The 57,671-nt window shown below is 63.3% G+C and carries 50 protein-coding genes and 1 tRNA gene (2 of these 51 only partly in view); 38 read left to right on the top strand and 13 right to left on the bottom strand.

Translation table 11 applies throughout. The features are described 5' to 3' along the window. The 3 genes from treZ to ACR30Z_RS02360 all read left to right on the top strand — a co-directional run. Window positions 1-1,049 carry the 3' portion of a malto-oligosyltrehalose trehalohydrolase gene (gene treZ, locus ACR30Z_RS02370; RefSeq protein ID WP_434371381.1) on the top strand. Its footprint begins 727 nt before the window's first position, so the window shows 1,049 of its 1,776 coding nt (coding positions 728-1,776); its start codon lies off the left edge, out of view; it ends in the stop codon at window positions 1,047-1,049. A gap of 82 nt (window positions 1,050-1,131) precedes the next feature. Next, entirely contained in the window at window positions 1,132-2,169 is a 1,038-nt protein-coding gene (gene mgrA / locus ACR30Z_RS02365) for an L-glyceraldehyde 3-phosphate reductase (RefSeq protein WP_144648573.1), read from the top strand. 170 nt (window positions 2,170-2,339) lie between these two features. After that, window positions 2,340-3,425, top strand: a complete 1,086-nt coding sequence (locus ACR30Z_RS02360; RefSeq protein WP_144648572.1) for an inositol-3-phosphate synthase — start codon at window positions 2,340-2,342, stop codon at window positions 3,423-3,425. A gap of 125 nt (window positions 3,426-3,550) precedes the next feature. Here ACR30Z_RS02360 and ACR30Z_RS02355 read toward each other — a convergent pair whose 3' ends face one another. Continuing rightward, complete coding sequence (locus tag ACR30Z_RS02355; protein ID WP_434371119.1) at window positions 3,551-5,239, bottom strand: formate--tetrahydrofolate ligase; 1,689 nt, start codon at window positions 5,237-5,239, stop codon at window positions 3,551-3,553. Window positions 5,240-5,344: 105 nt separating this feature from the next. Continuing rightward, window positions 5,345-6,589, bottom strand: a complete 1,245-nt coding sequence (gene mshA, locus ACR30Z_RS02350) for a D-inositol-3-phosphate glycosyltransferase (RefSeq protein WP_434371118.1) — start codon at window positions 6,587-6,589, stop codon at window positions 5,345-5,347. Window positions 6,590-6,698: 109 nt separating this feature from the next. Between mshA and ACR30Z_RS02345 the strand changes: the two genes are divergently transcribed. Then, window positions 6,699-7,217, top strand: a complete 519-nt coding sequence (locus ACR30Z_RS02345) for a GNAT family N-acetyltransferase (RefSeq protein WP_144648569.1) — start codon at window positions 6,699-6,701, stop codon at window positions 7,215-7,217. 3 nt (window positions 7,218-7,220) lie between these two features. Here ACR30Z_RS02345 and ACR30Z_RS02340 read toward each other — a convergent pair whose 3' ends face one another. Then, complete coding sequence (locus tag ACR30Z_RS02340; protein WP_434371117.1) at window positions 7,221-8,600, bottom strand: 6-phospho-beta-glucosidase; 1,380 nt, start codon at window positions 8,598-8,600, stop codon at window positions 7,221-7,223. Between the two features lie 46 nt (window positions 8,601-8,646). Between ACR30Z_RS02340 and ACR30Z_RS02335 the strand changes: the two genes are divergently transcribed. The 6 genes from ACR30Z_RS02335 to tsaD are packed head-to-tail and all read left to right on the top strand — an operon-like array spanning window position 8,647 to window position 13,966. After that, complete coding sequence (locus tag ACR30Z_RS02335) at window positions 8,647-9,741, top strand: carbohydrate kinase family protein (protein WP_244296492.1); 1,095 nt, start codon at window positions 8,647-8,649, stop codon at window positions 9,739-9,741. A gap of 57 nt (window positions 9,742-9,798) precedes the next feature. Next, entirely contained in the window at window positions 9,799-11,052 is a 1,254-nt protein-coding gene (alr, locus tag ACR30Z_RS02330) for an alanine racemase (protein WP_144648566.1), read from the top strand. Next, window positions 11,049-11,645: a tRNA (adenosine(37)-N6)-threonylcarbamoyltransferase complex ATPase subunit type 1 TsaE gene (tsaE, locus tag ACR30Z_RS02325; protein WP_144648565.1), complete on the top strand. Its 597-nt coding sequence runs from the start codon at window positions 11,049-11,051 to the stop codon at window positions 11,643-11,645. Before alr ends, tsaE begins: the two co-directional genes overlap by 4 nt. After that, window positions 11,645-12,316 carry a tRNA (adenosine(37)-N6)-threonylcarbamoyltransferase complex dimerization subunit type 1 TsaB gene (gene tsaB / locus ACR30Z_RS02320; protein ID WP_434371116.1) on the top strand — a complete coding sequence of 224 codons (672 nt, stop codon included), beginning with the start codon at window positions 11,645-11,647 and terminating at the stop codon, window positions 12,314-12,316. Before tsaE ends, tsaB begins: the two co-directional genes overlap by 1 nt. Before the next feature lie 13 nt (window positions 12,317-12,329). Next, window positions 12,330-12,833, top strand: coding sequence for a ribosomal protein S18-alanine N-acetyltransferase (gene rimI / locus ACR30Z_RS02315; protein WP_144648563.1), 504 nt, complete (start codon window positions 12,330-12,332; stop codon window positions 12,831-12,833). Then, entirely contained in the window at window positions 12,830-13,966 is a 1,137-nt protein-coding gene (tsaD, locus tag ACR30Z_RS02310; RefSeq protein WP_434371115.1) for a tRNA (adenosine(37)-N6)-threonylcarbamoyltransferase complex transferase subunit TsaD, read from the top strand. Before rimI ends, tsaD begins: the two co-directional genes overlap by 4 nt. A 30-nt stretch (window positions 13,967-13,996) precedes the next feature. Here the strand turns inward: tsaD and ACR30Z_RS02305 are convergent, their stop codons facing one another. Then, a complete protein-coding gene (locus ACR30Z_RS02305; RefSeq protein WP_434371114.1) occupies window positions 13,997-15,148 on the bottom strand; it encodes a glutamate--cysteine ligase in 1,152 nt (383 codons plus the stop codon). 182 nt (window positions 15,149-15,330) lie between these two features. On the opposite strand from ACR30Z_RS02305, the gene ACR30Z_RS02300 reads away from it, so the two are divergent. Genes ACR30Z_RS02300 through ACR30Z_RS02290 form a run of 3 tightly spaced genes read left to right on the top strand, consistent with a single transcriptional unit; the run spans window position 15,331 to window position 17,478 of the window. Then, a complete protein-coding gene (locus tag ACR30Z_RS02300; RefSeq protein WP_434371113.1) occupies window positions 15,331-16,479 on the top strand; it encodes a GTP-binding protein in 1,149 nt (382 codons plus the stop codon). 38 nt (window positions 16,480-16,517) lie between these two features. Then, a complete protein-coding gene (gene ykgO, locus ACR30Z_RS02295; RefSeq protein ID WP_011775528.1) occupies window positions 16,518-16,640 on the top strand; it encodes a type B 50S ribosomal protein L36 in 123 nt (40 codons plus the stop codon). A gap of 25 nt (window positions 16,641-16,665) precedes the next feature. Beyond that, window positions 16,666-17,478: a shikimate 5-dehydrogenase gene (locus ACR30Z_RS02290; protein ID WP_434371112.1), complete on the top strand. Its 813-nt coding sequence runs from the start codon at window positions 16,666-16,668 to the stop codon at window positions 17,476-17,478. Between the two features lie 14 nt (window positions 17,479-17,492). On the opposite strand, the gene ACR30Z_RS02285 is transcribed toward ACR30Z_RS02290, so the two are convergent. Continuing rightward, on the bottom strand, window positions 17,493-18,728 hold the full coding sequence (locus tag ACR30Z_RS02285) for a THUMP-like domain-containing protein (RefSeq protein WP_434371111.1): 1,236 nt from the start codon (window positions 18,726-18,728) through the stop codon (window positions 17,493-17,495). 67 nt (window positions 18,729-18,795) lie between these two features. Here ACR30Z_RS02285 and ACR30Z_RS02280 point away from each other — a divergent pair, with 67 nt between their 5' ends. From ACR30Z_RS02280 to ACR30Z_RS02255, 6 genes are all read left to right on the top strand, one after another. After that, window positions 18,796-19,158, top strand: coding sequence for a hypothetical protein (locus tag ACR30Z_RS02280; protein WP_144648557.1), 363 nt, complete (start codon window positions 18,796-18,798; stop codon window positions 19,156-19,158). 192 nt (window positions 19,159-19,350) lie between these two features. Next, window positions 19,351-19,647: a co-chaperone GroES gene (groES, locus tag ACR30Z_RS02275; RefSeq protein WP_011775524.1), complete on the top strand. Its 297-nt coding sequence runs from the start codon at window positions 19,351-19,353 to the stop codon at window positions 19,645-19,647. A gap of 85 nt (window positions 19,648-19,732) precedes the next feature. Next, the gene (gene groL, locus ACR30Z_RS02270) at window positions 19,733-21,346 is read left to right on the top strand and encodes a chaperonin GroEL (protein WP_144648556.1); all 1,614 of its coding nucleotides are present in this window, start codon (window positions 19,733-19,735) and stop codon (window positions 21,344-21,346) included. A gap of 171 nt (window positions 21,347-21,517) precedes the next feature. Then, window positions 21,518-23,146, top strand: coding sequence for a LuxR C-terminal-related transcriptional regulator (locus tag ACR30Z_RS02265; RefSeq protein ID WP_434371380.1), 1,629 nt, complete (start codon window positions 21,518-21,520; stop codon window positions 23,144-23,146). A 98-nt stretch (window positions 23,147-23,244) separates the two neighbouring features. Then, the gene (locus ACR30Z_RS02260) at window positions 23,245-23,574 is read left to right on the top strand and encodes a hypothetical protein (protein ID WP_244296490.1); all 330 of its coding nucleotides are present in this window, start codon (window positions 23,245-23,247) and stop codon (window positions 23,572-23,574) included. Between the two features lie 27 nt (window positions 23,575-23,601). Continuing rightward, window positions 23,602-24,732, top strand: a complete 1,131-nt coding sequence (locus tag ACR30Z_RS02255; protein WP_434371110.1) for a flavin-containing monooxygenase — start codon at window positions 23,602-23,604, stop codon at window positions 24,730-24,732. On the opposite strand, the gene ACR30Z_RS02250 is transcribed toward ACR30Z_RS02255, so the two are convergent. After that, a complete protein-coding gene (locus ACR30Z_RS02250) occupies window positions 24,645-25,622 on the bottom strand; it encodes a DUF389 domain-containing protein (RefSeq protein ID WP_434371109.1) in 978 nt (325 codons plus the stop codon). The genes ACR30Z_RS02255 and ACR30Z_RS02250 overlap by 88 nt on opposite strands. Before the next feature lie 178 nt (window positions 25,623-25,800). Between ACR30Z_RS02250 and ACR30Z_RS02245 the strand changes: the two genes are divergently transcribed. The 4 genes from ACR30Z_RS02245 to ACR30Z_RS02230 all read left to right on the top strand — a co-directional run bounded on the left by ACR30Z_RS02245 (window position 25,801) and on the right by ACR30Z_RS02230 (window position 33,728). Further along, on the top strand, window positions 25,801-27,906 hold the full coding sequence (locus ACR30Z_RS02245) for an acyltransferase family protein (RefSeq protein ID WP_144648553.1): 2,106 nt from the start codon (window positions 25,801-25,803) through the stop codon (window positions 27,904-27,906). After that, window positions 27,903-29,984, top strand: coding sequence for an acyltransferase family protein (locus ACR30Z_RS02240; RefSeq protein ID WP_434371108.1), 2,082 nt, complete (start codon window positions 27,903-27,905; stop codon window positions 29,982-29,984). Before ACR30Z_RS02245 ends, ACR30Z_RS02240 begins: the two co-directional genes overlap by 4 nt. Window positions 29,985-30,227: 243 nt before the next feature. Beyond that, on the top strand, window positions 30,228-31,739 hold the full coding sequence (gene guaB / locus ACR30Z_RS02235; protein WP_144648551.1) for an IMP dehydrogenase: 1,512 nt from the start codon (window positions 30,228-30,230) through the stop codon (window positions 31,737-31,739). Window positions 31,740-31,829: 90 nt separating this feature from the next. Further along, entirely contained in the window at window positions 31,830-33,728 is a 1,899-nt protein-coding gene (locus ACR30Z_RS02230; RefSeq protein ID WP_434371107.1) for an ABC transporter ATP-binding protein, read from the top strand. Here ACR30Z_RS02230 and ACR30Z_RS02225 read toward each other — a convergent pair. From ACR30Z_RS02225 to ACR30Z_RS02215, 3 genes are read right to left on the bottom strand one after another with little or no spacing between them, the layout of a single operon-like run. After that, window positions 33,725-34,375, bottom strand: coding sequence for a hypothetical protein (locus ACR30Z_RS02225; RefSeq protein WP_434371106.1), 651 nt, complete (start codon window positions 34,373-34,375; stop codon window positions 33,725-33,727). The genes ACR30Z_RS02230 and ACR30Z_RS02225 overlap by 4 nt on opposite strands. After that, on the bottom strand, window positions 34,372-35,010 hold the full coding sequence (locus ACR30Z_RS02220) for a hypothetical protein (RefSeq protein ID WP_144648548.1): 639 nt from the start codon (window positions 35,008-35,010) through the stop codon (window positions 34,372-34,374). Before ACR30Z_RS02220 ends, ACR30Z_RS02225 begins: the two co-directional genes overlap by 4 nt. Window positions 35,011-35,059: 49 nt before the next feature. Further along, window positions 35,060-35,986 (bottom strand): WXG100 family type VII secretion target, encoded by a 927-nt coding sequence (locus ACR30Z_RS02215; protein ID WP_434371105.1) that lies wholly within the window; start codon window positions 35,984-35,986, stop codon window positions 35,060-35,062. A gap of 229 nt (window positions 35,987-36,215) precedes the next feature. On the opposite strand from ACR30Z_RS02215, the gene ACR30Z_RS02210 reads away from it, so the two are divergent. The 7 genes from ACR30Z_RS02210 (at window position 36,216) to ACR30Z_RS02180 (ending at window position 47,329) form a co-directional block, all read left to right on the top strand. Beyond that, complete coding sequence (locus ACR30Z_RS02210; RefSeq protein ID WP_144648545.1) at window positions 36,216-37,349, top strand: GuaB3 family IMP dehydrogenase-related protein; 1,134 nt, start codon at window positions 36,216-36,218, stop codon at window positions 37,347-37,349. Between the two features lie 177 nt (window positions 37,350-37,526). Then, complete coding sequence (locus ACR30Z_RS02205) at window positions 37,527-39,281, top strand: glycerol-3-phosphate dehydrogenase/oxidase (protein WP_434371104.1); 1,755 nt, start codon at window positions 37,527-37,529, stop codon at window positions 39,279-39,281. A gap of 48 nt (window positions 39,282-39,329) precedes the next feature. Beyond that, window positions 39,330-39,818 carry a PTS sugar transporter subunit IIA gene (locus tag ACR30Z_RS02200; RefSeq protein WP_434371103.1) on the top strand — a complete coding sequence of 163 codons (489 nt, stop codon included), beginning with the start codon at window positions 39,330-39,332 and terminating at the stop codon, window positions 39,816-39,818. Between the two features lie 121 nt (window positions 39,819-39,939). Continuing rightward, window positions 39,940-40,806, top strand: a complete 867-nt coding sequence (locus ACR30Z_RS02195) for an SURF1 family protein (RefSeq protein ID WP_434371102.1) — start codon at window positions 39,940-39,942, stop codon at window positions 40,804-40,806. Then, window positions 40,803-41,303: a DUF3817 domain-containing protein gene (locus ACR30Z_RS02190; RefSeq protein ID WP_434371101.1), complete on the top strand. Its 501-nt coding sequence runs from the start codon at window positions 40,803-40,805 to the stop codon at window positions 41,301-41,303. The genes ACR30Z_RS02195 and ACR30Z_RS02190 overlap by 4 nt, the downstream gene beginning before the upstream one ends. A gap of 107 nt (window positions 41,304-41,410) precedes the next feature. Beyond that, window positions 41,411-43,000, top strand: a complete 1,590-nt coding sequence (gene guaA / locus ACR30Z_RS02185; RefSeq protein ID WP_011775506.1) for a glutamine-hydrolyzing GMP synthase — start codon at window positions 41,411-41,413, stop codon at window positions 42,998-43,000. Between the two features lie 162 nt (window positions 43,001-43,162). After that, on the top strand, window positions 43,163-47,329 hold the full coding sequence (locus ACR30Z_RS02180; RefSeq protein WP_434371100.1) for an AAA family ATPase: 4,167 nt from the start codon (window positions 43,163-43,165) through the stop codon (window positions 47,327-47,329). Window positions 47,330-47,352: 23 nt separating this feature from the next. Here the strand turns inward: ACR30Z_RS02180 and cpaB are convergent, their stop codons facing one another. The 3 genes from cpaB to ACR30Z_RS02165 form a co-directional block, all read right to left on the bottom strand. Beyond that, window positions 47,353-48,162 carry a Flp pilus assembly protein CpaB gene (gene cpaB / locus ACR30Z_RS02175; protein ID WP_434371099.1) on the bottom strand — a complete coding sequence of 270 codons (810 nt, stop codon included), beginning with the start codon at window positions 48,160-48,162 and terminating at the stop codon, window positions 47,353-47,355. A gap of 68 nt (window positions 48,163-48,230) precedes the next feature. Next, window positions 48,231-48,503, bottom strand: coding sequence for an FmdB family zinc ribbon protein (locus ACR30Z_RS02170; RefSeq protein WP_144648538.1), 273 nt, complete (start codon window positions 48,501-48,503; stop codon window positions 48,231-48,233). A gap of 145 nt (window positions 48,504-48,648) precedes the next feature. Then, window positions 48,649-49,263 (bottom strand): 5-formyltetrahydrofolate cyclo-ligase, encoded by a 615-nt coding sequence (locus ACR30Z_RS02165; protein WP_434371098.1) that lies wholly within the window; start codon window positions 49,261-49,263, stop codon window positions 48,649-48,651. Window positions 49,264-49,393: 130 nt separating this feature from the next. On the opposite strand from ACR30Z_RS02165, the gene galU reads away from it, so the two are divergent. The 8 genes from galU to ACR30Z_RS02125 all read left to right on the top strand — a co-directional run bounded on the left by galU (window position 49,394) and on the right by ACR30Z_RS02125 (window position 56,352). Next, window positions 49,394-50,299: a UTP--glucose-1-phosphate uridylyltransferase GalU gene (gene galU, locus ACR30Z_RS02160; RefSeq protein ID WP_144648536.1), complete on the top strand. Its 906-nt coding sequence runs from the start codon at window positions 49,394-49,396 to the stop codon at window positions 50,297-50,299. A 6-nt stretch (window positions 50,300-50,305) separates the two neighbouring features. Then, window positions 50,306-50,917: a GNAT family N-acetyltransferase gene (locus ACR30Z_RS02155; protein WP_144648535.1), complete on the top strand. Its 612-nt coding sequence runs from the start codon at window positions 50,306-50,308 to the stop codon at window positions 50,915-50,917. Between the two features lie 145 nt (window positions 50,918-51,062). Further along, on the top strand, window positions 51,063-51,953 hold the full coding sequence (locus tag ACR30Z_RS02150) for a hypothetical protein (RefSeq protein WP_144648721.1): 891 nt from the start codon (window positions 51,063-51,065) through the stop codon (window positions 51,951-51,953). A gap of 6 nt (window positions 51,954-51,959) precedes the next feature. Next, window positions 51,960-52,760 carry an SDR family oxidoreductase gene (locus ACR30Z_RS02145; RefSeq protein ID WP_144648534.1) on the top strand — a complete coding sequence of 267 codons (801 nt, stop codon included), beginning with the start codon at window positions 51,960-51,962 and terminating at the stop codon, window positions 52,758-52,760. Between the two features lie 38 nt (window positions 52,761-52,798). After that, a tRNA-Ala gene (locus tag ACR30Z_RS02140) sits at window positions 52,799-52,871 on the top strand. Window positions 52,872-53,251: 380 nt separating this feature from the next. After that, window positions 53,252-53,941 (top strand): helix-turn-helix domain-containing protein, encoded by a 690-nt coding sequence (locus ACR30Z_RS02135; protein ID WP_144648533.1) that lies wholly within the window; start codon window positions 53,252-53,254, stop codon window positions 53,939-53,941. Then, window positions 53,934-54,776 (top strand): hypothetical protein, encoded by an 843-nt coding sequence (locus tag ACR30Z_RS02130; RefSeq protein ID WP_434371097.1) that lies wholly within the window; start codon window positions 53,934-53,936, stop codon window positions 54,774-54,776. The genes ACR30Z_RS02135 and ACR30Z_RS02130 overlap by 8 nt, the downstream gene beginning before the upstream one ends. Before the next feature lie 148 nt (window positions 54,777-54,924). Next, window positions 54,925-56,352, top strand: coding sequence for a hypothetical protein (locus ACR30Z_RS02125; protein WP_434371096.1), 1,428 nt, complete (start codon window positions 54,925-54,927; stop codon window positions 56,350-56,352). A 1,027-nt stretch (window positions 56,353-57,379) separates the two neighbouring features. Here the strand turns inward: ACR30Z_RS02125 and ACR30Z_RS02120 are convergent. Further along, on the bottom strand, window positions 57,380-57,671 hold the 3' portion of the coding sequence (locus ACR30Z_RS02120) for a hypothetical protein (protein WP_434371095.1). Its footprint extends 605 nt past the window's final position; the window shows 292 of its 897 coding nt (coding positions 606-897); its start codon lies off the right edge, out of view — the gene reads right to left on this strand; its stop codon occupies window positions 57,380-57,382.

Here is a 57,671-nt window from a genome sequence, read left to right as displayed (position 1 = left end):
ACGCTGCGATGTGGCTCCGCGACTACCACGTGGACGGGCTTCGACTCGATGCCGTTCATGCGCTGCGCGACGAACGGGCTGTGCATATTCTTGAGGACTTTGGTGCCTTGGCCGACCAGATAGAGGCCGAGACAGGAATTACCCGGACCCTGATTGCGGAATCCGACCTGAACAACCCTCGCCTCATTTATCCCCGCCAAGCCAACGGCTATGGGTTGGAAGGCCAATGGAGCGACGATTTCCACCATGCCGTCCACGTCAACCTCAGCGGGGAGACCACCGGCTACTACTCGGACTTCGACTCACTCGCAGTCCTGGCGAAGGTCCTTGAGCACGGATTCCTGCACGACGGCAGCTACTCCAGTTTCCGCGGGCGGCACCATGGCAGGCCCATCCGGCATGACCTGGCCCATCCATCGGCGCTGGTGGTTTGTCTGCAAAACCACGACCAAATCGGAAACCGCGCTATTGGTGACAGGCTCACGGCTTCGTTGTCGTACGGGAAACTGGCCATCGGCGCCGTGCTGACCATGACGTCCCCTTTCACTCCGATGCTGTTCATGGGGGAGGAATTCGGTGCTTCGACCCCGTGGCAGTTCTTCACCTCCCACCCAGAGCCTGAACTTGGGAAGGCCACAGCCGAGGGCAGGATCAAGGAGTTCGAGCGTATGGGGTGGGACCCGGCCGTTGTTCCTGATCCCCAGGATCCGGAAACGTTCCAGCGCTCCAAACTCAAGTGGGACGAAGTCACCGATGGAGATCATGCGCGCTTGCTGCAGCTGTACAAGGATTTAGCACAGCTGCGCCGCAACATGCCGGAGCTGGTGGAAGGGGGCTTCGGCGAGACGTCCGTGGAGTTCGACGACGAACACTGGCTGCAGCTTTCCCGTGGCAGTGGCAGCGTGAGGGTGGTGTGCAACTTCGGGGACGAAGCACTCGCGACGCCACTGGACGGCTCCGTGGTGCTGGCTACCGACCACGAAGCAGTACTGGAGGATGGCACCCTGACGCTTCCCGGCGCCAGCGCCGCCGTCGTTCGCGTGAACTAAAGCTGCCGACAGGCCGGGGTGACGGCGCCCACATAGCGGACGGCGCGGTCGCCCCGGTTGGCACAGTGGCAGGATGGTACGTATGACTTATTCGGCTGCGGAAAACCGCTACGAAACCATGCCCTACCGCCGCGTCGGACGCAGTGGACTCAAGCTCCCCGCCATCTCCCTGGGCCTCTGGCACAACTTCGGCGACGACAAGCGTTTCGACGAACAGCGTGCCATCCTGCGCCGTGCGTTCGACCTCGGCGTCACCCACTTCGACCTCGCCAACAACTACGGTCCGCCGGATGGTTCGGCCGAGACCAACTTCGGGCGCCACTTGAAGGACGACTTCAAGCCGTACCGTGATGAACTGGTCATCTCCACCAAGGCCGGCTACTACATGTGGCCCGGCCCGTACGGTGAGTGGGGATCCCGCAAATATTTGATCTCCAGCCTGGACCAATCCCTTGAACGTATGGGCTTGGACTATGTGGACATCTTCTACAGCCACCGGCCGGACCCCGAAACGCCGCTGGAGGAGACCATGGGGGCACTGGACTACGCAGTTCGGTCCGGCAAGGCCCTCTACGCCGGCATTTCCTCCTACACCCCGGAACAGACGCTGGAAGCAGCCCGGATCCTGAAGGAACTCGGCACGCCACTGCTCATCCACCAGCCCAGCTACTCCATGTTGAACCGGTGGACCGAGAACGGCTCGCCCAACCTCTACGAAGCCCTGGACCAGGTGGGTGCCGGTTCCATCGCTTTCTCGCCGCTGGCCCAAGGGATGCTCACCAACCGTTACCTCAACGGGGTGCCGGCCGATTCGCGCGCAGCCAAGGAACGGTTCCTCTCCGAATCCGCGCTGACCGATGACAAGCTGGACCGCGTGCGCGGCCTCAACGCCATCGCCGAAGGCCGCGGGCAGACACTCGCGCAGATGGCCATTGCCTGGATCCTCCGCGACCAGCCGAAGGGCTCACCCGTGACGTCAGCTCTGGTGGGCGCTTCCAGTGTGGCCCAGCTTGAGGACACCCTCAGCGCCATCAACAACCTGAAGTTCACCACGGACGAACTGACGGCCATTGACGAGTTTGCCGTCGAATCGGACATCAACCTGTGGGCACAAAAATAGCCGCACAGCTGTGACATAAAACAGGAGGGGCCGGCCGGGAACAAAGCCGGCCCCTCCTGTGTTGGCTACAATGCAAGTGTGCGCCAACTGGCGCCGTGCCAATCAGTCGTGCCCTGGACTCAGCCTGCGGCGCGCCTGGCACCTGAGGTTTAGTTCTCAAAAGGAGTTCCGTGTCTTCACATCCGATTCGTGTTGCCATTGTCGGCGTAGGAAATTGCGCCGCATCGCTGGTCCAAGGTGTTCAGTACTATCGCGACGCTGACCCCAAGGCCACGATCCCGGGTCTGATGCACGTCGAGTTCGGCCAGTACCACGTCAACGACGTCCAGTTCGTTGCTGCTTTCGATGTTGACAGCAAGAAGGTTGGACTGGACCTGGCCGACGCCATCGGCGCCAGCGAAAACAACACCATCAAGATCGCCGACGTTCCCGCAACCGGCGTCACCGTCCAGCGCGGCCACACCCTGGATGGCCTCGGCAAGTACTACCGCGAGACCATCGTTGAGGCCCCGGAAGAAGCTGTGGACATCGTCGCAGCGCTCCGTGAAGCCAAGGCCGATGTCATGGTGTGCTACCTCCCCGTTGGTTCGGACCAGGCTGCCAAGTTCTACGCTCAGTGCGCCATCGACGCCGGCGTGGCGTTCGTCAACGCCCTGCCTGTCTTCATTGCCGGCACCAAGGAATGGGCTGACAAGTTCACCGAAGCCGGTGTCCCGATCGTCGGCGACGACATCAAGAGCCAGATCGGCGCCACCATCACCCACCGTGTGATGGCAAAGCTGTTCGAAGACCGTGGCGTCACGCTGGACCGTACCTACCAGCTCAACGTCGGCGGCAACATGGACTTCAAGAACATGTTGGAGCGCGACCGCCTGGAGTCCAAGAAGATTTCCAAGACCCAGGCCGTCACCTCCAACGTCGAGGCCGAACTTCACGCCGACGACGTCCACATTGGACCGTCGGACTACGTTGCCTGGCTTGATGACCGCAAGTGGGCCTTCGTCCGCCTCGAGGGCCGCAACTTCGGCGATGCCCCGGTGTCCTTGGAGTACAAGCTCGAAGTGTGGGACTCCCCGAACTCAGCCGGTGTGATCATCGACGCCATCCGCGCTGCCAAGATCGGCCTGGACCGCGGCATCGGCGGCCCGCTGCTCTCCGCTTCCAGCTACTTCATGAAGTCTCCGCCGGAGCAGTTCAACGACGACCTCGCCCGCGACAAGGTTGAAGCCTTCATCCGCGGCGACATCGAGCGCTAAGCCCGAACGTTTCCGCAAGCGCCCTTCCACTCATGTGGGAGGGCGCTTGTCGTTTGTCCGGACGCTCTCTCACTTCCTCCCTGAGGGTTGTGGGTTTGGGGTGGGATGTGAGTGAGCGTTGGGAGCTAGAAAAGGCCCGTGGGGTTGCCGTCGGCGTCGACGTCCATGCGCATGGCCGCGGGCTCCTTTGGCAGCCCGGGCATGGTCATGACGGCCCCGGTCAGGGCAACAATGAAACCTGCCCCTGTCTTGGGAATCAGCTCGCGGACGTGCACCCGGAATCCCTTGGGCGCGCCCAGCCTGGAGGCGTCATCCGTAAAGGAGTACTGCGTTTTGGCCATGCAGATGGGAAGGTCCGTCCAGCCATTCTTCTCGATCTCGGCGAGGCGCTTGAGGGCCGGGACGGAGAATTCCACGCCATCGGCCCCGTAAATCTCCTGCACAATCGTCCGGATCTTGTCCTCCACCGGGAGGTCCAGCGCGTAAAGGTGGTGGAAGTCGGAAGGGGCGTCCAGCGCAGCTGCCACCTTGGCAGCGAGCTCATCCCCGCCGTCGCCACCGCCGCCGCGTCCCCAAACATCGGCGACGGCGGCCTCCACGCCTTCCGCTGCACACCAAGCCAGCAGCCACTCAAGTTCCTCGGGAGTGTCGGTGGCGAACTTGTTGATGGAGACCACCGGCGAGATACCGAACTTTGCCACATTGCCGACGTGCCTCTTCAGGTTCTCCACTCCGGCCGCCACCGCGTCCACGTTGGGCTCGCTGAGCTGTTCCTTGGGAACCCCGCCTTGCATCTTGAGGGCGCGGATGGTGGCAACAACTACGACGGCGGACGGTGCCACCTCCGCGATGCGCGCCTTGATGTCCATGTACTTTTCTGCGCCAAGGTCAGCGCCGAAACCGGCTTCGGTGACCACGACGTCCGCAAGCTGCATCGCGGTGCGGGTAGCGATCAGCGAGTTGCACCCATGCGCGATGTTCGCGAACGGGCCACCATGAACCAAGGCGGGCGTTCCGGCGATGGTCTGGACGAGGTTCGGCTTGATGGCGTCCTTCAGCAGCATGGTGAGGGCGCCCTCGACGCCGAGGTCCGCGACGGTGACAGGTGCGCGATCGTGCGTGTATCCAAAGGTGATCCTGCCAAGCCGCGAGCGGAGATCGTCAAGATCCGTGGCCAGGCAAAAGACGGCCATGATTTCCGAAGCGACTGTAATGTCGAAGCCGTCCTGCCGAGGCACACCCTGGGTGGGGCCTCCGAGGCCGATGATGACTTCCCTCAGTGAGCGGTCATTCATGTCCAGCACGCGCTTGAAGGTCATCCGGCGCGGATCAATCCCCAACTGGTTGCCCTGGAAAATGTGGTTGTCGACCAAGGCCATGAGGGCGTTGTTGGCCGAGGTTACGGCATGGAAATCGCCGGTGAAATGCAGGTTGATGTCGTCCATGGGGAGCACTTGGGAGTAACCTCCCCCCGTGGCTCCGCCCTTCATGCCGAGGATCGGGCCCAGGGATGGTTCCCGAAGGGCGATCATCACCTTGTGTCCTGCCCGTGCCAGCGAATCGGCGAGCCCCACCGTCGTGGTTGATTTCCCCTCGCCCGCAGGGGTAGGGGACATGGCCGAGACAAGCACCACCTTGCCGGGTGCCTTGTTCGGCGGAATCACCAGCTTGGCGGGGTTGATCTTCGCCTTATGGGGCCCATACAGCTCTAAGGCGTCCACAGTGATGCCGGCGCGTTCGGCGATGACCTCAATGGGCAGGATGGCGGCGTTGCGGGCAATTTCAAGATCGCTCAAGACCTTGTTTTCAGACATCGTTGTCCTTCGGCTGGATGTTCCCGTACCAGGGCTGACGCTTGTGGCGTGCGTACGCTGTGCGCGACAATCTACCAGCCTGCGGGCACCACTCCCTGGACGTGCTCAGCGCCGGGGCACCAGGAGTCCGCCAACGGCTTCCCGGTAGCTCTCCAAGGTGATCGCGGCGGTCCGCTGCCACCCAAAGGATTCGGCATGGGTTGCTGCCAGCCGGCCCATGTCCTCACGGGTCTGGACGTCGTCGTAGAGATCTTCCAGGGCGTCTGCCCAGTCAGTGGGGTCATGTCCGTCCACCAGGATGCCGGTGCGGCCATCGGAGACGGCACGGGAGAGGCCACCTACGTTGGTGGCGACCACTGGCGTCCCGCACGCTTGTGCTTCCAAAGCGACCAGACCGAACGATTCGCTGAACGAGGGCATGACCACCACGTCTGCGGAGCGGAACCAGCCAGCCAGCTCCGGCGCCACAACGGGTGGGCGGTGAGTGACGACGTCGTCCAGTCCACAGTCATGGATGATCTGCTGGAGGTTGAAGTCCTTGGCCCCGCTGAGGGATCCCAGGATGGTCATCTCAAGATCGATGTCCGGCCGGCGCTTCCGTAGGATTCCGGCGGCTTTGACGAAGACCTGCGGTCCCTTGAGCCGCTGGATCCGGCCGGCAAACACGATGTGGAAGCTGTCCGGCCTGACGTCCACCTTGGCCCGGGACTTCTTCCGGAACGAGGGCGTGAAGACTTTCAGGTCCACTCCGGGAGGTGCGACATCGATCCGGTCGAGGTCGGCGCCGTAGTGGGACACGAGTTCCTCTGCCTCGGCAGGGGTGTTGGCCACGAGGCGGGAAGCACCATCCACGATCCTCTGCTCGCCTTCCTCCCGGCGCCGTGGTTCCGGGCGCTCGCCGGACTGCAGCACGAGGTTCTTGACCTTGGCCATGGTGTGCATGGTGTGGACCAGCGGTACACCCCACAGTTCGGCCAATTCGAGTCCTGCCACGCCGGAAACCCAGTAGTGGGAGTGAATGGCATCGTACCGACCGTGGAGTTGCTGGTGCCGGATCCTGTCGATCTCTTCCACCATGTGGTGCAGGAGTTCGGGCAGTTGTTCCTTGGGCAGCTTGCGGCGTGGGCCCGCCATGACGTTATGGACGCAGACTCCGGGGCCCGGATGTTCGACGGCGGGCTGGCCCGCTTTGGTGGAACGCGTGAAGATCTCCACCTCAACGCCGGTCTCAGCCAAGGCCATGGCCAGGGCCCGCACGTAGACGTTCATGCCACCTGCATCGCCTGCGCCGGGCTGCTCCATGGGGGAGGTGTGCAACGAAAGGAACGCCACACGTCGGATCGATGGCACGGCGTTCCTCCTGACAGACACAGCAAATTCACTTTTGCCCTGCAGAAAACACTACTCCTGCCACTGGCACACCAACGCGCGCGACCTTCAGGTGATCAAGGCTGCTAGCGTGTCCGCTGTGAGCCAAGAACAGACTTTTGATATCCGCCCGGCAACACCTGAGGACTGGCCCGGCATCTGGTCCATCCTGGAACCGGTGATTCGTGCCGGTGAGACCTTCACCTGGGACCGCGACACCTCCGAGGAAGCAGCGCGGGCCAAATGGACCAAGGAAGCTCCCGGCCAGACCTTCGTGGCAGTAAACAAGGACTCGGGCGGGATCCTTGGCACGGGGGAGTTCCACGCCAACCAAGCAGGCGGTGGAAGCCATGTTGCCAACGCCGGATACATGGTAGGGGCCAACAACTCCGGCCAAGGCATCGCCCGTGCTTTGTGCGCCTACTCACTGGAGGCAGCCAAGGCGTCAGGGTTTTATGCCATGCAGTACAACGCCGTGGTGGAAAGCAACGTCCGTGCGGTGTGGTTGTGGCAGTCCATGGGTTTCCGGATCCTCGCCACGGTACCTGAAGCCTTCAACCACCCGGAGATCGGCTACGTCGGCCTGCACGTGATGTACCGGAAGCTCTAGGACTCAGCGCCACAGTCCGCGCAGCTCAGGAAAAGCCTGCTCATATCCTTCCAACAGCTGCCTTCCCTGCGGGGTCGCGCCCACCAAGGGGTGCGACGCGAACGCCTGGACGGCCGCTTCGCGCTCGCCGTTTCGAACAGCGCGGATTGTCAATCGCTCCACCTCCTTGACGTGCCGCATCAGGGTGAGGAACTGCCCGCGGGGCGGTTCCTGCGCAAGCGGCAACGCGCCGTCGGGCGTTACCTCGCAGGGAACTTCGACGACGGCGTCTGCTGGCAACCCGGGCACGGCCACGTCCGCTGTGGCAGGGTCGCCCACAGCGACCACGGGCGCGTTGGGAACGTTAAGGATGAGTTGGGCAGTCCCACCGCCCGAGAGGGCACGCATGACGGACAGTGCCACCCGCTCGTAGCCACCTCCGGCGAGGTCTTCCTCATCCCGTTGCTCGCCGTGCGTGCGGGCCTCGGCCAGGTACCCTTCCTCCCGGGACCGGCGGGCGGCATCCCAGAGGGCATAGGCATCCGTGGACTCAAGCAAGCCGGGGTACAACGAGCTCTGCTGGTGGTGGATGGAAGCCCCCCGCGTTTCCCGCTGCTGGGTAATTGCTGCCGTGGCCTGCGAGGACCGGTAATAGTAGTAGAGGTATTCGTTGGGCAGGCAGCCGAGTTTCGTGAGCAGCTCACGGCCGAACAACCGGCCCTCTTCCATGGATTCGATCGCCGCGGGATCGGCAAGCAACTCCGGCAAAAGGTCGCGGCCGTCGGGTGCCAGCCTGTAAAGCCAGCCGAGGTGGTTCAGACCGTAGTAGCCCACGCCGTCGAGCGTCCCATCGGGAAGCGGCGACCCGGCAGCGCGGGCCGCACGCTGGACCAAGCCGCCCGCGGAGTCGCAGATACCGATCACGCGTCGGCCCAACACCGGTAGAAGCGCTTCGGTGACCATACCGGCGGGGTTGGTGAAATTGATCAGCCAGGCGTCCGGGCAATGCTTCCGCATGGCCTCGGCAAGCTTGGTCATGTGCGGGATGGTGCGCAGCGCGTAGGAGATTCCGCCGGCGCCAGTTGTCTCCTGGCCCAGCAGGCCGAGTTCAAGGGCAATGCGTTCATCGGCGATCCTGCCGGCTGTTCCGCCGGGGCGGATGGCCGCGAAGACCATGTCCGTGCCACTCAAGGCCTCAGCAAGGTCCGTGGAAATGACGACCGCGGGCCGTGTACCCGCCGCCGTGGGCATGTCCCGAAGCACCGCGTCAATGGCCCTGAGCCGCTGGGCGTCGACGTCGTAGAGGACCACACGGTCCACCAGTCCGGCGAAGGGACCCGCGCACAAGGCACGGTAGACAAGGGGAACCCGGAATCCGCCGCCACCGGCGATCATGAGCCGCATGCTCCGAGTCTATGCAGCCCCGAGGGTGCAGCGTAGTGTGCCGTGCATGGACGCCATGCCCCAGCGACGATTTGATCCCCTTGCCGCCGTTCGCTCGGACGGGGACCACCAGTGTGACCTTCTCCTGACCGGAACGGTGTTCCAGGACATCATTTTTACCGGCCTGCCGCACTCACCGGAACCCGGTACCGAAGTGTGGAGCGAAGGCATGGGCAGTTGCCCCGGCGGCGTGGCCAACCAGGCCATCGCCGCGTCACGTTTGGGCTTGAGGACCAACCTGGCCGCAACGTTCGGTGACGATGGGTACGGCGACTACAACTGGCAGATCCTGGAAACGCAGGAACACGTGGACCTTTCGTTGTCACGCACCATTCCGGGATGGCACTCGCCCGTCACGGTCTCCATGTGTGTGAACCAGGACAGGTCCATGGTGACGCACGGCCATCCGGCACCGATCAGTTCCTCTGAGCTGATCGGAGAACCGCCCAAGGCGCTCGCGGCCGTGGCAGAGCTGGAGGAGGAACTGGAGCCGTGGATGCTGGCGGCAAAATCCTCAGGCACCAAGCTCTTTGGCGTGGTGGGCTGGGACCCCACGGGGGAGTGGTCCGAGCGGCGACTGGACCAACTGGAGAACTTCCATGCCTTCCTGCCCAACGCCCCGGAGGCCATGGCGTTCACCGGAAAGGCGGACCCCTGGGCAGCCTTGTATTCGTTGGCTGACCGGGTTCCCGTGGCGGTGGTGACTCTTGGCCCCCAGGGTGCCGTTGCCGTGGACTCGGAAACCGGAGAAGAAGAGTGGGTGCCCTCCCTGCCCGTGTCCGCCTACGACCCCACTGGTGCGGGCGACTGCTTCGGAGCAGCCTTCATTGTGGGATGCCTGGCCGGGTGGAGGCTGGGGGACCGTTTGAGGTTCGCCAACCTCTGCGCTTCGCTTGCTGTCCAGGAGGTTGGCGGCTCTCTTGCCGCACCTGGATGGGGAGACATTGCTGACTGGTGGCAGCGGGCGAATGCCCGGAAGGAACGGCAGTCGAGCCAGTGGTTGCGGCGCTTCGCCTTCCTGGAACCGATCGTGAAGGACATCCCGGCGGAGGCCCAACGACGGGCAAGGGCGACGATTGCACATTTGTCGGACGCACAGTAGCGGGCAGTGAATCACCGCAGTTAACCCGAATTCACCGGCACTACTAGAATCTCTAGGGTGACTTACGAAGCAGCTGCAGATATCGGGATCGGATCCAAGACCTCCATAGCAAGGTCAGCGGTGCTGGAACGCTCCGCCGTGATCGACCTCGACGCCGTGCGGCACAACGTTCGTCAATTCGTCGGCATGGCCTCCCCGGCGGCGGTCATGGCCGTGGTGAAGGCGGACGCTTACGGCCACGGCGTTGTCCAGGTTGCCCGTGCAGCCCTCGACGCCGGTGCCGCCTGGCTCGGTGTCGCGCACATCTCCGAGGCGCTCGCCTTGCGTGCCGCAGGGATTGATGCTCCGTTGCTGGCGTGGTTGCACACCCGTGAGAGCAACTTCCAAGCAGCAGTCGCCGCCGGTATCGACGTCGGAATTTCCGGCTGGGAGCTGGACGCCGTCGTTGCGGCGGCCCGCGAGCAGGAACGGCCCGCTCGCGTGCACCTCAAGGTGGACACAGGCCTGGGCCGCAACGGCTGCACGATTGCCGATTGGGACCAGTTGCTGGGCCAGGCCATGGATTACCAGGACCAGGGCCTCTTGCGGGTGGTGGGTATCTTCTCGCACCTCGCCGTGGCCGATGAACCGCACCGGCCGGAAACCGATGAGCAACTCGCTGTCTTCCGCGAGGCAATCGCCATGGCTGAGGACGCGGGCGTGGATACCGAGGTACGGCACATCGCCAACACTCCGGCCACCCTCTCACGCCCGGACTCACATTTCGACCTGGTCCGTGTGGGGCTCGGTATTTATGGATTGTCGCCCTTCGAAGGTGCTACCTCAGCCGAACTTGGCCTTCATCCCGCCATGACCGTTCGAACCCTCCTGTCCAACTGCAAGAAGGTTCCCGAGGGCCAGGGCGTCTCCTACGGCCTCAACTACCGGACCAGCGAAGAAAGCACGCTGGGCCTGGTGCCTCTGGGCTACGCCGATGGCGTCCCCCGGATCGGCACCGGAGGTCCGGTCCGCGTCAATGGCGTCAATTACCCGGTTGTGGGCAGGATCGCGATGGACCAAATGGTCATTGACCTGGGACCACTGACACCGGAAGCTGCCGCGCAACTTAGGGGAGCTGAAGCCGTGATGTTCGGTGACGGCGCCGACGGCGGCCCCACTGCGGACGATTGGGCGGCCGCAGCGGGAACCAACAACTATGAAATTGTCACGCGGATCAGCCCGCGCGTACCACGCAGCTATGTCAACGAAATGCCCGCCAAGCCTGAGTCACAGACTGCTGTTGCCGCCGACGCCGAAACGGCAGCGCTGTGAGCGAACCCCTGTGGGAGCGCACGCTGAAGGTCACGACGGCGGAGCAGACGCACGCGCTCGCAGCAGCGCTCGGTGAGGTGCTTGAACCGGGGGACCTTCTGGTCCTGACGGGTGAACTGGGAGCGGGCAAGACGACGTTTACCCAAGGTCTGGGTGAAGGTCTTGGCGTTCGCGCAGGCATCATCTCGCCTACCTTTGTGCTGGTCAGGATTCATCCAAACCTGCCGGACGGTCCCAGGCCGGGAGGTCCGGACTTGGTTCACGTTGATGCGTACAGGCTGGACTCAGCTGCGGAGATCGACGACATCGATCTGGAGAACACCATGGACACTGCCGTCACCGTGGTGGAGTGGGGGCGGGACCGGGTGGAGCATCTTTCGGAAAGCCGCCTTGAAGTGGAACTGCACAGGTCGGTAGGTGGCGGAAGCGCGCCGAGACCGACCCAGGCAGGTGACGTCCTGGACTTCGACACCGATGATGACGACGAGCCCCGCACCATTGTGTTCCGGGGATTCGGTCCACGTTGGGCCGACGTGCCACAACTCCCGGACTCCTCAGGGCAACCGGACACCTCAGACGAGGGAGGCAATTGATGCTGATCCTGGCCATTGATACTTCCGCCGTTGCCAGCGCGGCTTTGATTTCCGACGACGCCATGGAAGGGGTGGTGGATTCCTTCGCCACCGAAGATACCCGGAGCCACGCCGAAGTCCTTGCCCCGGGCATTGAGAAGTTGCTGGCTGGCGCCGGTTTCACTGGAGCGGACGTCGACGCGATCGTCACCGGAGTGGGTCCGGGTCCGTTCACCGGACTCCGCTCGGGTATCGCAACTGCCCGCACGTTGGCGTTCGTCTGGAACAAGCCGCTGTACGGACTGATGAGCCTGGATGCCATCGCCCTTGAGGTGGCCGAGTCCACCGCCGCCGCCCCCGAGTTCCTGGTGGCCACTGACGCCCGACGCAAGGAGGTCTACTGGGCGCGATACACCCTGAAGGGCGGCCAGTTGCCGGAACTCGTGGATGGACCGCACGTCGGCTTCGCCTCCGAACTGCCGGACTTGCCGGTGTTCGGCGCAGGTGCAGGCTTGTACGCCGACGTCCTCAGGGCGAATGAAGATTTCGCCACCACCCAACCGGATGCCGCTTCCTTGGGCCAGTTCGCCTTGGCCCGTCTTGCGTCGGGACAGGCGCTGCTGGATTCCACCCCCTTGTACCTGCGGGAATCCGACGCCCAGGTCCCTGGACCCAGGAAGCGTGCACTGTGATGGGACGGAAACTGTGAAATTGTCACCCAAGCTGGAACTCGCCGGGGTTTCCCTGCGCGACATGACCGAAGCCGACATCCCAGCCGTAGAGGCTTTGGAGCGCCGTTTGTTCCCTGTGGACGCCTGGCCCTTGCAGATGTTCTTCGATGAACTGGCCCAGCCCGAAACCCGCCGTTACGTGGTGGCCGAGGCCGCAGGGGAGATCGTCGCTTATGCGGGATTGATGTGCATCGAGCCCATCGCGGACGTCCAGACGATCGCCGTCGTGCCTGAATTCGAAGGCAGGGGCATCGGCTCCGCTGTCTTGGCGGAACTCATCGATGAGGCGCGGCGGCGACGCGCAGCAGATGTGTTGCTGGAAGTGCGGGCGGACAACCCCCGCGCCCAGCAGCTCTACGTGCGGTTCGGCTTCGAGCAGATCCACATCCGCCCCCGCTATTACCGCGACGGCACCGATGCCTTGATCATGAGGCTGACCTTGAACGAACAACACCCATCCGAAGGAGCCCCAGCGTGAGCGGCCTCAATCGACAGCAGCCGCTGGTGCTCGGCATCGAGTCGTCCTGTGACGAGACCGGTGTGGGGATAGTGCGCGGGACAGCCTTGCTGACCAACACGGTGTCCTCCTCCATGGACGAGCACGTGCGTTTTGGCGGCGTCATTCCGGAGATCGCTTCACGGGCACACCTGGACGCTTTCGTGCCCACGTTGCAGGAGTCGCTGCACGAGGCCGGGGTTACCTTGGACGAGATCGACGCCATCGCCGTGACGTCCGGCCCGGGCCTCGCCGGGGCGCTCATGGTAGGCGTGTGCGCTGCAAAGGCCTTGGCTGTGGCCACGGGCAAGCCGCTCTACGCGATCAACCATCTGGTGGCGCACGTCGGCGTTGGCCTGCTGGATGAAAGGCGGACCCCGGACGGAAAGCCCGACGCCGGTGCTGCCGCCGGCTTGGGTGCTGGAAAGTTGCCTGAGAACCTCGGGGCGTTGTTGGTCTCGGGCGGGCACACGGAAATCCTGCGGATCCAAAGCATCACGGACGATGTCGAACTGCTGGGCTCCACCATCGACGACGCTGCAGGCGAGGCCTACGACAAAGTGGCGCGCATCCTGGGTTTGGGTTATCCGGGTGGTCCCGCGATCGACAAACTGGCTCGCCAGGGCAATCCAAAATCCATTCGCTTCCCGCGGGGCCTCACGCAACCCAAATACATGGGGACAGCCGAGGACAAAGGTCCGCACCGCTATGACTGGTCGTTCAGTGGTCTGAAAACTGCCGTGGCGCGCTGCGTTGAACAGTTCGAAGCCCGCGGCGAGGACGTGCCCGTGGCAGACATCGCCGCGGCTTTCCAGGAGGCAGTGGTGGACGTGATCAGTTCCAAGGCCGTTTTGGCCTGCAAGGAACACGGCATCACGGACGTCTTGCTCGGTGGGGGCGTGGCAGCGAATTCGCGGCTGCGGGAGTTGACCGGGCAGCGCTGTGCTTCTGCCGGAATCAAGCTTCACGTTCCACCGCTGGATCTTTGCACGGACAACGGCGCCATGGTTGCGGCGCTCGGCGCCCAGCTGATCATGGCGGGCATCGGTCCCAGCGGCATTGGCTTCGCGCCGGATTCCTCCATGCCCGTCACCACGGTGTCAGTGCCGGCCTAGGCTTCGCCCGGGCCGGCGCGCAGGGGTTGGCTAGGCGTCAGGACCCTTGCGCATCTGCTGCACAAGGTCCATCACCACGGCCTGCAGGTCGCCGTCGTGCTCTGCTGCCACTCGCCGCTGCCGCTGGTAGCTGGCCCCGCGTTCGATGATCTTGAGGACATCGGCCAACTCTTCTGAACACCCCAGCTTGGCGGCTACAGGTTCCAGCCGAGCAACGGTTTCCGTGAGGTGTTCAGTGACCAGCTGTTCGTTGCCTTCGGCATCCAGGATGATGATGGCTTCCATGCCGTAGCGTGCCGCGCGCCATTTGTTCTCCTGCACATGCCATGGCGGCATGGTGGGGATGGTGCCACCGGCGTCGAGGATGGAAGAGAACTCGTCCACCAGGCACTGGGTCAGGGCAGCTATGGCGCCCACTTCCTCAAGGGTGGCCAAGCCGTCGCAGATCCGCATCTCGATGGTGCCCAGGTTGGAAACAGGCCGGATATCCCAGCGGATTTCTGACGTGGCGTCAATGACACCTGTGGTGAACATGTCCTGGACGTAGGACTCGTATGCCTCCCAGGTTTCGAACTGGAACGGGAGTCCGGCAGTAGGCAGTTGTTGGAACATCAGTGCACGCTGTGACGCGTAGCCGGTTTCCTCGCCTGCCCAGAACGGGCTGGACGCTGACAGCGCCTGGAAGTGCGGGAAATAGTTGACCAAGCCGTCAAGGATCGGGAGGACCTTGTCCCGGCGATCGATGCCCACATGGACGTGAACCCCGTAGATCACCATTTGGCGTCCCCACCATTGGGTCCGCTCTATCAGCTTGGCGTAGCGCTCTTTGTCCGTGACGGGCTGGAGCAGGGGAGGGCTGAACGGGTGGCTGCCTGCACAGAAAACTTCGACGCCCATGGAGTCGGTGACTTCGCGGACGGCGGCAAGGGAGCGGCTGAGGTCCTCTTTGGCGTCCTTGACCGTTTCGCAGATTCCGGTGACCAGTTCCACGGTGTTGAGGAGCAGTTCGCGTTTGATGTGGGGGTGCTCATCGTCCTCATTGAGGTCGGGGTGGTTTGCCGCTACGCCTTTCAGGACGTCGTTCGCGACGGATACCAATTCCCCTGTGCGTGCATTGACGAGCGCCAACTCCCATTCCACACCCAGTGTCGATTGCCTGGATGGCGCAAAATCAATCTGCACGTAGTCCCCTCATGGTGTACTTTCCGGCCTGATGTTGTTTCAGCCGGACACGGTTCCCCGCTGCGGGGCCGCCAGCGGTCGGATCAAGTCTAATGCAGCCGGAACGCCCGCGATGGCGGCACGGAAACACCTGCAATGAGCCGTAATTTGCTAATGAGAACTGTTCGCATTAGAGTCGAGTCATGCACCTCACAGTCGTCAGTTCCCTGGACAGCCAATGCCGTGAGGCAGCCACCGACAGGCTTGGCCGAACCCACACGAATTCGGTAGTGGTCCTCCATGACCTTCTGGATGGTTCGTTGGTCCTGCGGCGCGTATACCGGGGCGGCCAATTGTTCGAGCGCGAATCGACCCTGCTGGAACATGGCTGCCTCAGCTGCACCGTTCGGCTGGATGTGGTCCCGACGGCGGAGCGCCTCGCCGCGTGCGGTTTCGACCACATAGTCCTCGGACTGCCGCCAGGCGTGGCGGCAGGGATGGCTGTGGCGGAGCTGCGCCGCGGCCTCAGCCGCCCGGCGGTGGTGGATAACGCGGTGCTGGCCCTTGATCCCGCTGAGTTGGATGATCAGATTTGGGACCGGCACACCTTGTTTGAGTCCGGCTTTACTTCCATGCCCCAGGATGAGCGGACCAGCGGCGAGTTCCTGATCGGGGAGTTCGGGCAGGTGGACACCGTGATGGTGCACCCGGGTTTGGGCGCCGTGTTGGCGGGGGACCCTCGCGAAGGCTCGCAAAAGTGGTTGACGGGGGTGGAATTGCTGGGCGAATTGGCGCCCCATGCAGCCGTCGTCGGGGCAGCCGACGATTTCCAGCCAGGGTGCTTCGACGACGCCGAAGCAGCGGCCCGCAACCGGCCCGGCGTCGTGCGGGTGCCCGCGAACGATACAGCGGGTTCCTTCCGGACCGTGCTGCACAGGGCCGCCCGGCCGCTTCACCCGGGACGCTTCCGTGAGGCGTTGCCACACCTGGCTGTAGGCACGCACTGGCTGCGGGGCAGGCTTTGGATCGCGTCCGCTCCCACCAAGCGGATAGCCGTCCAAGGCATTGGTCCCCGTGTCTGGCTCGAAAGCACCGGGAGCTGGATGGCCGATTCCGCGGAGGCGGCAATTGCGGATACCGGCGCGGCGGGAAAGGGAGACGTCGACGCCTTCCTCGACTGGCACCCAAGCCATGGTGACCGGGGGACAGTGCTCGCCGTCACCGGGCGCACCGAGGACATCGACCCTGATGAGATCCGCGAACTCCTGGAAGGCTGCCAACTCACTGAGGCCGAGATGGCCATGGACTCCGGCGTCTGGGACGACCCCCTGGAACTCAGCGACGCACTCTAGGCCACACCACCAACACCATCAACACAAGGAGAAACACCATGAAGGTCAGGAACTCGCTGCGAGCCCTCAAGAAGATTCCGGGAGCTCAGATCGTCCGGAGGCGTGGACGTACGTTCGTCATCAACAAGAACAACCCGCGGATGAAGGCGCGGCAGGGCTAGGCACAGCCCGTTGTTTAATGGGGGAATGCCAATCCTGAACAAAGACATGTCACTGTGCATTTCGCTCGCGGCCCGGCCCAGCAACATCGGGACCAGGTTCCACAACTATCTGTACGATCTGCTCGGCTTGAACTTTGTCTACAAGGCCTTCGCCCCCGCGGACATCACCCTTGCGGTGGCGGGCATCCGCGGCCTCCCGATCCGGGGTGCCGCGGTGTCCATGCCCTACAAGGAAGCGGTGATCCCGCTGGTTGACGTCATGGATCCGTCGGCCAAGGCCATCGATTCGGTGAACACCATCGTGAACAACGACGGCGTCCTCACCGCTTACAACACCGATTACATCGCCATTGCCCGCCTCCTGCAGGACCACGAAGTCCCCAGCGGCCACACCGTCCTGCTCCGCGGCGCCGGGGGAATGGCAAAAGCTGTTGCAGCCGCCCTGAGGGACGCCGGTTTTACTGCCGTCACCGTCGTGGCCCGCAACGAAACCACCGGCCGTGCGCTCGCCGACCTCTACGGCTTCGATTGGCAGGACGACGTCAACGGAGCCACCGCGGACCTGATCATCAACGTCACCCCGCTGGGCATGGCAGGCGCAGATGAAACCGCCCAGTCCTTTGACGATGCCACCATCGCTGCCGCGCAGGTGGTGTTCGATGTGGTGGCCCTTCCCTCCGAAACGCCCCTCATCACCGCCGCTCGCGCTGCGGGCAAGCCGGTCATCACCGGGGCCGAGGTCATCGCCATCCAGGCAGAAGAACAGTTCGTCCTCTACACCGGCGTGCGCCCGACGCCGGGGCAGGTTCGGGAAGCATCGGAATTCTCCCGACGCTGACCGCATAACGCCCCCTATGCCTGGGCAGTCACCGGTTCCACCACAACAGCCACTCTTTCCTCGCCGATCCTGGTGAGGACCAGGGTGGCTGTTTTCGCGTCCTTGGATTTGATGGGCTTTGCCGGCAGAAGCTGCTTCCGCAATTCCTCGGGTGTCACTGCCGTGCCGCGCTTCTTGATATCCAGTACGGTGATGCCGTTCGATTTCACCCAGGCCTTGAGGGCCTTGACGTTGTAGGGCATGACCTCCAGCACCTTGTAGGCGCGGGCAAAGGGGGTGTCGTGGAGTTCCGGGGCACAGATATAGGCAATGTGTTCATCCACCAAATGCCCGCCCAGCCGTTCGGCGACGTCTGCCACGAGTCCGGCGCGGATCACCGCACCATCCGGTTCGTACAAGAAACCTTCAACAGGCCCGACGGCGGCTACCGGACCGCCGTCGAAATCCTCACCGCTGGTGATTTCGGCGGCGCCCTGGCTGCCAATCAGCAGTGCGGCACGTCGGATTCCGGGACGTGCCACGGCGTTGAACCACAGCGTGACTTCCGTGACGTCACCGCCCACCGAAACCCACTGTGCCTCGCACCCCTTGGGCACGGAGTCGTGGGGCATGCCTGGGCCCATCTTCACGCCCACTGCGCGCCCGGTCGCCGCCAGGTTCTCAACGAAGGACAGGGGAGGGGAAAACGCTTCAGGATCCCAGATCCTTTTGGTCCCGGACGAGGATGTTGTCCGCCGGGCGGGGTCCAACCACACGCCGTCGATCCCGTCCAGTTCCACCGAGGTGGCATCCGAGTGAACCACGGTGGCGTGCGGGAAGGGTATGAGGTTGATGGTGGCGCAAGCTGCGGTGGTTTCATCCATCTCCACCGCCGTCACCGCAATGTCCATGGAAGCCATCGCCAGGGAGTCGGCGCCAAGGCCGCAACCGAGGTCGGCAACGTGGACGATGCCGGCCTTGGCGAAGCGCTCGGCGTGGCGGGCCGCCACGTTCAGGCGGGTGGCCTGCTCCAGCCCCGCCTGCGTGAACAGCATCTGCCGGGCAAACTCACCGAACTTGGCCTCGGCGCGGGTCCGCAAGCGTGATTGGGTCAGGACGGCGGCCACGAGTTCCGGGGAGTGGCCCGCCTTCCGGAGCTCTGCGTTGACGCTGAAAGCGTCGGCCTCCCGGTACGGCCCCAGCGAGGCAAGAAGTTCCCATCCTTCAGTGGTCAGCAAGGGCGCGATCTGTTCCTGCGGTGCGTGAGGCATGGAATCAAGCCTAACGTCGCGGGATATGACAACGTGACCGGCGAATCAGCCGGATAGGGTTGTTTTCATGGAAGACAACGCAGCTCCACAGCCCTCCGCCTTGACCAAGTATGCCCGCCCGGCCCTCATCGTCGGCGCTGTGATCGCCGTAGTCTGCATCGCCTTGTTGATCATCATTTTCGCGCTGGACTCCTTCAATGCAGCCGCCTACTCAGTCTCGGGCAAGAGCGTGAACGATGCCACCGACGAAGCGCGGGAGATTCGCGAGCTCTATAGTGGGGCCCGTATCGGTGGGATTATCGCCCTGGTGGCCTCCGGCGTCGTAGCTGTTGCCGCCGCCGTGGTGCTGTATCTCAACCGCGGCGCGTCCCCGATCGACGAGGACGACGACGGCGAGGACTACGATCTGGACGACCTCACGGGCCGCTGAGCGGCGTTCACCCATGACGAAATGCTGGCACTCACCTTGACCGAGTGCTAACGGCTTACATAGAGTCTTGTTAGCACTCTCCTTGGGAGGGTGCTAACCACGCCAAGCGTTCACCGGCACCGCGACGACGGTTGTACGCCTCGGCACCCTAGTTCTTAGTCCATGAATCAGCTCATGAAAAGGAGAGTCCGAGTGTCGGTCTCGATTAAGCCTCTTGAGGATCGTATTGTTGTTCGCCCGCTCGAAGCAGAGCAGACCACGGCTTCCGGCCTGGTAATTCCGGACTCCGCGCAGGAGAAGCCGCAGGAAGGCGAAGTTGTTGCAATCGGCCCCGGCCGCTTCGATGACAACGGCAACCGCGTACCGGTTGACGTAGCTGTTGGCGACGTCGTCATCTACTCCAAGTACGGTGGAACCGAAGTCAAGACCGGCGGCAACGAGTACCTCGTTCTGTCCGCCCGCGACGTCCTTGCGATCGTCGTAAAGTAACTTCCTGGAGCCCCGCACCGCCGCCGCGTTGGAATCATTCCGACCCGTCAGCGGTGCGGGTTTTCTGTCTTGAAAGGACACAACCATGGCAAAGCAGCTTGCTTTTAACGATGCTGCCCGCCGGTCTCTCGAGGCCGGTATCGACAAGCTCGCCAACACTGTCAAGGTGACGCTTGGCCCGCGCGGCCGCAACGTCGTGCTGGACAAGAAGTGGGGCGCTCCCACGATCACCAACGACGGCGTCACCATCGCCCGCGAAGTCGAGCTTGACGACCCCTACGAGAACCTTGGTGCCCAGCTGGCCAAGGAAGTAGCCACCAAGACCAACGACGTCGCCGGCGACGGCACCACCACGGCAACCGTGCTGGCACAGGCCCTGGTCAAGGAAGGCCTGCGCAACGTTGCTGCCGGCGCCGCTCCGGGCGAGATCAAGCGTGGCATCGAGGTTTCCGTTGAAGCCGTCGCAGCCCGCCTCCTGGAGAACGCACGCGAAGTCGAAGGCACCCAGGTTGCCAGCGTCGCCGCCATCTCCGCGCAGAGCGACGAAGTTGGCGAACTGCTGGCCGAAGCGTTCGGCAAGGTTGGCAAGGATGGTGTCATCACCATCGAAGAGTCCTCCACCACGCAGACTGAGCTGGTCCTCACCGAAGGCATGCAGTTCGACAAGGGCTACCTGTCCCCGTACTTCGTCACCGACGCAGAACGCCAGGAAGCCGTCCTCGAAGACGCCCTCATCCTGATCAACCAGGGCAAGATTTCCTCACTGCAGGACTTCCTGCCGCTGCTGGAAAAGGCGCTGCAGGCCAACAAGCCGCTCTTCATCATTGCTGAAGACATCGAAGGCGAAGCCCTGTCCACGCTGATCGTCAACCGCATCCGCGGCACGCTCAACGTCGTTGCCGTCAAGGCTCCGGGCTTCGGCGACCGCCGCAAGGCCATGCTCCAGGACATCGCCACCCTCACGGGCGCACAGGTTGTCTCCCCGGACCTGGGCCTGACCTTGGACAGCGTTGGCCTCGAGGTGCTCGGTACCGCGCGCCGCATCACGGTCACCAAGGACAACACCACCATCGTTGATGGCGCCGGTACGGCCCAGGATGTTGCCGACCGCGTCGCACAGCTGCGTGCTGAGCTCACCCGGACGGACTCCGACTGGGACAAGGAAAAGCTGCAGGAACGCCTGGCCAAGCTGGCCGGTGGCATTGGCGTGATCAAGGTTGGCGCAGCCACCGAGGTTGAGCTGAAGGAAAAGAAGCACCGCATCGAGGACGCTGTTTCCTCCACGCGTGCAGCCCTCGAAGAAGGCATCGTTTCCGGTGGCGGTTCCGCCCTCATCCACGCCCTCAAGGCACTGGACGAGTCACCCGCCGTCAAGGCCCTGGAAGGTGACGCCGCAGCAGCTGTAGGCATCGTCCGCCGCGCCCTGGTCCAGCCGCTGCGCTGGATCGCCCAGAACGCCGGCTTCGACGGCTTCGTAGTGGTGGCGAAGGTTTCCGAGCTGGAAGCCAACCACGGCTTCAACGCCAAGTCCGGCGAGTACGAGGACCTGATTGCCGCCGGCGTGATCGACCCCGTCAAGGTCACCCGTTCCGCACTCCGCAACGCCGCTTCCATCGCTGCCTTGGTTCTCACCACCGAGACCCTGGTTGCCGAGAAGCCGGCCGAGGAAGAAGACGCACACGCAGGCCACCAGCACTAACAGCCTGTTCCAAGGAAACCCCGGTCACGTCCCCGTGGCCGGGGTTTCTGCTGTCTCCAGCCCTGCGCGAGGCGGCTATTGTCGGCGTACGACGGCGGCGGTACCCTGACGCTATAACGGCGGCTTGGGTGCGCCAACCGGGTGTTCCCGGTCGCGGGATGAGTCACGATGATGCCGGTCACTACCTTGGACCTCGGACGCTCGGCGTTCTCCGAGCATCGCTGGAGCGATGCTCTTGATTGCCTCGCCCGGGCGGATGCCGAGGGCGGCCTGCCTCCCCAGGACATTGAGTTGGTGGCGTCCGTGGCCATGCTCCTGGGGAAGGAATCCGAGGGCGTTGCCTACCTGACGCGGGCCCACGACGAGTACGTGACCGTGGGGGACATTCCGGGAGCGGCCCGCTGCGCCGCATGGCTGGTGCTGTATCTCATGAACCTCGGAGAACCGGCACGGGGTTCGGGATGGTTGTCCCGCGCCAAGCATCTGGTGGAGGGCTTGGCTGAGCCCACGGAAGCTGAGGGCTACCTCCTGATCCCGTCCGCATTGGGAGCGCTCTACGGAGGGAACCCGGAAACCAGCAACGAGCTTTTCAGCCGTGCCCTGGGAATGGGACAACGGTTCCACGACCGCGACCTGACGGCCCTGGGACAGTTGGGCGTTGGGACGGCCCGGATCTCTTTGGGTTTCCCGGATGAAGGCCTCGAGTTCCTGGACGAGGTGATGGTATCGGTGACGGCAGGGGAAGTCTCGCCCATCCCTTCGGGAATCATCTATTGCGCCGTGATCGGCAGCTGCCGCCTGACCTTGGATGTGCAGCGTGCCCACGAATGGACAGCTGCCCTGGCGCGCTGGTGCGGGCAGCAGCCGGACATGGTCATGTTCAGCGGGCAGTGCCAGTCACACCGAGCCGAGTTGTTCATGCTTCATGGAGCCTACGACGACGCCCTGATCGCGCTCAGGATCGCACAGGAGAGATCGCGACACGGGGACCCTGAAGCGACGTGGGGCGCCTGGTACTTGCAAGGCGAAGTCTTTCGGCTGACCGGCCGTTTTGATGAAGCAGCCTCGGCCTATACCAAGGCGGGCCAGACCGGTTTCGAAGCATTGCCGGGGTTGGCTCTTATGCTCGTCAGACAGCACAAGGAACCGCAAGCCCAGGCCATGGTGCGCCGGGCGATGTCGGGCGCAGACCCGGCCAACCGCCGTCGGCTCCTTCCTGCGGTGGTCGAAGTGGAGCTTGCCGCCGGCGACCTCCAAGCGGCACGTGCGGCCGCTGACGAGTTCGGGGCACCGGTTCGGGACACGGGCAGGCCTTTGGAACAAGCACTCGCTGCACAGGGGGACTCCAGCGTGCTGCTCGTAGAGGGCAACGCGGGCGCTGCCTTGGCCGCGGCGCGGAAGGCGTGGCGTCTCTGGTACAGCCTTGAGGCTCCCTATGGCGCCGCCGGCTGCAGGGTCCTCGCGGGGCGTGCCTGCGCCATGTTGGGCGACCAAGACTCTGCCGCCATGGAGTTCGAGGCCGCCAAGGCTGAGTTCGCCGACCTCGGCGCAACCCCGGCGGTTGCCGAGGTCCTGGAACTCACTGGAGAAACGGGCAAGGACATATCCCCGCTGACCGGCCGCGAGCTGGAAGTCCTTCGACTGATTGCCGACGGACACTCCAACCGGACCATCGCCCGGGAGTTGTACCTCAGTGAAAAGACCATCGCCCGCCACGTCAGCAACATCCTTTCCAAGCTGGCGGTGCCATCCAGGGCAGCGGCGACGAGCTACGCCTTCCAGCACGGCCTGCACCGCTGACGCTCCACACCTCCTGCGCAGAAATACCCATGCCGCAGTGCAATGAATGGGCCATTCTGCCGACGCGGACCAGAGGGCTGGGCTCATAGCTTGTCCTTATGAACATTCCACTGCTTGCCGGCACCGTATCCACCGTGCTCTTCGCAGCCAGCATGCTGCCCATGTTGCTCAAGGCAGTCCGAACGAAGGACCTGGCGTCATACAGCCTGGGCAACATGGCCCTGACCAACGTCGCCAACGTCGTGCACTCGTTGTATGTCTTTGATCTCCCGGCAGGTCCGGTGTGGTTGCTGCACACCTTCTACGTGGTGGCATCGGCACTGATGCTCGTGTGGTGCCTGCGATACCGGAAGATGCCCGGTGATGGGCAGCTTGAGGGTCCGGAAACCTCTCCAGCAGTTGTTCACGAACCGCATTTGGCTCATTGATCCTGGCAAACAAGAAAGGAAACGACCATGTCATCGCACCAGAATCCAGTGGTGGACACCGTCATTGTGGGAGGCGGTCAGGCCGGGCTCGCGCTCGCATATTGGTTGGCCAAGGAAGGCAGGGACTTCCTCATACTGGACCAAAACCACAGGCCCGGGGACGCTTGGCGTCTGCGCTGGGACTCGCTGCGGCTCTTCACACCCGCCAAGTATGACGGACTCCCAGGCTCGCCTTTCCCCGGCGACCGCCTGGCCTTCCCCACCAAAGACCAACTGGCTGACTATCTGGAAGACTACGTTCGCCGCTTTGACCTCCCCTTTGTTCCAGGCATCCGCGTGGACGAAATCAACCGGGACGGTGAGGCCTTCACCATCAGGGCGGGCAACCGGATCTGGCACGCCCGCAACGTAGTGATCGCCACTGGAGGGCACCGCATCCCCAAGCGGCCGCCGTTCGCTGGAGAGCTGGATCCGGCAATACTCCAGCTGCATTCCCAGGACTACAAAAACCCCGGGCAGTTGCGGGAAGGTCCTGTGCTCGTGGTGGGATTGGGCAATTCAGGAGCGGAGATCGCCCTCGAAGTCGGACATAACCATCCCACCCAGCTCGCCGGTAAGCCCAGCGCCGAAATGCCGATGCGGCATGGTCGGACGGCCGCACGCTTTGCGCTGCCCGTGGTCCGGTTCCTGGGGCTCTACGTCCTGAACCTCAACACGCCCATTGGTCGCAAAGCGGCTCCGGGGTTCAAATCCATGGCTGCTCCGCTGATCAGGACCAAATCCAAGGATCTGGTTGCGGCCGGAGTCCACTTGGCCCCGAGGCTGGCTGGGGTGTCCAACGGCCAACCGGTCCTGGCTGACGGAACCCGTGTAAAAGCAAGCAACGTCATTTGGTGCACGGGCTATCACGAGGACTATTCGTGGGTAAAGCTGCCGGTGTTCGACCTCCACGGTGAACCGAGGCAGACCAGGGGAGTAGCCGACGACGTTCCCGGCGTGTACTTCATTGGCCAGGAGTTCCTGTTCGCGGCTGCATCGGCAACTTTGCCCGGAGTGGGCAAGGATGCCCGTTACCTTGCCCGGCGGCTGACCAGTGAGCGCCCACCGACGGTGGGGCGGCGCCGGGAAGGGGAGACTCGTTTGCCGATGAGTCGGTAGAACAGCAGTACGGCAACCGCAGCTGACACGATTCCCACAAGGTTCAGTGCCAGCTGCATGGCTGATCCCGCGGCTTTGTTGTATTCGCCCAGGACAAGCGCGACGGCGACATACCCCGCGGCGGGGACTGTTGTGACGGAAATGAAAACCCCCACCAGGGCGGAGGATCTGTGGCTGATCATGGACAGCATTCCCGCAGCCCCGGCAAGCGCGGCAACAATCAATGAATAAGGGCCGGGGTGGTAGATGAATTCGACGGCCGACCCACGCTCCAGCGCATCCAAGGGAAACAGCCCAAGGGGGATCGAGAGCCAGGCCGCAGCGGCCGTCACCACCATAGCGAGTGGGAAACCCACACCAAGTGCAAGGGCGGATGCGCGTATCAATCGCCACTTCCGTTCCACCAGCCCCACAGCCAACGCGGCCAATGGTCCGAACTCGGGTCCCACCACCATGGCACCAACAATTGCGATGGTGGAATCGGTCACAATGCCGATCGCGGCCAACTGGGTGGCTATGAGCAGGAACGCCAGATAGCTCCACGTCAACTTCGAGTCTTCCCCGGTTTGCCTCGACACTTCGTCCCAAATGACGGAATCCGCGGACTCTCCGGGCGCGGACGCCTCGGCCTCGTCCGCGCGAGCGGACAAGACCAGGTCCGGCGACGAAATGGAAATGGAGCCGAGCTCCGGAACCCTCAGCACGTGCAGCCGCCCGATCAGTTCTTCCGCGGATTCCCGGGCTATTTGAACGGTAATCACGTCGCCGGGCGGGACCACCGATGCACCCCTGTGGTGGGCTGTCTCCGCGGTTCCGGTCTGCGCCAGACAACATTCCAGGACCGCTTGGGACAAGTCGGCCGGCACACAAAGGCGCAGTTGCACCATCATGGGGTTCCCTCCTTTTCGTCAGGCTTCAGCGTAGTTCCACCGGTGGACGTCAGGGCTTAACCAGCACAGGTCACGCACAGGTGCGGCTGGGAAAATCCATAGCTGGACCTGCGCTAATTGAGGGTCATACGGCGGCCGGAAAGGCCCTCCCGAATGGGTTCGGCCAGCCAAACCGCGTATGATTGATGCTTTGTGCCACAGCTTTGAGGAACTGCCTAACGTGACTACGCCGACGATCCCAGCCCCTGCCAATCGCGGTAGGCGAGCTTCCGGACCCGTTGCAAAGTCTAAGTTCCGTCCCGAAATACAAGGTCTTCGCTCCCTCGCCGTCCTCATGGTGGTGAGCTACCACATCTGGATCGGACGTGTCTCAGGGGGCGTGGACGTGTTCCTCCTGATCTCTGCGTTCCTTATGACGCTGCAGTTCACCGGACGCTACAAGCAGCGCCGCCCCATGGACCTGTTGCGGCACTGGCTGCATTTGTTCAGACGTCTGCTGCCCGCCGTCGTCGTGGTTCTGCTGGCAACACTCGCAGCTACCTTCGTGTTTCTTCCGCCCACCCGTTGGGTGGAAGTGGTGCACCAAGCCTGGGCTTCGCTGTTCTACTTCGAGAACTGGCTCCTCCAGGGGCTGGCAGTGGACTACTACGCGGCGGACCACAGCCTCGCGAGCCCACTGCAGCACTTCTGGTCGCTGTCCATCCAAGGCCAGGTCTTCATCATGTGGCCCGTCATTTTCGCCACCGTCGCGGTTCTGTGCCGCCGATTCGGCCTGCGGTACAGGGCAACGCTGGCGTACGTCTTCGCGATGATCTTCGTCCTCTCGCTCACCTACTCCGTCATTTTCACCGCCACAAACCAGGCCGTGGCCTACTTCGATACCTTTGCGCGGCTGTGGGAGTTTGCCCTGGGCACCTTGCTGGCACTGGTTCTCCCCGGGCTGAACTTCGCCAAGCCCGTCCGCGTGGTGATGGGCTGGATCGGCGTGCTGGCGATGCTCAGTTGCGGTGTCCTGCTGCAGGTCCAGACCGCTTTCCCGGGGTTCGTCGCGCTATGGCCCACCCTGGCGGCCGTGGCGGTTATTGCCGCAGGCCAGACGGGGAGCCGGTTCGGGGTAGACCGGATCCTCAGTTCCAAGTTCCTGGTCCGGCTGGGCGACAACTCCTATGCCCTCTACCTTTGGCATTGGCCCATCCTGGTGATCGCACTGGCGTGGAGCGGCAAGGACCACGCGGGGTGGCTTTCGGGGACCGTCATCATTGCCTTGGCACTCACGCTGGCCTTCCTCACCACCAAGTACGTGGAAAAGCCGTTCCGGGAATGGAAGTGGCCTGAGGTCAAGCGTCGCCGCTCAGCCATCGCCATCGCAGCGTGCCTCGCCGTAGCGTGCTCGCCGCTCCTGGGGTTCCAGTACAAGCAGGATCTCGACCTCAAAGCCGCGCAGGCACAGGCTTTCAACGACAACCCAGGAGCCCACGCACTCCTGCCCGGCTACGTGGACCTGGTCAGCGACGGCGCCAAGACGCTGCCCACAGCGGAGCAACTGCCCGAGGACTGGGCAACCTTGGCGGGCCCGTGCGAGGGTGAGTCCCGGCCGGACGAAAAGATGCTGCAGGACAAATGCCAGCAGAACGGCGTGGGGGATGACGCTGTCAAGGAAATCCTGGTGTTGGGCGATTCCCACTCCCAGCAATGGCTTGCCGCGCTGGGTCCCCTCGCTGAAGCCGAGCACTGGAAGGTGACGGCCCTGTTGCTGGGCGGATGCCACTTCATGCCCGACAATCCGGATGCAGAACCGGAGTGCAACGACTTCAACGCCGCAGCGTTCAAGTACGCGGCCGCCCACGCGCCGGACGCCGTGTTCATGGTGGGAACCATGGCATCGCCGTCGTCCTCGGATGAGCAGTTGGTGTACGGCTTTGAGCAGACCGTGACCAACTTCAACGACCTTGGCATCGGGGTGGTCGCCATTCGCGACAACCCCCGGTACGACTACAACGTCACCGAATGTGCGTTGGCCAAGGGCGTGGACAGCGCCGACTGCAAGTCCGACCAACCCGATGTCATTGCGGCAGAGAATCCCTTGATGGCGGTGCAAGGCATGTTTGGCAACGCCGCTTTCCTGGATATGACGGACCTTCTTTGCGATGGCGTCACGTGCCCCAGCGTGGTGGGAAACGTCTTCGTCTACCTGGACGACAACCACTTGTCCAAGACGTACGTCACCAGCATGAGCGAAATGTTTGAGGAAAGGTGGTTTGCCGCGACCGGGTGGCAACGATGATGGATATACGCGCAAGGGAGGCCGCTCCGGCGGCCAAAGAACGCACGACGACGAAACCCGGCTTCCGTCCGGAGGTCCAGGGACTGCGCGCCCTGGCGGTGCTCATGGTCGCGGCCTATCACATCTGGCTCGGCCGGGTGTCCGGCGGCGTGGACGTGTTCCTGCTGATCTCCGCGTTCCTGCTGACGTTGTCGTTCACCCGCAAGCTGGAGAACCGCAAACCGTTGCGCCTCCTGCAGCACTGGCTTCACGTGTTCAAGCGCTTGCTGCCCGCAGTGGTTGTGGTGCTCCTGGCGATCCTGGCCGGCACGTGGGCGCTCATCCCGCAAAGCCGATGGCCCGATGTCCTGACAGAGGCCTGGGCTTCCCTCACCTACCGTCAGAACTGGCAGCTTGCCGCTTTCGCCGTCGACTACTATGCCCAGCAGCATGTGGACGCCAGCCCCCTGCAACATTTCTGGTCGTTGTCTGTGCAAGGCCAGGTGTTCATCCTGTGGCCGCTGATCTTCGCCGGTGTCGCCCTGCTGCAGCCTCGACTGGCCACATGGTTTCCGCAGCGCAAAGCTGTGGGTCACAGGCAGTTGTTGTTCGTAGCCTTTGGCGCGGTGTTCGTCGCTTCGCTCGTGTTCAGCATCGAACAGACATACAGCAACCAGGCATACGCCTACTTCGACACGCGTGCCCGGTTGTGGGAGTTCGCCCTGGGATCCCTGCTTGCCTTGGCTCTTCCCTACCTGAAGCCAGGACGCCGGCTCCGTGTTGTGCTGGGGTGGGCAGGCATCGCGGCAATGCTTGCGTGCGGGCTGCTGCTCACCGTGGACCGCTCCTTCCCTGGCTTCGTGGCCCTGTGGCCCACCCTTGCCGCCGCGTGCGTGATCGTAGCCGGGCAAAGTGGCAGCCGGTGGGGTGTCGACCGGATCCTCAGTTCCCGTCCGTTGGTGGGCGTGGGAGGCATCTCCTACGCCCTTTACTTGTGGCACTGGCCGATTCTTGTCTTTTTCCTCCTCGCCACCGATACCGGCACGCCCGGAATCGTTGAAGGCCTCGGCATCATGGCGGCAGCAACGGTGCTCGCAATGGTCACCACCAGGTGTGTGGAAGAACCCATGCGGCGCTGGAAGTGGCCGGACGTGCGGTCCTGGCGTGCCGCCGTCGTGATTGCTGCCTGCGGTGCCCTGCTGGCGCTTCCGGTCACCGCGTGGCAGGGAGCCATCACCGCGGAGGCCACGGCGATCGCCGCCCAGCCCCACGAACTGACCCCGGGCGCGGCCGCGTTGTCCCCTGAATATGTAGGGCAGCCGAGCGAGGAGGCGCGGATCATCCCGGCGCCGGCAGCCATGAAGGACGAATGGGCGAACGTCGACGGTGCTTGCACGGGTGACCATGTCCCCAGCGACCCGGTGCTGGAGGGATGCCTCCAGAATGAGGAACCCGAGGTAGTCACCAAGAGAATCGTCGTGTTGGGTGATTCGCACTCCCAGCAGTACATGGCCGCCCTCGGCCCGATAGCCAAGCAGCACGGCTGGGAAGTGGTGACCTTGCTGAAGGGCGGTTGCCGGTTTGGTGCCCAATCGGAGGAACGACCCGATTTCTGCAACGAGTTCAACAAAGCAAGTTCTGCCTACGTCCTTGAGCACAAGCCGGACGCCGTGTTTACGGTGGCATCGCTGACGCACGTCGACGCGCCGTTCGAAACCGAAGTGCCCGGCTACCTCGAAGGCATCAAGCCGTTCACGGATCTTGGCATCGAGGTAGTGGGGGTGCGGGACAATCCGCGCTTCAGCTTCAACATGCCCGAGTGCGTCCAGAAGAAGGGCAAGGATTCGCCCGACTGCAACGTTCCCCTGGAGCAATCCTTGGCGGACGCGTCACCCTTGGATGACTACGTCGGCAAGGTGGATGGGCTTCACTTGATGGACATGAGCGACTTCATCTGCGAGCAAGGGACCTGTCCGGCAGTCGTGGGCAACGTCTATGTCTATAAGGATGACAACCACCTCAGTAAGACCTACGTGCAGAGCATGATCCCGATGTTCGAGGAACGGCTGCTGGCCGCCACAGGCTGGTCAAGCAGCTAGCGTCCCTTGGCGGAGCGGTTCCCAAACGTACGACGGCGGCATGCCGGCAGTGCTGTTGCTCACACTCATACGTCGCGGAATATGGCGATCGGCGCGGAGGTTCTACTATTTATTCAATACCGGCAGCATGTTTTCTGCCTCGCAGTACCCTATGCACAGGCCAGTCCCGTAATGACGGGCTGGTCATCAGTTGCAACCCCTACCAGTTAAGCCCCCAAGAACCCAGGTAAGAGGCGCACACTCATGACCCAGCCCGAACACAATCCGTTTGGCTTCATTGGCCTGACGTACGACGACGTCCTGCTGCTTCCCGGACACACCGACGTCATTCCGTCCGAGGCCGACACCTCATCCCGCATTTCCAAGCGCATCAGCGTGCAGACCCCGCTGCTCTCCGCCGCCATGGACACCGTGACCGAGTCCCGCATGGCCATTGCGATGGCCCGCCAGGGTGGCTTGGGCGTGGTTCACCGCAACCTGTCCATCGACGATCAGGCCGAGCACGTGGATCGCGTCAAGCGTAGCGAATCCGGCATGATCACCAACCCGCTCACCATCGGGCCGGAAGCCACCCTGCAGGAGCTGGACGAGCTCTGCTCCCGTTACCGTGTTTCCGGCTTGCCCGTGGTGGACACCGACGGCCGCCTGTTGGGCATCGTCACCAACCGCGACACCCGGTTCATTCCGGAGTCCGACTTCCCGTTCCGCAGTGTCAGCGACACCATGACCAAGATGCCCCTCATCACCGGGCATGTAGGCATCAGCCGCGACGAAGCCTCGCACAAGCTGGCAACCAACAAGATCGAGAAGCTTCCCCTTGTTGACGAGCAGGGCCGTCTGAAGGGCCTCATCACCACCAAGGACTTCACCAAGGCCGAGCAGTACCCGCTGGCTACCAAGGATGATGAAGGCCGCCTGCGTGTTGGCGCTGCCATTGGCTTCTTCGGCGACGGTTGGGAACGCGCCATGAAGCTTATCGACGCCGGCGTGGACGCCCTGTTCGTGGACACCGCCAACGGCCACTCCCAGGGCGTTCTGGACATGATCCGTCGCCTCAAGTCGGATCCGATTGCCGCCCACGTCGACGTCATCGGTGGCCAGGCGGCAACCCGTGAAGGCGCCCAGGCACTGATCGACGCCGGAGCCGATGGCATCAAGGTGGGCGTTGGCCCCGGCTCCATCTGCACCACCCGCGTTGTGGCCGGTGTTGGCGTTCCGCAGATCACCGCCATCTACGAATCCGCGAAGGCTGCCATCCCGGCCGGAGTTCCGCTGATCGCCGACGGCGGCCTCCAGTACTCCGGCGACATCGGCAAGGCCCTGGTTGCCGGCGCCGACACCGTGATGCTCGGCTCGCTCCTGGCTGGCTGTGAGGAGTCTCCGGGCGACCTCATCTTCGTCAACGGCAAGCAGTTCAAGAGCTACCGCGGCATGGGTTCCCTCGGTGCCATGCAGTCCCGTGGCAAGAACACGTCCTACTCGAAGGACCGCTACTTCCAGGCCGACGTCTCCGGCGATGACAAGCTCATCCCCGAAGGCATCGAAGGCCGGGTGGCCTTCCGGGGCCCGCTGGCTTCGGTGGCCTACCAGTTGGTCGGTGGCCTCCGCCAGACCATGTTCTACACCGGTGCCCCCACCATCCCGGAGCTGAAGGCGCGCGGCAAGTTCGTCCGCATTACTCCGGCCGGTTTGAAGGAATCGCACCCGCACGACATCCAGATGACGGTGGAAGCGCCCAACTACGGCTCCCGCTGATATCCAAGCTGTTCCCCGTGGAAGCATCCGCGGGGAACAGCTGTTTAAGGAGGCGGCAATAATGTCGGTCCACAAGCATAGGCTGGGGTCATGTCTGAAAAGCCCGCGCAACCGCGGCACCCGGAGTCGGTCCGACTGAACTCAGTCCAACCGGTCAAGACGCCGCCCCGCAAGCTGGCGCTGCGGCCCTATGCACGCGCCGTCGGGCAGGTCCTGAAAGTCAGCTTCAAAGCCTCGCCCGTTGCCGTGCTCATGAAGGTGGCCGGCTCGCTGATCTCCGCCACCCTGCCGCTGGTCACCACCTACTTTGCCGCGCTGACCACTACCGCGTTGGCCGCCGGTTACGCAGGAGACCCCGACGCCGGCCCCCGGGCCATTCTGTACGTCATCATCACGGCGGCGCTTGGGCTGTTCTGGGGCGCCTTCAGCAGCGTGGACCGCTACATACAGCAGCTCATGAGCTTCAAGGTCGGCGCAATCGTGGGCGACATGATGTACCAGCGTTTCCTGGCGCTGGAGTTCTGGCGCTATGACGACAAAGAAACGGTGGACCTCTACGACCGCGCCAAGCGGTTCTCCGATTCCTATGCCAGGGTCCTGGACCGAATTGCCGCCATTTTCACGCAGCTTGTTTCCGTGATCCTCGCCATTGGGGCGTTGCTGCTGGTCAGCTGGTGGATCGCCGTGATTGTGCTGGTGGCGATCGTGCCCAGTGTCTACCTGCAGTTCAAACTTTCGCGCGAGCAGATCGCACACTGGAACACACAGGTTGATTCCCGGCGGCAGCGCCGGATGATCGAACAGAACCTGCTACGGCCCCAGCACATTGCCGAGATGCGGCTCTACGGGATCGTTGGGTACCTCATGGACCTGCGGTCCCGTTTGCGGGACGCTGATGAGCGCCGGCGGCTGGACTTCCAAAAACGGTACATCCCCAAGCAACTGGCAGCTGATTCCCTGCAGTACGGTGCCGAAGTCGTCTCGCTGGTATGGGTTGTTGGGCAGATCATCGCCAGGGCCCAGTCTGTGGGGCAATTCCTGTATGTGCAGCAGATCGTGAGCCGTGCGTTGTCCACAGCAAACAGCCTGGTGTCCTCCCTGAGCTCCATTGACGAGGATCTTGCGAACCTCAAGGACTATGAGCTCTTCATGGCCCTGCCGGTTCCCAGTGGCAAAGAACAGCCCCTGCCGTCGTCTCCTTCCACCGTGGAACTCCGCGACATCCGCTTCAGCTATACGGGAAGCGACATCGAGGTCATCAAGGGCATTTCCATGACTATCAAGGCCGGCCAGCACATCGCGATCGTCGGCGAGAATGGCGCAGGAAAGTCCACCTTGATCCGGATTCTGGCGGGACTGTACCGGCCTGATTCAGGCCAAGTACTGCTCGACGGCGCGGACCTCGCCGGGATCGATGTCACCAGTTGGCACAGGCACCTCGCCGTCCTGAGCCAGGAATTCCTGAAATACGAGTTCGCCACCGCGGCGGAGAACATCTACCTCGGGGATGTGGACCAGCCCCGGGACGATCACCGCATTCGGCGGGCAGCCTCCGACGCCGAGGCCATGGAATTCATCAACAAACTGCCCAACGGCCTGGAGAACCATGTCAGCAACTGGATGGAAGATCCCCGGGGACGCAAGGGGAGCGGGCTTTCAGGCGGGCAGTGGCAACGGCTGGCCATGGCGCGCAACTTCTACCGGGATGCCTCGTTCATGGTCATGGACGAGCCCACCTCCGCCATCGACGCCTTGGCGGAGCACCGCATTTTCACGCGTCTCTTCGCTGACCGGAGCAGCACCATCATCGCCATCAGCCACCGCCTTGCCACCATTGAGAAAGCGGACATCGTGTACATGCTGGAGGACGGGCGCATCGCCGAGCAAGGTACCCACCGGGAACTCGTGGCCCTGCGTGGTCGGTACTTCCGGATGTTCGAATCCCAGCTTTCAGTGGACGAGACCAGCCGGAAAAGTCCTGAGGCCTAGAGCGGACCGTACCCGGCATCACCGTAGGGATCGCGCCAAGTGGCAAGGTCCTGTTCCAGAAGCGCCCTGAAGTGAGGGTCATTGGCAGCCTTGCGACGAAGTGATTCCCGCGAACGGCCAAGGATGGTGGCCGGGATGATGATCGCGGCCACGAGGAGGCAGATGAGGAACGCAAGCACCGTGGCCAGCGTTAGCAGGACTTCGGGGTCTTGCCAGGTGGATGGTTTAGCCGTGAAGGCGAACACGCCGATGAAGACGATCAGGATGAACCCAACGAAGGACAGCGCCCCTCGCAGGCTCCCGGGCCCACGATTGACCAGCGCTCGGCTTGTTTTAGGCAACCGGTCCCGCACCCGAGCATAGAAAACGCCGCAGAACACAGCAATTGCAGCTCCGGGAAGGCCGAGGGCGGGAAGGGGCGCGAACGTGCCAAGCCGAACGGAGAGGACAGCGCCTAAGAGGACGAGGAACGCTCCGAGTCCGGTTCCGGCCGCCCAAGCGCCCATGTAGGCGCCACGCGCGCCGGCGATTTCACGCAGGCGGGAACGCGCACTCGCCGGAGTGATGGCGGCGAGCTCCGGGGACAGCCAATAGTCCAGGGGGCGGTCGGAGTGGAAAAGTGGAGAGGGGCCTGTCTGGTAGCTCACCCGGGGTACTGCTCCAGACCTGCGCGGATACGGGCATCGAGCTGCTCACGCTCGAGGGCTGACGACTCGAGATTTTCGCCCTCGCCTGCAGCGATCGAAAGGGAACCGTCGGCCTCCGCCTTGACGTGTACTGCGCGGGACGTTCCGTCCTTGAAATGGCGGCGGGTCGTGGCGGCCGCGGGGAATCCGTCCGGCGCCTGGTTCAGATAGTAGTCGGCCATCTGCACGGCCGTGGTGACCATGCCCTCGGAGCCCGTAATGGGGTGCAGTTCGTGAACGCCGTACTTACTCAGGTTGAGCAGCAGTGCACCCTGTTCTGCGCCGAACATGAAGGAGACATGTTCCGAGGCAGGGGTGACGAGGGCTGATTCCAGCCATGACGTGGAGTCCGCAAGGACAGCCGTAACCGTTGCAGCAGGCCCGACCGGCAGGAGTGCGTCGTTTTCGATCTTCATCAGCCCACGCTCCAGCAACGTGGAGACACCGGCTTGTTCCAGCGGCGCCCCTGCGGCGTGGTCGAGGCGGAACAGCGTCTGGCACCTCAGGGCGCCGTCGGTTCCAGCCAGCGCGATGAGAGCAATGAGCTCATGTTCGGTGATGAGCAATGCCTGGTTTTCTTCGGTCTGAGTGGTCATTTCTGCCTTTTCTCGATCGGTTCTGTGTCCAGTCTAGGAAGTCGCGCGATCATGTGAGCCATCCCCAGACCTTCTTCGCGCCGTCGGCCACTGCCCCGGCAGCGTCCTGGGCGCCTTCCCAGACATGCTGGGCGCCATCAGCGATCATGGAGGAAGCGGAGTCGTAGCCCATGTTGGTGGCCAGGAGGCCCAGACCGCCCCACGCGATGCCGGCAACGGCGCAGGCAGGGCCAATCACCGGGATAAAGCTGCCCACAGCCAAGGCAGCGGAGATGCCGCCGTCCACTGCAACTCCGGGATGTCCTGTCTGGATGCCTTGGTAGACCTGGAAGCCACCGGTCACAATTCCCAGTGCTCCCGAGAGGCGGCCAAGCATCGAACTGCCGTTGAGCAGCTGGGTGCCCTTGACATAGCCGGCGCCGGCGGCCTGACCGTACTGGGCACTCAGCCAAGGCCACTTTGTCAGCTCCGTCACCAAGCCGCCTCGTGCCATCTGGGCCAGGATGGAGTCCGCCACCACGCCGTTCGCGGTTACCAGGGCGTTTCCGGCCCACCATCCCTGGCTTCCGGTGACGCCGAGAAGGCCTTCCAAGCCAGTGGTTGGACCGACGTGGTTTCCATTGCCACCGGGAACCTGTGGGGCGTTGGGTCCGCCCGGCCCGCCTGACCCGCCTGGTCCGCCTGACCCGCCTCCGAGGGGGCCACCTTGGGCACTTGCCTTCTGCTGTTCGTCGGCCTGGGTGCGGAGCACCGTGGCCGCGTCATCCAGGGAACGGGATGCCTTGTGCAACATGGGCCGCAGCGTGCTGCTCCATTCGCGGCGGAAGCGCTCTCCGTCGGTTCCTTTCCACGCCACGCTGGAGATCAGGCTGTTGACCTGAAGTTCCTGGTTCTGGAGTCGGCTCCCGGCCTGTCCCATTTGTTTGGACAACGAGCGGAGCTGTTCAATGTCGGCTCCGTAGAATCCGGGCGCCATGGTTCCCCCTTGCATGGTGTGGTGTATTTCCGCAGGCTATCGGATATGTCCAGGATGCTGCCATGGGCACCTCTGCCCATGTGAACACTGCCCGGCACCCGCGGCAGCAGCCAGCGGGCCCGGAACCGGCACCGGCCAAGTCTCGTTCAATGCCTTCTTAGCCCATTGTGAAGTGCCCACGCCATTTGCCGAATCGGGGTTCCGGGAGGGGTCCAGTAAAGTAAGAGCCGTGACTTATGAGATTGAGATTGGCCGTGGCAAGCGTGGGCGTCGTGCCTACTCCCTGGACGACATTGCGATCGTCCCCAACCGCCGGACCCGCGATCCCAAGGACGTCTCCGTCTCCTGGCAGATCGACGCCTACAAGTTCGACATTCCGGTGATCGCAGCGCCCATGGATTCGGCCATGTCGCCGGAAACCGCCATTGCCTTGGGTCGCTTGGGCGGCCTCGGTGTCCTGGACCTTGAAGGCTTGTGGACCCGCTACGAAGATCCCCAGTCCGTGCTGGATGAGATATCGGCGCTCGCCGGCGAAACCGCGAGCCCCGCCGTTACCCGGCGCATGCAGGATCTCTACCAGGCACCCATCCAGCCCGAACTCATTACCAGCCGCCTTGCCGAGATCCGCGCCTCCGGAGTGACAGTGGCAGGCTCCCTGACGCCGCAGCGCACCCAGGAGCACTACAAGACGGTCCTGGCGGCCGGTGTGGACATCTTCGTCATCCGTGGCACCACTGTCTCCGCCGAGCACGTCTCCAAGAACCACGAGCCGTTGAACCTGAAGCAGTTCATCTACGAACTCGACGTTCCCGTGATCGTCGGCGGTGCCGCCGGATACACCCCGGCGCTGCACCTCATGCGCACCGGCGCGGCCGGCGTCTTGGTCGGCTTCGGCGGCGGTGCCACCACCACCACGCGCCGCGCATTGGGCATCCACTCGCCGATGGCTTCGGCCATCAGCGATGTCGCCGCCGCCCGCCGGGACTACCTTGATGAGTCCGGCGGCCGCTACGTGCATGTCATTGCCGACGGCGGTATGGGCGCCTCGGGCGATATCGTCAAGGCAGTTGCCATGGGCGCCGACGCCGTCATGCTGGGCAGCGCACTGGCGCGGGCCGAAGAAGCCCCCGGCAAGGGCTGGCACTGGGGCCAGGAAGCCCATCACCTTGAACTCCCGCGCGGCGACAGGGTCAACGTCGGAACTGTAGGCCCGCTGGAAGAAGTTCTGTTCGGACCGGGGCACCACACCAATGGCACCTCCAACCTCATTGGCGCCCTGCGTCGCTCGATGGCGACCACCGGCTATTCGGACCTGAAGGAGTTCCAGCGGGTCGACGTCGTCGTCTCGCCGTACCTCGGCTAAGCCTTCATAAGGAGGGCCCCGGGAGCAGACCACGGTTTGCTCTCGGGGCCCTTTTTCGGATTTCGACCGGGACGCGTCAGCTCGGCAGCCCTGCCGTCAGTTTGGCAGCCCTGCCCAAGGCGACGAGCAGCAAGTAGGGTAGGGGACTACCAGCTGTTGCGTTTGAGGAGGGGTCCGATGAGCAATGTCGCAGGCGGTCCGCAGGTGAGTTCCCCGGGAGCACTGAGCCCGGAATCCCGTGCCGCATCGATCGAAGTCCTGAAAGCTACCGCCGAGGCCGGCAAGGAGCTCGACATCCTGATTGTCGGGGGCGGGGTGGTGGGAGCCGGTGCTGCACTGGATGCGGTGACCCGAGGCCTGACTGTGGGCATCGTCGAGGCGAGGGACTGGGCCTCCGGCACATCCTCCCGCTCGTCCAAGCTCATCCATGGCGGACTTCGGTACCTCGAGATGCTCGATTTCGGTCTGGTCCAGGAAGCCCTGCAGGAACGCGGGCTGTTGATCCAACAGATCGCACCGCACCTGGTACGCCCTGTGCCGTTCCTGTATCCACTGACCCGCCGCTTCTGGGAGCGCCCCTACGTTGGGGCGGGCATCATGCTCTACGACACCCTGGGTCTGACGTCCGGACACAGCCGCGGCGTCCCCATGCACAAGCATCTCTTCCGGCGCGGAACCCTGCGGGCGGCTCCCAGCCTCAAAGATGATGCCTTCGTCGGATCCATCCGCTACTACGATGCGCAGGTGGATGACGCGCGCTTGGTGGTCAACCTGGTCAGGACTGCCGCGCACTACGGTGCGTATGCCGCCAATCGGGTGCGCGTGGTGGACTTCCTTCGTGAGGGTGAACGCGTCGTCGGGGCCAAGGTGGAGAACCAGGAAGACGGCAGTGTCTTCGAAATCCGGGCCAAGCAAGTGGTCAACGCCACCGGTGTGTGGACTGATGAAACGCAGGCCATGGTGACTGACCGTGGCCAGCTCAAGGTCCGTGCGTCGAAGGGAATCCACTTGGTGGTGCCGCGGGACCGCTTCCAGTCCACGGTGGGCCTCATCCTCCGTACCGAGAAATCCGTGCTCTTCGTCATCCCTTGGGGCCGCCACTGGATCATCGGTACCACCGATACCGACTGGACGCTGGATAAGGCTCATCCGGCCGCTTCCAGCAAGGACATCGACTACGTACTGGAGCACGTCAACAAAGTCCTCAAGCGTCCTTTGACCCGTGAGGACGTCGAAGGCGTCTACGCAGGTCTCCGCCCGCTCCTGGCAGGTGACAACGATTCCACCGCCAAACTGTCCCGTGAACACGTCGTGGCGCACCCCGTGCCCGGGCTGGTAGTGGTTGCGGGCGGCAAATACACCACCTACCGGGTTATGGCGAAAGACGCCGTGGACGAGGCAACGCGGGCCATGGACGAACGCGTTCCGTCGAGCTGCACGGACACTATTCCGCTGCTCGGTGCCGAGGGATTCAAAGCGGCCTGGAACCGGAGGGGCCGGTCGGCAGAACAAGCCGGGGTGCACGTGGCGCGCGTGGAGCACCTGCTCAACCGCTTCGGATCCATGACACCGGAGGTCCTGGAGATCATCTCCGGCCGGCCGGAATTGGGGGAACCCCTTCCCGGTGCCGATGACTACCTCGCCGCAGAAGTTGTCTACGCGACAACCCATGAGGGCGCCCGTCACGTGGACGACGTTTTGACCCGTCGCACCCGAATCTCCATCGAAGCGTGGGACCGGGGTGTGTCTGCCGCGCCCGTAGTAGCTAAGCTGATGGGAGAAATCCTTGGCTGGAGCGAGACTCAGCGAGAAAGCGAAATCAAGCACTACCTTGCGCGCGTGGAAGCTGAACGACTCAGTCAGCAGCAACCCGATGACGAATCGGCCGATGCTGCGCGCATGGGAGTGGATGACATCGTCCCCCTTCGCTGACCAGCACATGGAACTGAGGCCGGGAGGCCACACTGGAGGGAACACGACTTGGCTGAACCACTTGACCGGTATGACGCGGAACTGACAACCCCGGATACTGTCATCCTCGAGCTTGTCGCCAAGGACAAGATCGACGCAGCTGCCCAGCTGGCCCACAAGCTGCACGATGCCGGCAGGATCTCGAATCTTGAGGGCTTCCTTGAGCAGGTTCATTCGCGGGAGCATCAGCTCGCGACGGGACTGCCTGGCGGCATCGGCCTGCCCCACGCGCGCAGCGAATTCGTGGACAGGATCTCCATCGCCGTGGGTGTGACCAAGTTCGGACACGCCCTGGATTTCGGTGCCACCGACGGACCGGCGACTCTCATCCTCCTCATCGCCACGTCAGCCAGTTCCTTCTCCGATCACCTCGAGGTCCTGGCCACCTTGGCGCGTTCCCTGTCGAAGGAGTCATTCCGCGAATCCCTGCGGCGGGCTCACGATCCCGAAGTGATCTCCGAGCTCATCAACTCCAGCCTGGTGTTCTTCGACCATTAGAAGAGTGGGGCAGGCCCTTCGCGTCGACTCCGCCGCCACCCAGGGACCCTGCCGGCCCCACTCCAGGCTGGCCCCAGCCCTCGTTTCGTTGTTCTACAGCCGGACGAAGTACGGTTAAGGGGTGTTGAAAACCGCGTTGAAACCCCGCTGGATCGCAGGACTGGTCTTTGCGCTTCTGTTGTCCGGGGTGTTTGTGCTGCTCAGCCAATGGCAGCTCAGCCGGTCTGCCCAGCACGAGCCTCCCGCACCGTCCAGCATCGAAGAAGTGAAACCGCTGGTGGATGTCCTCCAGCCGGGCCAGTTCTTCCCGGGCTCCGTCTCTGACCAGATGGTCAGTGCGACCGGAAGCTACGACCCCGGCAAGCAGGTGCTGGTTGAAGGCCGCCTGTACAACAACCAAAAGGGATTCTGGATCGTCTCCGCCTTCGCCGTTAATGACGCCCCCGCGTTGAGCGGCGTTGCTGCGTCTCCGCAGACATGGATCCCTGTTGCCCGCGGCTGGGTGGCTGATGCCGCCCAAGCCGGCCCACCGCCGTCGGGCACCGTGACGTTGACCGGTCGCCTCATCCCGTCTGAAGCGCCAACGCCAAACGTCGACGCCGGTCCAGGCCGCGCGTCTGCGGTGTCGGCCGCGGAGCTCATCAACAAATGGGAAGTCTCCAGCTACCCGGGCTTCATCGCCGCGACGTCGGAAGTGGCCGGCGGCGTACCCATACCCCTCGGCGACAACGTCAAGGCCCTCAACATTCCGCCGCAGCCCCCTGCCGAGCAGGTCAACTGGCTGAACCTCTTCTACGCGGTGGAATGGGTGGTCTTCGCAGGCTTCTCCATCTTCATCTGGTGGCGACTGGTCAAGGACGACTACCGGCGAGATCTCGAAGAGGACGAAGACGACGACGAGTACGGCGACTTCGACGACGAGCCGGACACCGCTGAGGCAAGCCAAGAACCTACAACCCCAGAGCCAGAACAAAAGGTGCAGCAATGATTGAGCCCAAACCGGCCATCCAGCCCGAGCAATCAGGACCCAAGCCCAAGAAGCGGCGGTTCGGCGGAACGGAAGCACAGATCCGTTCGGCATTGAAGTTCTACAAAGTCATGGCCTACCTCACCGGTGCAATGCTTCTCCTGCTGTGCGCCGAACTGATCGCCCGCTACATTTTTGGTGTTTCGCTCTTCGCGGGTGGCACGAACGCGGCTACCGGCCAGCCGTTCGGCTTCGGCTTTGCAGAGTCCGAGCCCAAGGGCGTCATTGGCGGATTCAACATTTCCACTTCGGTGCTGATCGTGCACGGTTGGATGTACGTGGTGTACCTCGTGTCCAACTTCCGCTTGTGGTCGCTGATGCGGTGGCCGTTCTCCAAGATGATCCTCCTGGCATTGGGCGGCGTGATCCCGCTCCTGTCCTTCATTGTGGAGAAAAAGTTCCATGCACAGGTGGAAGCAGAGCTCGCAGCCAACCCGCAGGCGTCCAAGCGCTACTAGGGCATGCGGGCGTTCCAATGTGAGATGCCTAACTGCGGGGGCTGTTTTGGCCCTTGGGCCACCCCGTCAACGTGCACCGGGGTGGCCCGGCAAAGTAGTCTTGTTTGGTGACTACTCCCACCGCACCCCAGACTTCCCAGAAGCCGGTGCTGGTTGTTGACTACGGTGCCCAGTACGCGCAGCTGATTGCCCGCCGCGTCCGCGAAGCGAATGTGTATTCGGAAATTGTTCCGCATACCTTCACCACCGAGCAGCTTCTGGCCAAGAACCCGGCAGCCATCATCCTCTCCGGTGGCCCCTCGAGCGTTTACGCCGAGGGAGCCCCGAGCGTCGGCGCTGACCTTTTCGAAGCCGGAGTGCCGGTCTTCGGTATCTGCTACGGCTTCCAGGCCATGGCCAACGCCCTGGGCGGCAAGGTGGCCCAGACGGGTCTCCGGGAGTACGGCGCCACCGAAGCACTCGTCGTAGGCGATGCCCGCTCCATCCTGGACGGCGTCCCTTCATCCCAGAACACCTGGATGAGCCACGGCGACTCCGTCCACGAGGCCCCTGAGGGCTTCGAAGTCCTGGCCTCGACGGCCGGCGCACCGGTGGCCGCCTTCGCCAACGACGAGAAGCGACTTTACGGCGTGCAGTGGCACCCCGAGGTCAAGCACTCCGTCCACGGCCAGCACGTCCTGGAGAACTTCCTGTTCAAGGGTGCGGGCCTGAGCCCCAACTGGACCACGGGCAACATCCTCGAAGAGCAGGTGGATCGTATCCGCCAGCAGATCGGCGATTCCAAGGTCATCTGTGGCCTGTCCGGCGGCGTCGACTCCGCTGTCGCAGCTGCACTTGTCCAGCGGGCCGTGGGGGACCAGCTGACCTGTGTGTTTGTGGACCACGGACTCCTGCGTGAAGGCGAAGCCGAGCAGGTCGAACGCGACTTCGTGGCAGCCACGGGCGTCAACCTGTATGTTGCCAACGAGCAGGAGCGCTTCCAGTCTGCGCTTGCCGGTGTCAGCGATCCCGAAACCAAGCGCAAGATCATTGGTCGCGAATTCATTCGTGCCTTCGAGGAAGCGGAGCGGGCCATCATCGCCCAGGCCGCTGCCGAAGGCGAGAAGATCAAGTTCCTGGTCCAAGGCACGCTGTACCCGGATGTTGTCGAATCCGGTGGGGGCGAAGGCGCTGCCAACATCAAGAGCCACCACAACGTGGGTGGGCTCCCGGAGGATCTGCAGTTCGAACTCGTCGAGCCGCTGCGTGCCCTGTTCAAGGACGAGGTGCGTGCCGTTGGTGCCCAGCTCGGGCTGCCACAGGAAATCGTCGGCCGCCAGCCGTTCCCGGGTCCCGGCTTGGGAATCCGGATCGTCGGTGAAGTGACCAAGGAACGTTTGGACCTGCTGCGCAAGGCTGACGCCATTGCCAGGGCGGAACTGACCGCCGCAGGCCTGGACAACGACGTCTGGCAGATGCCGGTGGTCCTCTTGGCCGATGTCCGCAGCGTTGGTGTCCAAGGCGACGGCCGTACGTATGGCCACCCGATCGTGTTGCGTCCGGTGTCTTCCGAGGACGCCATGACGGCTGACTGGTCGCGGTTGCCGTATGACCTCTTGGCCCGGATCTCCAACCGCATCACCAATGAGGTGGACGGCGTAAACCGCGTGGTGCTGGATGTCACCAGCAAGCCACCGGGAACCATCGAGTGGGAATAGCATTGTGAGTGGCCGGCTTCCTTCGGGAGGCCGGCCACTGTGCTTGAATCGGGAGTGCCGATGACCCGCGAATCGGCAGGCACCTGTGAAATGACGGCGAATTTCGCGTCGGAACAGCGTTGCGGAGCGGGCTGACCGGGTATTCCCGCTACCCTCGAAAGTATGCCGGTATGGTCCAAGGCGTCTAAAGCTAGTACAGAAAAGAAGGCAGAAGTTGTGTCAGTAGGTCAAGGCCACGAAGAGGGCTCCGAAGAGCTCCGGAAATGGCTGTCTGGTCTCAAGCCCGTCACCGGGGCGGACACGATGCTGCGTTTCGTCAAGACGCCGGAAGGCGCTATAGATCTTAGTAACGCACACCCTTCCGGGCTGGCGCAGTTACTGGCGGGCCGGCGAACACGCCTGTCCACCCTGATCAGGGACAGGCAACAATATCTGGTGGCTGCGCGGGCAGCGCGCAACATCCGATCCAAGATCTTCGAGCTCAGCAACGATCGCGGTATCGAAGCCGGGTATTTGTCAGCCGGAACGGTGGTGTGGACATCGGCTGTAGGCGGCAAGCCGCAGCGCGTCTCGGCACCCGTCATGCTGACCTCCATCGTGCTCACCGTTAGGCCGGGCGAAGACGACTTCGAACTTCAGCTCACCGAGCAAGCCCGCATGAACCCGGCCTTGGTGCGCCATTTGAAAACTGTCCACGGCATCGTCTTCGACGTCAACGCCGTAGCCCGCATGGCCTACAACACGGCCAGGCTCGATCCCCAACCGGTCCTGGACCGGTTGTCCACACTGGTTCAGCCCATTCACGGCGCCGAGGTGGAGTTCAACCTGCTGGTCACCACTCTGGCCGACCTTTCGGGGAATCTGGACGATCCCTGGATCAACACCAACAACCCAGTCGTTGCCGCGCTCGCTACGGCAGCCAATGGCGGCGACATTGAACCGGAGTCCATCAAAGCCGGCAGGTTCTCCAGCCTGGACCAAAGGGACCCGGCTGATGAACTTCTCTTGCTTGATGCAGACACGGACCAGCAGTACGTGGTGGATGCCGTTCGCGCCGGGGACTCCCTGGTGGTCAGCACCCCTCCGGGAAGCGGGCAGACACAGACGGCCATCAACGCCATCGGCGCCCTGGTCAGCGAAGGCAAGTCCGTGCTGGTGGTGGGGGACAGGCAGTCCAGCCTCGCCGGTCTCTCCGCCCACCTGGAATCGCTTGGCCTGGATTCGATGCTTTTCCGTCCCGGCAACGGCACCACGCCGCAGCAGCTCAAGGGCCAACTGGTCCGGGCCATCATGCGCAACGAGAAAGCCCTTGAACCACAACTGGGCAATCTCCACCAGACCCTGACCGGACACCGTCACGCCCTCATGGACCACGTCGCCTCGTTGCACAACGTCCGTGAGCGGTGGGGGTGCTCGCCGTATCAGGCGATGCAGTCGCTTGCAGAGCTGACGTCCATTCACCCCGCGCCATCAACCACTGTTCGTTTGAAGCGCAGCGTCCTGGACAACATCAAGGACCGTGAGGAGCTGGCTGGGCGCCTGCGTCGGGCTGCCGAACTGGGCAGCTTCAGCAGGGCTTCCACCTCAAGCCCCTGGTACGGCGCCCGCCTGGTTACCCGCAAGGAGACCGAGGAAGCGCAACAGCTTGCACGCCTGGCCGAGGAGAAGCTCCCCGTCCTGCGGGACCGTATGAAGCAGGTTTCCGATCACGCGGAGATCAGGCTGGGAGAAACACTCAGTGAGTGGGGTGCCCAGCTGGAATTGCTGATCGCCGTGCGGGAGAGCTTGGATAAGTTCACGCCCGACATCTTCGACCGGCCGGTCCACGACCTCATTTCCGCTACAGCCAGCTCTGCCTGGCGGCGTGAGCGCAACCTGGAGATGCCATCCATGCAGCGTTCAAGGCTGCGGAGGGTGGCGAAGGAATATGTGCGGCCCGGCGTTCACATCGCAGACCTTCACAGCTCCCTGGTCCTGGTCCAGGAGCAGCGTGCCCTGTGGGCGGGCTACGCCACCACGCAACGCCATCCTGCAGTGCCTTCCGGGCTTGCGGATCTTGGATCTTTGTACCGGGAACTTGATGGTGAATTGCGCCGCCTCGGTGAGGCCCTGAAGCACACATCTGCTGGAGGGTCCCTCCACGAAGTGCCCTACCTGGAGCTCATGGAGCGGTTGGAACGGCTTGTCGCGGATACCGCCACGTTGGAGACGCTTCCCGAGCGCACGCTCTTGATCGAGGAAATGCGCGAGCATGGCCTTGGCGAATTGCTTGCCGACCTCGCCGCGCGAGAAGTACCCGCCTCGTCGGTGGCCGCCGAGCTGGACCTGGCGTGGTGGCAGTCCGCGCTGGAGGCCATGATCAGTGGTGATGATTACCTCGCTATGTCCGACGGCGACTCCCTGCGTCGACTTGAGGCCGAGTACCGCCTTGCGGATCAGGCCCACATCGCCAGTGGCGCTGCCCGGCTTCGGTGGCAGTTGGCCCAGAAGTGGCGCCAGGGGATCCTGGAACATCCACGGCAGGCCGAGCTGCTTCGTGCGTTGCTGAAGGATGGACGGGTCACCTTGCCGGCCCTGAGCGCACAAGCTCCGGACTTGGTGCCGTTGCTGGTCCCGGTGTGGTCGGTCAGCCCGTACCTGCTCACCGGCGTACTTCCTGCAGAGCAGAAGTTTGACGCCGTAGTGATCATCGACGCCGAATCCACGTCCCTGCAGGCCGTTCTCCCCGCCATTGCCCGGGCGCAACAGGTGGTTGCCTTCGGTGATGCGAAGATCGCCAACGCGCGGACGTTCAGTGTGGCAGTGGAACCGCCGGTTGCCGGCGTGGCCAACCACGAGAATGTGGACAGTGCATTCAAGGCGCTGGCCAGGGTTTTGCCTACCTGGCAGCTGAACTGGGTGTACCGCGCGGTGGATGAGGACTTGATCCTTCAGCTAAGCAAGAACTACTACGACGGCGGCCTCCGCCGGCTGCCCGATGGCAACTCGGTCACGGGGCTGGATCGCTCAATCCATGTGGAGTACATTCCCGACGGAACCGGACTCCCCGGGGCTGACCATGAGGGTGTGGAGTCCGTCACCGCCGAAGTCAACCGCGTAGTGGACCTTGTCTTCGAACACGCCAGGCTCAGGCCCCGCACGTCCTTGGCTGTAGTGACGGCCAGCCTGCGTCACGCCGCACGGATCGGCGAGGCCATCAGGCTGCAGTTGCCTAACCATTCTTTGCTGTCTGCTTTCTTTGGCGCCGGTCCTGAGTCCTTCCGGGTGGTGGACCTTGAGCGCGCCCAGGGCCTTGTGCGGGACCACGTTATTTTCTCGTTGGGGTACGGCCGGACTCCGCATGGCCGCGCGCTTCATTCCTTCGGTCCGCTGTCCGTGGAAGGCGGGCGGAACCGCTTCGCCCTGGCGATGACCCGCGCCCGCCGTTCCATGCACGTCCTGAGCTGCTTCCGGCCTGAGGACCTGGATCTTGACCGCCTTGCCCACGGTGCGGTGGACTTCTACGAACTGCTGGACCGGGAGCTCTCCGGAAACAGTAACCTCGGAACACCTGCGTCCCGTGCCGTCGCCAGTGAGCAGGCCCTGGGGGAGGACCCCCTGGTAGCTGACTTGGGGGAACGCCTGCGCGCCCGGGGTGCCCGTGTCTGGCACCTCTACGATGGCGTGTTGGACATCGCGGCGGCGGCTGACCCTGTGCACACGATTGGCAGGGAGGGCGCTGAGATCCCTACGCCGGTTGCCATCGAGTCCGATGGCACCGAACGCTACAGGCGCATGAGTGTCCGCGAACGCAGCCGGTTGCGGCCGCAACTGCTGGAGCGCATGGGGTGGCGATACATGTCGCTGTGGACCATTGAGGTCTTCACTGACCCGTCCTCCTGCGCTGATCGGATAGGTTCTTACCTGGGGCTCGAGAACCACATTCCGCAGCCTGCGGCCTCGCCTCAGCATGGCTTCCTGGACATGGATGTTGAACAATTGAATCTGGACCATGCGCAGCCAACGTTCGGCCGGAGTTCGGCCCGACGGGCGGACGGCGAATCCAGTAACGCTGCCGGCGACGACTCCGACGTCGCTGAGGACAAGAAGGAAGCACCAATGACGGCACGGGGAACAGAGGCAGAAGACAGTTCCGTGGAAGAATCCGGCGAATCACTCAGCAGCATAGAAAGCGACGCTGCAGACGCGAAGGGAGCAGGGGTGAAGCCCAGCTCCGGCGGTATTCTTCCCACCAAGGCTGCCGAAGACGACCCTCGTCGATGGGGCGACGAGGCAGGCTACGACCATGAGCAGTGGCTGAAGGAGCAAAAGCCCCCGCACTGGGGCTGAATGGCTCCCGGTTGCTGATCTGGTCATTGCTGGTTCACCAACACAAAGAAAAGCTTGCCCTGCGTTGACGCGCCGGCAAGCTTTTCTGCTTGTTGGGGATCGGCCGCCACCACAACCAGCCCGTCGGTGTCGCTCGTTCCGAGCCATTCCCCAGTCTTCCCGCCTTGGGATGAGGTCCACAGCACCGGAACAGGGCCGGCCAGCACTTGGCTCTGCCTGGACTCGTCATAGGAGCCTGCCGCAGTGAGGACCACAGTCACCAGCTGGCCGGGGGAGAGTAGCTGGATGGATGAAGGATCGGCCATACGAAGCGGCACAGCTGCAGTGCCCACAGGTGCTCCGGTGAGGAGCCCCGGTCCCAGAAGGTTGGACTCGGCAGGGGCTTGGCCCTTGCCGAGGGGCGACGCGAGTTGACGGCCAACCAGGGCCTCAGCATCCACCAGTGTGCCGGAGATGGCGAGGTCAGGTGGCATGGACGCGCGGGTGAAATCGGACGCGGTGAGGACGGCACCCGTAGGAAGGTCGCGTGCTGCGACAAGGACGCTGACTCGCTGCTCGGACGCTGGAGTCAGTTGCTGTACGACGATGCCGGCGGCCACACACAGTAAGAGGGCAACCGTGAGACGACGGTTGCGTCCGATCCAGGACGTCCATCTGCGTCGGAAGCCTCGCCGGTGACCACTGCCCCGCGCCTGATTGCGGGTGCCCCCGGCGACGTTACTGCCGGGGGAAACGGAGCGATGGGCTTGGGATCGGCGGACCCTGGGCCGGGCGGCGGAGGCCGCTGAGCGTTCGGAGCGGGCCAGAAGCGTGCTTGGTGAGGTGTGTGGCATGCGGCCACGTTAGCCAGCAGTCCTGGCCCCCAGACAGCGCCCCGGAGGCCTATGTGGAAAAAGTCAGGTTAGCTGGCCGCGGCCGCAGCTGCGGGGGCGGCCGCCGGGGCAGAGGACGTGGCTGCAGGGGCTGCCGGGGCAGCGGAAACCGTGCTGCCTTTGGCATCACGGGAGTCAGTGCGGTAGAAGCCCGAGCCCTTGAAGACAACGCCAACGCTGTTGAACTTCTTGCGAAGCGCGCCCTTGCATTCGGGGCACTCCGTCAGGGAGCTGTCAGAGAAGGACTGGACGATGTCAAAGGCATGGTCACAGTCTTTGCAGGCGTATGCGTATGTGGGCACTGAGTTCCTCCTTCAGGACAAGGTTCAGGTCCTGTGCAGCAGTGCCGGAGATAATCCGCATTAGCAGTCGCAGGGCCTGAGTGCCAATTCTATCATCCGGCCAGCTGGCCTGTGCCAGTGGATGTGCCGGAACTCACCAAGGTCGTCACACTGTCCCGGCGGTGTCGTCCAGCCGGACGACACCGGAGGGTGTCAGGACTTCCCGCACAGGGCGATCAAAGGCTTCGGCGGGAATGGAACCAGAAGGCAACAGATCGTCGTCGTACACCACAGCGATGGTGGGCGGCCTCTGGCCGGAAGCGTCGAGGCCCTGGAGGAGCCGGTCGTAGTAGCCGCCACCTTGGCCGATCCGATTACCGTCCCTGTCCACCGCTGTTGCCGGCATGAAAATGCCCGCAATCCCGGCTATCACGGAGCTTTCCAGTCGTTCGCCTTCGGGTTCATCGATCGGAGCATAAGCTGACCGCACGAACAGTGTGGCGGGTGTCCAATACACCCAACTCAACTGCCTGCCCGGCTCGCAGACCGGGAGGAGTACGCGGTGGCCGGCCTTGTGGAGCGCCTCGATGAGCGGCAGCGTGGGCGGCTCGAAAGCCACCCCGACATAGACCGCATAAGTGGCTGCCGGGCCGGGGGAGATTGTCTCCGCCCACGCCACGCCGTGCTGCGCGATCGCCTCGCCCGCGGCCAGGATTTGTTCGGGTGCGAGGGTCCGCCGCTGGAGGCGCCGGCTACTGCGGATGTCTTCCTTCGTTGCCATGTGTATCCGATCCTGAAGCTCGCGTGATGCCGGTCGAACAGCGGGGGCTGTCCGTAGTGGAAACTAAAATGCGCTTCCCGGCGCGGCGAGGGTTTAGCCGTTGATGTGTTCCTTCCGTTAGATTAGTCCGGTGACTCTCGATAACAATGCTGTCCGTAAGGCCGTCATCCCCGCAGCGGGTCTTGGTACCAGGTTCCTCCCTGCAACAAAGGCGATGCCGAAGGAAATGCTGCCCGTGGTTGACAAGCCAGCCATCCAGTACGTCGTCGAAGAAGCGGTCAAGGTGGGTCTGCACGACGTCCTGATGATCACAGGACGCAGCAAGCGCGCCCTGGAAGATCACTTTGACCGTGTCCCGGCCCTGGAAGCGACGCTGGCGGAAAAGGGCGATACCGCCAAGCTTGAGGCCATCCAATCCGCCACCAACCTCGGCGACATCCACTACGTTCGCCAGGGCGACCCTAACGGCCTCGGCCACGCTGTCCTTCGTGCAAAGCAGCACGTCGGCTACGAGCCGTTCGCCGTTCTGCTCGGTGATGACCTGATCGATGCCCGCGAAGACCTGCTGAGCGAAATGATCGCCGTCCAGCAGAAGACCGGCGGTTCAGTGGTTGCCCTCATCGAGGTGGAGCCTTCCAAGATCAGCGCTTACGGCTGCGCCGACGTCGAGGACATCGGTGAAGAGGGCCACGTGCGCATCAAGCAGCTCGTGGAGAAGCCGTCTCCGGAAGAAGCTCCGTCGAACCTCGCCGTGATCGGCCGCTACGTGCTGCACCCGGCCGTATTCGATGTCCTGGAGAAGACGGCCCCCGGACGTGGTGGCGAGATCCAGCTGACGGACGCCCTCGAAGTGCTCGCTGCAGGCGAAGGTGAGGGCTACGGCGTGTACGGCGTGGTCTTCCGCGGCCGCCGCTACGACACCGGTGACAAGCTCAGCTACCTTAAGGCCTGCATCGAGCTCGCCTGCGAACGCGAGGACCTCGGTCCCGAGCTGCGCGAGTGGTTGCCGACCTTCACTGCCGCACTTCCCAAGTAACACCGCATGTACGGCTCTGCGATCTGGCCGGTGACGCTGGAAAGCGGAGACCTGATTCTGCGGCCCATCCGATACCGCGACAAGCGGGAGTGGTCCGAAGTCCGTTCGCGGAACAGTGAGTGGCTGGCGCCGTGGGAGGCGTCCAACCCGGCCCCGGGTGGACGCCTGCCCAGTTACCGCCAGATGGTGGCGTCCCTGAATGATCAGGCCCGTCAGGCGACGGCGCTGCCCTTCCTCATTGTTGAGCGCACGCCCGGCTTCCGGGAGCCGAGGATCGTGGGGCAACTGACGGTGTCATCCATTGTGTGGGGCTCGGCCATGATGGCCACACTGGGCTATTGGGTTGATAAAGAACGAGCCGGGCACGGTATCGCTCCGACGGCGGTTGCGATGGCAACCGATCACTGCTTCAGGGTGTTGGGGCTTCACCGGATGGAAATCAACATCAGGCCGGAGAATGCACCCAGCCTGCGGGTGGTGGAGAAGCTTGGATTCCGCGATGAGGGCTACCGCGAAAGGTACCTGCACATCAATGGCGAGTGGGCTGATCACCGTTCCTTCGCGCTCACGTCCGACGAAGTCCCGGAGGGACTCCTGCGCCGGTGGCTCAGAGGATAAACGGGCAGGTCATGGGCCTTTTTGGCCGTATCTCCAGTCATTTGCGGACTCGACCACGACACACCGGTCGCAATGCCGCCACCCCCGGTGATTTGCTTCTACGGTTTTGAATGTGGACTTCCCTCTCAGCAGCTCAGTGATACTTGTGGTCACTGTTGCGCTGTGGATGGTTTGGGTGGCGCCTTACGTTTTGCGGAACAGGCGGCAACAAGTCCAAGCGGCCGCTGTCCCAGCAGAGGCATTTGATGATGAACCAGACGACGCGCAGGCAGGGGTGGTACTGACTTTGGCACCTCAGCAGGAGAAACCGATGGAGACCATGCACAGCAAAGCACAGGCGTCGCCCCAGGAATCCCGCACGGCTGAGTCGTCTGCTCGAAAAGCTCCGGTCACTCCCTTCACCATCCGCTATGCACGGTGCACGTTGGCGTTGGCCGGCCTCGCGCTGCTGCTGACCGCAGTGATTTCCGGCGTTCTCCGTATCTTTGGAACCGGATCCGTGTGGTTGCCGTTGGTATCACTCATCGGTGCGGTAGTGGCCGTCGTCGTCCTGCGAAGGCTCGCCCTCAGGGATCTCCGCGAACGCCGTGCCCGCCGGGCCGCACAGGCCTCACCTATTCCTACGCCTGCGCGCTATTTGCCGAAGGACCAGCCTGTCGAATCGAAGGACACGCCGGTCTTCGATGCCGAAGCCAGCAGCCGCGAGGCTGCCCGTCTGTCCGCCGTGGAACTTCGCCAGGCCGCATTGGCTGTCGCTGTTGCCGCTGGCGACGAATCCGCTCAGGCCGCCGAGGGCGTCAAGGGCGCAAGCTGGGAGCCGGTGGCGGTTCCCAAGCCCACGTATGTTGATGCGGCCAAGGCGCCCAGGCCCGCTCCCGAACCCTTGGATCTTCCCGAGGCGCCCAAGCCCGTTGGCAAGCCCGTCCTGAAGCAGGCTGGCGAGCAGCCAGTCGCGTCAACGGTGGCAGTTGCGTCGGTCAAGGGCCAGAGCGCACTCAGCAACTTGGACAACATCCTTCAGCGCCGCCGCGCATAGCCGCCGATGACCTCCCTCTGCGTTGCCGGTGGGACGGGTCAGGTTGGTCGTGAGGTTGTCCGTCTCGCTCTTTCGGCGGGGCACACGGTAACCGTCTTGAGTCGCCATGTGCCGCCTTCCAGATCGGAGAAGCGTCACGACGGCGCCACCTACTTAGCGGGCGATGTCACCACGGGCGAAGGGCTGGCGGCCGCTGTGGCTGGTGCCGACGTCGTTATTGACTGCCTGGAAGGTCAGTTCGGTAAAGCCCAAAGGCAATTTGCCGACGGCGGCGCACGCCTGCTTGCCGCCGCGCACCTTGCCGGTGTCCGGCGGGCGGTGGCCTTGTCCATCATCAACTGCGATCTAAGCACGTTCTCCTACTACGTCTCCAAGGCGGACAAGGAGCGGGCCTACCATGCGGCTGAGCTGGAAACTGCGGTGGTGCGTGCTACGCAGTTCCATGGTTTGGTGGCGATGATCTTCGCTGCCGGCGCCAAGGTTGGCCTCATTCCGTCGTTCAAGGGAGTGAAATTCCAATCCATCTCGCCCGTGGACGTGGCCGGAGCGCTGCTGGCAGTGGCGTTGACGGATCCGTTTCCTGAGCGGCACAGCGTGCGCACGGTGGGTGGTCCGGAGGTGCTGACCATGAGGGCGATGGCTGAGGTGTGGAAGGCCGGAACCGGCATGCGCGGCAAGATCATCGAGCTGCCGTTGCCCGGTCCCATGGGCGCTTTCCTGCGTGCCGGCCACAACCTGATCCCCGGGCAGGCCGCCGGCACGGAGACGTTCGTGTCGTGGTTGGAAAAGCGCAGGGAAAGTTTGTAGCCTAGGGACACTGGCCGGGTGGTTGAACGCCGGGTCCGGGGGCTATAGCTCAGTTGGTAGAGCGCTTCGTTCGCATCGAAGAGGTCAGGAGTTCGAATCTCCTTAGCTCCACAGATGGCGGTGTTTCTTGACCACTCCTTTGTGACAGATAAACACTTTCGTAACACTTTGGTCCGAATGATCGGAAATTCCCTGCCGATGTAATGAATGTCATCGCATGAATGTAAGCACGCCGGCCGTCCCAATATCGTCGGCTCCGCTCATGTCGTGTCTGCTGGTGCCTACGGAACGTTGCCCGTCAGCAGAGCTCTCGCATAGAGGTAACCGAAGAAGTGGCCCGCAAGTGTGAGAGGCGGGAACCGCAACGCCTGGTTCTCCTGGTCGCTGCGGTAAGTCCAACTATTGACACTTATCCCCACAACCGTAGGGATTAGCGCCAGGGTCCGCATTAAACTATTGACACTAAGCCCTACGACTGTAGGGTTTAGTGTATGCAGGACATGAGCGGGATGACCGTCGCGGAGGCCGGGGACAGGCTCGGTATCACTCGCGCCTCTGTTCATGACCTGCTCGAGTCTGGCCAGTTGACGGCCAGTGGCCGCGCTGGCCGCATGTTGCTCATCAATCGTTCGTCGGTGGAGCGCCTGGCCATGGCCGGCACCCGTCGTGGCCGCGCCTGGACGGCCAAGACTGCTTGGGCGGCATTGGCGCTGCTCTCTGGTCAGAACCCCACATGGATCAGCGCTTCGGAGAAGTCCCGCTTGAAGACTCGACTGCGTGAGCTGGACGCCGACGCCGTTCGTGTTCTTGCCCGGAACAAGGACAAAACCCACCGCTATCGGGCGACCCCGGACGGGCTGGCCGCACTTAACGACCACCTGATCCCCAGTGGTGCCTCGGCAATGCGCGCGGAATCCATTGCCGGGACCTTCGGGATGGCCGGCGGGAGCGGGACTGCCGAAGGCTATGTCATGCTCGGCGACGTATCCGCCCTCGCGGACGCGTTCGGCCTGGTTGAGGACCCCGACGGCAATGCCATCATTCATGAAGTCGATTTGGATGAACCCTTCGTTGACGGCCGGGCGCCGGTGGCAGCTATCGCTGTGGACCTCATGGCCTCACTGGCAACCCGCGAACGCAGCGCCGGACAACGCGTCATCAACGAACTGCTCCATGGCTGAAGCTGAACTGGACGCCGTCGCCGAAGCGGCAGATGACCCCGAGACCTGGGACGTGGCCGTACCTCTTGGAGGCTGGGGAACGCCATGGCCACAGTGCGTGGAACTGGCTCGGGCCCTGCCGTCCACCCAATGGACGTTGGTCGGTGGGCTCATGGTGCAGCTGCACGCTGCGGCCGCAGGCCTTGCCGTCTCCCGGCCAACGGCGGATGTCGACATCGTGCTGCACATCGAGACCGGTGCGGCGACGACGGCTGCAGTCAGTGCTGTCCTGAACGGGCTTGGGTACACCCTGGAGAAGTCCATCTCCCATGACGCACCAGCCCACCGTTTCCTCCGCGGCAAGCAGCAGATCGACGTGATGGTGGCCGACCACCTGGCCCCGGCGAAGATCCCGACGCTCGGCGGCCGCAGACCATTTCAGGTATCCGGCGGCACGCAGGCGCTGCAGCGGACTGTGAACTGCCGAATGACCGTCGACGACGACGAACCGGTCCTCATTAGCGTCCCCAATGCCCTCGGGGCATTGGTCTTGAAGGGAGCGGCCTACCGCGAAGACTCCCGGGACAGGGACCGGCACCTCGATGATGCCGCTGTCCTCTGCGCGACCATCAGAACACCTCTGGTCACGGCGACCCAGATGAAGGGCAGCGACAAATCCAGGATTCGTTCCCTGCACAAAGAGCTGGCCGATCCGGGGCACCGATCGTGGCAGCTGCTGGACCCAGTCGACCGGACACCGGCCATGGACGCGCTGCGCATACTTGCCGCCAATCACAGCCTGCCGCCAGCCAACCGCCTCAAATCCGGCCGACAACGTCGAGGAACGGCTGTCTAATAACAGTGGTCAGAAAATCCCGGCCATTGTTATTTGACGTAAGAGCAAAGCGCGGCCTACGTATGCGCATGGTCAAAGTTATAGGGGCTTGATGTGGCAGCATGCTGTCGGGGCGATCAATCTCGCCCGGTCAGAAAGGGAACCCATAGTGCCACCGCGTCAGACACCGGCCCAGAAGTTGTCGGCCAAGCTATTGCTGGGGGGTGCCTGGGCTCCGGTGACCAGCACCATCGGGTTCATTAACCGTCCGCTGGACGAAGCCGCCCTCGAATGGCGGGTGTGGGCACAGGGCCGTCCCGAGGAGTGGGGTGGTCAAGGTGTGGGCGTCACAGAACATCACGGCAAGTTGAAGGAACTGCTCGAGAAGCTGTTGCCGCTCGACGGGGGTTCCAGGTGGCTTCTTCTGGAGACGACCAATCCGGAGTGGACTGCCGTGATGGACAGCTCCCGCCAGGGCGCAAACCTGCACGCCGCCCTTCACATGCATTTCCCGGACGCACGAGGCATTTCGACCATCGAAGTTGAAGACGTTCCCAAGAACCTCAAGCGCATACCAATCGAGATCGCACGCGGCCGCTGGGGCTCCCGGCATCTAACGGTCCACGACAAGGACGGGCTGAAGAGATTTCTCAGCCTCACCGACTTTGAGCCGTGGAAGTTCAACCAGAATGGCGAGCCCTACGATTTCGAGGACACGTCCAAGTACGAGGAACCAAAGATAACGGACCGTTTCACCCACGAGATGCTCGTCGAGTACTGCCGTCAGCTGGGGTTGGAACCGTTCGAAGACGACTTCTACGTCCCTACCGGCCGCGCCGTGTTGGTGGAGCTTCTCGGCTCTTCCCGTGAGCGGGACGGGTACACCCTGGCAGAAGCCAGAGCAGGCTTCGATGACATGGACCACCCCCGTGTGGAGGCACCCGTGGAATGGAAGCAGCTCCACCCGTCCGGCGTCGAATACCCGCCCTATGATGCTACGTTCCCGATGACCGGGTACAAGCGCTTTGCCAAGCCAGCCCCGTGGGATGACGCCCGGACAGAATTTGAGCAAAGCCTGCAGCGGTACAGCTCTCATCCGGGGGAGGCATCCCTGAGTGTCGGCCTCGATGAGCATGGGACATTGGCCTACCCGACGTTTGAGATCACCAGCCCGCGACTCAGTGTCCTGGTCGCCCCGACACTGCTGGAAGCGCCGGCAGCGGTCCGTGAGTACACGGCGGCGTTCATGAGCGTCCAGTACGAGGAGTTCAACGGTAAGTCCGTCTACAAGGCGTTCTATCCGAACAAGAAGCAGATGGCCGTCATCCGGAAGCTATACAAGGACCAGGGCCTGTACCCGTTCGACCAGCCATCCGACGGCGTCTACTTCACGCTGGCGCTGGACAAGATGGTCCGCATGATGACCGACCTGAAGCTCACATCTGAGCTCGTGGACTGGGAGAACACCATCGCTCAGGCAGGGCCCAAGGAGGTGCCTTCACCGGACCGGCGAAGCCACTCGAAGGCCTGGGACATCCGACTGCACATCCAGGAGAACGAGGACGCCATCTGGAACGCCGAACTCGACGACCGCTAAATCCGCGGAGCACTCCGCAGTGCTTGACTGAATTGCATCGGATCGGAGTGGGTTGAGTCTGAAATGAGGAGATGTCTCGGGGTGAGTCGCTTCGCGAAGTGTCCGCGGAACGGGAGCGTAAGGATGGTTTCGAGACCGGTGTTCCAAGCTTCGATGAGCACGGCTAAGCTAATCCGCTCCGGGCTCGGCTCTACCGGCATTCTCACATCGCGGACCTTGGTGAACCAGCCGACGAATGCTGACTTGTCCAACCCTTTGAAGCCGTACTCATCGGACCACGATGGCGGGATAGCGGGATGGAGTTTACGGCCAGGTAAAGACTGCGTCTTCATCAGTTCTGAAGTGGGATGAATGTGCTTTGTGTCTTCTATTTCGTACCAGTGCATGGCTCTGGCCCATGCACTTTTCCAGCGCTCTTCCCACTCGTCAGCGTCCGGACTCCGCGGTAGTTCAGAGTCGCCAGTATCCGGCGGAGCGGCCAAGGCGGGAACTTCCTCAATCCCGTCCAGCCGCCAAGCTTCTCGCACAAACAGAAGCAGTGACAGATGAGCCGGACAGCGGTCGACACTTATGACCATGTCGCGCGGCCACGCACTATGTAATGACGACTGACCCAAAGGCATGATATGTCCCCCTTCGGCATCACCATACTCGGGAGGCTGGGCTTAGTGAATGAGGCAGTTTGCGGCGCGGGGACACGTGCTTCGGAGGGAAACCGCAGAGAACCGGGCTGACTCCCACTGACCTTTTACCGTGATCGGCCCAGCAAACGGCTCTGCTGACAGCCTCGGTCCCGAGGATCCAGCACACGACGGCGGCGGCAAGTGCCGGCACAGTTACGGACACGGCCATGACCGTTCGTCGGACCGGGATCTGGTCCCTGTAGTAGGCCGCGGAGTGCTGGCCGACTGCAAGATCGAACCCGGCCCACCAAGCCCAGGAGGTCGTAAATGCCGTTAGGATCAGCAAGCCGAAGCCAGTGCCCAACCATCCGCCGCCGGTGACCCGACTGCGACGCGAACGCGGCCTATTTGAGGACCCACGCCAGCGTTTCCGGGATGCTGAACGCCATCGTGTTGTCCTCGATGACGGTCAAAGGTTCCATGTCCGAGCCGTGCCACCAGTAGACGTGCTGGCTGAGGGGATGGGTGAGCCTGTCGTACTGGGCAGCGGCCATCCGGGCCATGAACTGCAGGTCCTCGCTGGTGCTGTTTTCCCCAAGGATGTGGAAGTTCAGAGCGGTGGCGGCCGGAGCGGAGATCAACATGCCGTGCTCTCCGACATCCAGGTTCAGGGCTTCAACAAGGTCAGCCGGAAAG

This window comes from Paenarthrobacter sp. FR1, from assembly GCF_051106045.1.
Taxonomy (GTDB): domain Bacteria; phylum Actinomycetota; class Actinomycetes; order Actinomycetales; family Micrococcaceae; genus Arthrobacter; species Arthrobacter nitroguajacolicus_A.
The sequence above is the reverse complement of the archived record's forward strand: the minus strand, read 5'-3'. Positions and strand labels throughout refer to the sequence as shown.

Excerpts from the sequence above, each read along its gene's own strand:
- ACR30Z_RS02285 (WP_434371111.1), bottom strand. The coding sequence starts at position 18,728 with ATGCCTCACGCACCGCAGGAACAGATCGCGCCCTTGCTGACCACTGAA.
- ACR30Z_RS02290 (WP_434371112.1), top strand. The coding sequence starts at position 16,666 with ATGCCAATCCTGAACAAAGACATGTCACTGTGCATTTCGCTCGCGGCC.
- ACR30Z_RS02230 (WP_434371107.1), top strand. The coding sequence starts at position 31,830 with ATGTCTGAAAAGCCCGCGCAACCGCGGCACCCGGAGTCGGTCCGACTG.
- ACR30Z_RS02180 (WP_434371100.1), top strand. The coding sequence starts at position 43,163 with ATGCCGGTATGGTCCAAGGCGTCTAAAGCTAGTACAGAAAAGAAGGCA.
- ACR30Z_RS02355 (WP_434371119.1), bottom strand. The coding sequence starts at position 5,239 with ATGTCTGAAAACAAGGTCTTGAGCGATCTTGAAATTGCCCGCAACGCC.
- ACR30Z_RS02165 (WP_434371098.1), bottom strand. The coding sequence starts at position 49,263 with ATGGCAACGAAGGAAGACATCCGCAGTAGCCGGCGCCTCCAGCGGCGG.
- groL (WP_144648556.1), top strand. The coding sequence starts at position 19,733 with ATGGCAAAGCAGCTTGCTTTTAACGATGCTGCCCGCCGGTCTCTCGAG.
- ACR30Z_RS02280 (WP_144648557.1), top strand. The coding sequence starts at position 18,796 with ATGGAAGACAACGCAGCTCCACAGCCCTCCGCCTTGACCAAGTATGCC.
- ACR30Z_RS02335 (WP_244296492.1), top strand. The coding sequence starts at position 8,647 with ATGGACGCCATGCCCCAGCGACGATTTGATCCCCTTGCCGCCGTTCGC.
- ACR30Z_RS02130 (WP_434371097.1), top strand. The coding sequence starts at position 53,934 with ATGGCTGAAGCTGAACTGGACGCCGTCGCCGAAGCGGCAGATGACCCC.
- guaB (WP_144648551.1), top strand. The coding sequence starts at position 30,228 with ATGACCCAGCCCGAACACAATCCGTTTGGCTTCATTGGCCTGACGTAC.
- ACR30Z_RS02220 (WP_144648548.1), bottom strand. The coding sequence starts at position 35,010 with ATGACCACTCAGACCGAAGAAAACCAGGCATTGCTCATCACCGAACAT.
- ykgO (WP_011775528.1), top strand. The coding sequence starts at position 16,518 with ATGAAGGTCAGGAACTCGCTGCGAGCCCTCAAGAAGATTCCGGGAGCT.
- ACR30Z_RS02240 (WP_434371108.1), top strand. The coding sequence starts at position 27,903 with ATGATGGATATACGCGCAAGGGAGGCCGCTCCGGCGGCCAAAGAACGC.
- ACR30Z_RS02250 (WP_434371109.1), bottom strand. The coding sequence starts at position 25,622 with ATGATGGTGCAACTGCGCCTTTGTGTGCCGGCCGACTTGTCCCAAGCG.
- cpaB (WP_434371099.1), bottom strand. The coding sequence starts at position 48,162 with ATGCCACACACCTCACCAAGCACGCTTCTGGCCCGCTCCGAACGCTCA.
- tsaB (WP_434371116.1), top strand. The coding sequence starts at position 11,645 with ATGCTGATCCTGGCCATTGATACTTCCGCCGTTGCCAGCGCGGCTTTG.
- ACR30Z_RS02265 (WP_434371380.1), top strand. The coding sequence starts at position 21,518 with ATGCCGGTCACTACCTTGGACCTCGGACGCTCGGCGTTCTCCGAGCAT.
- ACR30Z_RS02190 (WP_434371101.1), top strand. The coding sequence starts at position 40,803 with ATGATTGAGCCCAAACCGGCCATCCAGCCCGAGCAATCAGGACCCAAG.
- ACR30Z_RS02340 (WP_434371117.1), bottom strand. The coding sequence starts at position 8,600 with ATGCGGCTCATGATCGCCGGTGGCGGCGGATTCCGGGTTCCCCTTGTC.
- ACR30Z_RS02245 (WP_144648553.1), top strand. The coding sequence starts at position 25,801 with ATGATTGATGCTTTGTGCCACAGCTTTGAGGAACTGCCTAACGTGACT.
- mgrA (WP_144648573.1), top strand. The coding sequence starts at position 1,132 with ATGACTTATTCGGCTGCGGAAAACCGCTACGAAACCATGCCCTACCGC.
- ACR30Z_RS02145 (WP_144648534.1), top strand. The coding sequence starts at position 51,960 with ATGACCTCCCTCTGCGTTGCCGGTGGGACGGGTCAGGTTGGTCGTGAG.
- ACR30Z_RS02155 (WP_144648535.1), top strand. The coding sequence starts at position 50,306 with ATGTACGGCTCTGCGATCTGGCCGGTGACGCTGGAAAGCGGAGACCTG.
- ACR30Z_RS02135 (WP_144648533.1), top strand. The coding sequence starts at position 53,252 with ATGCAGGACATGAGCGGGATGACCGTCGCGGAGGCCGGGGACAGGCTC.
- ACR30Z_RS02300 (WP_434371113.1), top strand. The coding sequence starts at position 15,331 with ATGCACCTCACAGTCGTCAGTTCCCTGGACAGCCAATGCCGTGAGGCA.
- ACR30Z_RS02260 (WP_244296490.1), top strand. The coding sequence starts at position 23,245 with ATGAACATTCCACTGCTTGCCGGCACCGTATCCACCGTGCTCTTCGCA.
- ACR30Z_RS02205 (WP_434371104.1), top strand. The coding sequence starts at position 37,527 with ATGAGCAATGTCGCAGGCGGTCCGCAGGTGAGTTCCCCGGGAGCACTG.
- ACR30Z_RS02215 (WP_434371105.1), bottom strand. The coding sequence starts at position 35,986 with ATGGCGCCCGGATTCTACGGAGCCGACATTGAACAGCTCCGCTCGTTG.
- ACR30Z_RS02255 (WP_434371110.1), top strand. The coding sequence starts at position 23,602 with ATGTCATCGCACCAGAATCCAGTGGTGGACACCGTCATTGTGGGAGGC.